The following is a 53,186-nucleotide window of genomic DNA, read 5'->3' on the forward strand; positions in this document are numbered from 1 at the left end:
ACCGCGCGATGGGCTTCCGGCGGCGCGGTGACGACCTCGCTCGCCGGTTCGTGCGTCATTCCGCCGCCACCGCCGCGGCTTCGTTCGCCGCTTCGATCTCGGCCGCCTTGGCCTCGACCAGCCGGACGATATGGTCGAGCATGTCCTCGCTCGACACCGTGTGGTCGGTGACGCCCGAGAGATAGACCATGTGCTTGCCGTTGCCGCCGCCGGTCAGGCCGATATCGGTCTCCCGGGCTTCGCCCGGTCCATTGACCACGCAGCCGAGCACCGACAGGCTCATCGGCGTGCGGATATGCTGCAGCCGCTCCTCCAGCGTCTGGACGGTGCGGATCACGTCGAAGCCCTGGCGCGCGCAGCTCGGGCAGGAGACCACGCGCACGCCGCGGTTGCGGATGCCGAGCGCCTTGAGGATCTCGAAGCCGACGCGCACTTCCTCCTCGGGCTCGGCCGAGAGGCTCACGCGGATCGTGTCGCCGATGCCGAACCACAGCAGCGAGCCGATGCCGATCGCGCTCTTGACTGTCCCGCCGACGAACCCCCCGGCCTCGGTGATCCCGAGGTGCAGCGGGCAGTCCACCGCTTCGGCGAGCTGCTGATAGGCGGCGGTGGCGAGGAACACGTCGCTGGCCTTCACCGCCACCTTGAATTCGTGGAAGTCGCGGTCCTGCAGCAGCTTGATATGGTCGAGCGCGCTCTCGACCAGCGCCTCGGGGCAGGGCTCGCCGTACTTCTCGAGGAGATCCTTCTCGAGCGAGCCGGCATTGACGCCGATGCGGATCGCGCAGCCATTGGCCTTGGCCGCGTTGACCACCTCGTTGACTCGCTCGGCCGAGCCGATGTTGCCGGGGTTGATGCGCAGGCACGCCGCGCCTGCGTCGGCGGCTTCGAGCGCGCGCTTGTAGTGGAAATGGATGTCCGCGACGACCGGCACGCGCGCGGCGCGGACGATCTGCCGGAGCGCCGCGGTACTCGCCACGTCGGGGCAGGAGACGCGGATGATGTCGACGCCCGCTTCCTCGCAGCGGCGGATCTGATCGATCGTCGCCCTGGCGTCTTCGGTGGGCGTGTTGGTCATCGTCTGGACGGTGACCGGGGCATCGCCGCCGACGGGCACGTTGCCGACCATGATCTGGCGGCTTTGGCGGCGCGCGATATCGCGCCAGGGACGCACGGACATTGGGATTCCTCTGGGTTCGCCGGCCCTATACCCTATCGGCCGAACGCGAGAAAGGCGGCGGAACGATAACCAATTGGTGAGCCGCCGCCGCTATAGGCGTCACGGTGACCGATGTAGGCGATCAATCCGTGCGTACCAACCGCCACTATGGCCTCGACTGGCTGCGCATCGCGGCGTTCGCGCTGTTGATCCTCTATCATATCGGCATGGTGTTCGCGCCCTGGACCTGGGTGATCAAGACCAACCATCATTATCCCGCGCTGATCGCGCCGATGTCGCTGCTCACGCCGTGGCGGCTGGCACTGCTGTTCGCGGTGTCGGGCTATGCCTCGTGGCACCTGCTGCGCAAGGCGGGGAGCGCGGGCAGGTTCCTGCGCCTGCGCAACGTCCGGCTGCTCGTGCCGCTCGCCTTCGGCATGGTGTTCCTGGTGCCGCTCGAGATGTGGGTGCGCGTGATGGAGAAAGGCTATCCGCACGGCTATCTCCATTTCTGGATGTTCGATTACTGGCGTTCGGGCGAGTTCTGGGGGCGCCAGTTCCCGAGCTGGGAACATCTGTGGTTCGTTGCCTATCTCTGGACCTATACCGCGATCCTGGCAGGCGCGCTGGCGCTGGGCCAGGCGCGATTCGATGCGGGCGCCGCGCGGTTGGTCACGTGGCTGTCCAGGGGCTGGCGAATCCTGTGGTTTCCGATCGCCGGGCTTGCGGTCGCGAAGCTCGGGCTGCTGTTCGTGGTACCGGAGGAGCACGGCCTGTTCAGCGACTGGGCGGGACATGCGCAGTATCTGCCGATGTTCCTGTTCGGCTTCGTGCTCGCCGGATCACCGGCACTGTGGGCGCCGCTCGAGCGGGCGTGGAAGCCGGCGCTGGCGCTCGCCGCGCTGTCCGGCGCGGTGGTCGTGGTGGTCGAGCTGGTCTTTCCGGGCGAGGCGATCCCGCCGCGCTGGGTGATGGCGGGCGAGCGCGCGGCGCAGGTCGCGATGGCGTGGACGATGACGGCGGCGCTGTTCGTGCTCGCCGACCGGTTCTGGAACCGCGACCATCGCTGGCGCAAGTCGATCGCCGAAGCGGTGTTCCCCTTCTACCTCGTCCACCAGCCGGCGATCGTGCTGATCACCTGGTACTCGCTCCCGCTCAAGCTCAACCCCTGGGTCGAATTCGCGATGCTGCTCGCCGGGACAGGCGCGACCTGCACCCTCCTCTACTTGATCGGCCGCGAGGCCAGCTGGCTGCGGCCGCTGATCGGGCTCGGCCCGCGTTCGCGGGGCGCATCGCCGGAGATTTCGCCGCAACCCGCCTGACACGAACGTAAAGCCGCGCTAATGGGCGGCGATGGAACGGCATTACGGCATGGACTGGCTGCGGATCGGGGCGTTCGGCCTGCTGATCCTCTACCATGTCGGCATGGTCTTCGTGCCCTGGGGCTATCATGTGAAGACCGCGGCGCCCGCCGAATGGGTGACGGTGCCGATGCTGTTCACGAGTCCCTGGCGGCTGACCTTGCTGTTCCTCGTCTCGGGCTATGCCAGCCGCGCGCTCTGGGCCAAGTCGCGCCAGCCGGGCAAGTTCGTCGCCAACCGCAGCTGGCGGCTGATCGTCCCGCTGCTGTTCGGCGTCGCGGTGGTCGTGCCGCCGCAGACCTGGGTCGAGCTGGTGACCCAGCACGGTTATTGGTTCAACTATTGGACCTTCTGGGCGCACCATTACTGGTATTTCGGCACGCTCGACGGGATCATCGTGCCGACCTGGAATCATCTGTGGTTCGTCGGGTATCTCTGGCTCTACACGCTCGCCCTGGCGCTGATCGTGCTGCTGCCCGGGGGGAGCTGGGTGCAGCGCGTGTTCGACCGCATCTTCGCCGGCACCCGGGTGCTGTGGCTGCCCGCCGCCTATCTGCTGATCACGCAGGTGGTGGTGTTCCAGCGCTGGAGCGACAGCCACGACGTGGTCAATGACGGGGTCGCGCATCTCGCCTATTTCCCGGCCTTTCTGTTCGGCTTCGCCTTGGCCGGATCGGAGCCGGTGATGGGCTGGATCGCACGGCTGTGGAAGCCGGCGGCGGTGCTCGGCCTCGCCGGCTATGTCGTGTCGGTAGCGATCGACATCGCCTATCCGGCCGATCCGCCCTGGGTGGTCGGGCGGGTCATGCTCGCGGCGCGTTACGTCCAGTGCTGGATGACGATCGCCGCGCTGATCGGCATCGCCGAGGTGTTCCTCAACCGCGATCACAAGCTGCGGCCGATGCTGACCGAGGCGGTGTTCCCCTTCTACCTCATCCACCAGACGATCGTCGTCGTGGCGATGTACTGGCTGCTCAAGCTGCATCTGCCAGCGCCGGTCGAGTTCCTGGTGCTGGTGCCGGCGACCGCGCTCGGCTGCTGGATCTTCTATCGCTATGGCCGCGAGATCCCGTTGCTGCGGCCGCTGATCGGGCTCAGGATGGAGCGGCGCGATCGCCCGCGTCCCACGCCCGAACCCACCCCGGAGGCCGCATGATACGCCCGTTCCTCATCGCCGGAGCCCTGTTGATGTCGCTTCCCGCCATGGCCCAGGGCAAGCCCGGATGGACGCTGGTGATCCATGGCGGCGCCGGGGTGATGGAGCGCGACAAGATGACGCCCGAGCGCGAGACGGCGGTGCGCAAGGCGCTGGACGCGTCGCTCGCGGCGGGATCGGCGGTCCTGGCCAAAGGCGGCAGCGCGCTCGACGCGGTCGAGGCCGCGGTCAAGGTGCTGGAAGACGACCCCAACTTCAACGCCGGGCGTGGCGCGGTGTTCACTTATGAAGGCACCAACGAGCTCGACGCCGCGATCATGGACGGGACGACGCGCAAGGCAGGCGCCGTGGCCGGCGTGACGCGGACGAAGAACCCGGTCAGCCTCGCGCGGCGGGTGATGGAGGACAGCCCGCACGTGATGCTGGCGGGCGAGGGCGCCGACCAGTTCAGCGCCGAGAAGGGGCTCGAGCAGGCCGATCCCGCTTATTTCGCGACCGAGGAGCGGCGCCGCCAACTCGAAACGCTCAAGGCGAAGAAGATCGGCTGGTACGACGTCGACCGCAAGTTCGGCACCGTCGGCGCGGTGGCGATGGACGCCGAGGGCCATCTTGCCGCCGCCACATCGACCGGCGGGATCACGGGCAAGCGCTGGGGCCGGATCGGCGACGCGCCGGTGATCGGCGCCGGCACCTATGCCGACGACCGCGCCTGCGCGGTCTCCGCGACCGGCGCGGGAGAGTATTTCATCCGCGAGGGCGTCGCACACGAGATCTGTGCGCGGGTACGGTTCAAGGGCGAGAGCCTCAAGGCCGCCGCGGACGTGGTGATGGCCGAGACCAAGGCGCTCGGCGGCACCGGCGGCGTGATCCTCACCGGGCCCTCCGGCGAGATGGCGTGGAGCTTCAACACGCCGGGCATGTATCGCGGCAAGGTTTCGGCCAGCGGCGAAAAGGTCGTCGCGATCTACGGGGACGAGGACTGAACGGCGGTCCGCGCCGGAAGTTTACACAAAGTTTACGCTATCCCCCCGGTCCGCCTGCCAGTCCGGATGCGCGCGCCGCCAGATTGACAGGGAAACATGCGGCCCTCAGAACATATATAGAACATTCGCGAATATTGCAAGCGATTTCGGCGCATCGACCGGCTATGGCGGCGGCATGATTCGCCGCATCCTTGCCGCCGCCGCGCTCGCCGCGACGCTCGTCGCCTCGCCCGCCTTCGCCTATTGGGAATATGGGCACGAGACGATCGCGGCGATCGCCTACAAGAACGTCAAGCCCGAGACGCGGCGCGCGATCGACCGGCTGCTGGCGCGGCAGGCGCTGCTCGAGACGCCGACCTGCCCGGCGCGGACGATCGAGCAGGCGAGCGTGTGGGCCGACTGCATCAAGCCGCTGGGGCCGCGGTTCAGCTATGCCTATAACTGGCACTATCAGAATGTGAGCATCTGCAAGCCGTTCACGCTCAAGGGCAATTGCCCCGACGGCAATTGCGTCTCGGCGCAGATCGAGCGCGACGTGAAGCTGCTGCAGGACCCCAAGGTGCCGGTGCGCGAGAAGGTGATGGCGCTGGCCTTCCTCACGCATTTCGTCGGCGACCTGCACCAGCCGCTGCATGCCGGCGACAAGGGCGACCTTGGCGGCAACCGCGCGCGCTCGGACTATGGCATCTACGGGCCGGAGCGCCTCAACCTGCACACCATCCTCGACGGATGGTTGGCCGAGCGCGCGATCTCGACCCCGCCGCCGCTGGTGGTCGCCTATCCGCCGGAAGAGCGCGCCGCGACGGGCGCAGGCACGGTCGAGGACTGGAGCCGCGAGAATTGGGAGGCGGCGAAGCAAGCCTATGCCGCCGCCTATGGCGGCGATCCGTGCCGGACCGACATGCCCGAGCGCGGCAAGCTGGACGATGCGGCGGTCGCGCAGCTGGTGCCGATGCTACGCCTGCAGGTGCAGCGCGGCGGGTTGCGCCTCGCGCGGCTGCTCGACGAGGCGTTCGGCCCGCCGCCGCCCGAGGCGCCGAAGCGCTGAGCTCTCAGTCGCGCGCATAATTCTCGAGAAACCCGCAGCGCTGGCAGCGCCAGGTGCTGATCTCGATCGGCTTGCCGCTGCCTTGCCTGACACCGAACCAGCCCTTGCGCGGCGTGCCCCGCGACCAGCTGAGCAGCGCCAGCATGCCGTGGCGTTCGGTGAGCACGAAGCCTTCGGTCATCGTGCTCTGGCATTTGGGGCATGGGTTGGATCGCATCGCAGCCTTCTCCCTTCAGATCGCCAGCCCGATGCCGAGCAGCAGCAACGGCAGCGCTGCCAACGCGAGCCAGAGCAGATGCGAACGGCTGGCGAACACGATGATCAGCATCATTCGTCTCCTTCGTTCTTCGGCGGCCGGCCGCGCCTGGCGCGCACCGGCTCCGCGAGCTTGACGCCGCGCCGCGACAGGGCCTCGCGCAGCAGGCACTCGAGCTGGGCGTTGACGCTGCGCAGGTCGGTCGCCGCGCTCCGCTCGATCGCGGCGTAGAGCGCGGGATCGAGGCGGAGCGGAAACGCCTTTTTGGGTGGAGCGGTCACGGCACGCTTACTGGTAGAGCGAGCCCGCGTTCACCACCGGCTGGGTATCGCGTTCCGAACAGAGCACGACCATCAGGTTCGAGACCATCGCAGCGCGGCGTTCGTCGTCGAGCTCGACGACATTCTTGGCGCTGAGCTGCTCCAATGCGGTCTCGACCATCGACACGGCGCCCTCGACCAGCTTTTGCCGCGCCGCGATCACCGCCTCGGCCTGCTGGCGGCGGAGCATCGCCTGAGCGATCTCCTGCGCATAGGCGAGGTGGGTGAGGCGGCATTCGTCGATGTGCACGCCGGCCATCTCGACGCGTTCCTGCAGTTCGGCGCGCAGCTCGTCGCTGACATGCTCGGCATTGCCGCGCAGCGTCATCTCCTCGTGCGTGAAGTCGTCATAGGGATAGCGCGAGCCGATCGCGCGGACGGCGCTCTCGATCTGGATGTGGACGAACTCGCGATAGTCGTCGACGTCGAACAGCGCCTGCGCGGTATCGGCGACGCGCCACACCACGTTCGACGCGATCTCGATCGGGTTGCCGCGCAGGTCGTTCACCTTGAGCCGCTCCGAGGTAATGTTGTGGATGCGGACCGAGATCTTCTTCTTGATCAGCCACGGCCATGCCCAGCGCAGGCCGGTGTTGCGATCGGTGCCCTGATAGGCGCCGAACAGCAGGATCGCCGCGGCCTGGTTGGGCTGGAGCAGGTAGAAGCCGATCGAGACGAACACGAGGACGACCGCGCCGGCAACAAGGACGAGCGCGTTCCAGCCGAACGCGTCCCGCCCCGAGAGTGCGACGACGGAGTGGACGATGGCCGCGAGCGCGAGCAGCGCGACGATCAGCATGACATAGCCGCTGGCGGTGGCCGCAGGACGCTCGGCGCTGCTGCGGAGCGCGCGGGGGTTCGAATCGGTCATCAATGCCTCCCGTAATTATGATATCAGTTTTATATCGAAATACGGGATGCGCAAGCGGAAACGCGCGAGGGCGGGAGCGCTGGGATCGCGACGCGTTTCGGTAGCGGAAGGGGAGGGTCGAGGCGCGGCACGAACACATGCGCCGCCCCGCACTTCGTAAATATGGGGGGCGACCGTCTTGCTTCAAGACCCCGGCTACCCCGTATGAAGCGTGCCCCTTCACGATTCGCAGAGGTGGCAAAATGCAAATGACCGAACATGAGATCGTCATCGCCGGCGGCGGCCCGACCGGGCTGATGCTGGCGGCCGAGCTGACGCTCGCGGGCGTGGACGTCGCGATCGTCGAGCGGCGGGCGACCAGGGAACGATTCGGCGCCCGCGCGGGCGGCCTGCATGCACGCTCGCTCGAGATGCTCGACCAGCGCGGGATCGTCGGGCGGTTCCTCGCCGAGGGGCAGACCTATCCCAATGTCGGCTTCCATGTACCGCTCGACATCAGCGACTTTCCGACGCGGCATCATTATCTCCTCGGACTGCCGCTGGAGCGCATCGAGTGGCTGCTCGGCGAATGGGCCGAGGCGCTCAACGTGCCGGTGTATCGCGGGAATGAGGTGATCGACTTCGTCGCGGGCGCGGATGGACTCGATGTCGCGACATCGCAGGGCATGCAGCTGCGGGCGCAATGGCTGGTCGGTTGCGACGGCGGGCGCAGCCGGGTGCGCAAGGCGGCCGGGATCGACTTTCCGGGCGAAGCGGCCTCGACCAGCTGGCTGATCGCCGAGGTGCGGATGACCGAGCCGCCCGAGCCGGGCTTTCGCGAGGACGCGTCGGGCCGCCATGCCATGTCGGTGCTGGAGGATGGCGAGACGGTCGGCGTGGTGCTGGCCGGACAGGACGCCCTGGCGAAGGACGCGCCGTCGCTGGAGGAGCTCGCCGGTGCGCTGAAGGCGGTCTACGGCACCGATTTCGGCGTGCATTCGCCGCGCTGGCTGTCGCGCTTCAGCGACGCGGCGCGCCAGGCGGCGAGCTATCGCGCGGGGCGCGTGCTGCTGGCGGGGGACGCCGCGCACATCCATTCGCCGATGGGCGGGCAGGGGCTCAACCTCGGCATCCAGGATGCGGCCAATCTCGGCTGGAAGCTGGCGCAGGTGGCGAAGGGCGTATCGCCCGAGGCGCTGCTCGACAGCTATCAGGCCGAGCGCCATCCGGTCGCCGCGCGCGTGCTGCGCAACACGATCGCGCAGGGCGTGCTGCGGCTGCCGGGCGCGCGCATGGCGGTGCTGGGCGACTTCGTCGGCGAGATGCTGGCGCTGGACGAACCGCGCAAGCGCTTCGCGGGGATGATGTCGGGCCTCGACATCCATTACGAGACGTGCGGCGAGGGACATCCATTGCTCGGGCGGCGCATGCCCGACCTCGACATCGTCGCTGCCGGCGGGGCGACGCGGGTCTTCGCGTTGCTGCACGAGGCGCGGCCCGTGCTGCTCAATCTGGGAGAGCCGGGTTCGCTCGCGGCCGGTCGATGGGCGGATCGCGTCGAGCTGATCGACGCCAGGTTCGAAGGCGTGTGCGAGCTGCCTGTGATCGGCGAGATCCCGAAGCCGGCTGCGGTGCTGATCCGGCCCGACGGCTATGTCGCGTGGGTGGGCGACGGCAGCCCGGAAGGACTGGTCGGCGCGCTCCGCACCTGGTTCGGCGACTGAACCGGCACGAGAAAGGGGCGCGTGCCGCGTGGCGCGCGCCCCTTCGCTGTCCGTCGCGGACGATCAGTTGATGACGATCGTCACCGCGCGGCGGTTCTGCGCCCAGCTCTGCTCGTCCGAGCCGAGCGCGAGCGGGCGTTCCTTGCCGTAGCTGATCGTGGTGATGCGCGTCGCCGAGACGCCGCGCGCCGCGAGATAGTTCTTGGCGGCATTGGCGCGGCGATCGCCCAGCGCCAGGTTGTATTCGCGCGTGCCGCGCTCGTCGGCATGGCCCTCGAGCGTGATGCGCGTGTTGGGATATTGCGTCAGCCACTGTGCCTGGCTGTCGAGGATCGTGCGCGCCTGCGCGTCGATGTCGTACTGGTCCAGCGCGAAGTGGATCGTGTCGCTCGACACGTTCTGCTTGAAATGCTCGGGGCTGCCGGGCTGGACCGCGCCGCCGGTGTCGGTGCCGGTGCCGGGGCCGGGATCGACCGCGCCGGGGCCGGGCGGCAGCGTCTCGGGACGCTTTTTCGAGCAGCCGGCGACGGCGATGGCCATGGAGCCGATGATGAGGGCGGTTCTAAGCTTTGCCATTGGTGGTGTCTCCCTAGGCATTTACGGATTTCGTGAGCTGGCGATCGGCGATCCGACTCAGGGGCGTAACGGTCCCCAGGCGGGATCGGATCCATCCAGCGGAGTCGGGATGCGCCGGGCATTGGTGCCGGTCAGGTCCACCGACCACACATCGGCCTTGCCCGAGCGGCCTTGCGCGCCGCGATAGAACATCAGCACGCGGCCATTGGGCGAGAAGGACGGGCCCTCGTCGCCCCAGGCGTTGGTGAGCAATTTCTCGCCGCCGCCCGAGGGAGTCATCACCCCGATGCGGAAGCCGCCGTCGCCCATCTTGGTGAAGGCGATGAGGTCGCCGCGCGGGCTCCACACCGGGGTCGCGTAACGGCCGCCGCCGAAGCTGATGCGCTGCTGGTTCGAACCGTCGGCATTCATGACGTAGAGCTGCTGCGTGCCCGAGCGGTCGCTCTCGAACACGATGCGACGACCGTCGGGGGAATAGCTGCCGCCGGTGTCGATGCCCGGCCCGTTGGTCAGCCGCTGCGGCGAGCCGCCGGTGGCCGAGACGCGATAGACATCGGCATTGCCCGCGGTCGACATGGTGAATAGGATCGAGCGGCCGTCGGGCGAGAAGCGCGGCGCGAAGGCGAGCGACACGTTGGTGACGAGCAGTCGCTGGCGGCCCGAGGCGAGGTCGTAGACGTAGAGCGAGGGTTTGTCGCCCTGGTAGCTCATATAGGCGATGCGCTGCTCGTCGGGCGACAGGCGCGGGGTGAGCACGATCGACTGGCCGTTGGTCAGGAAACGGTGGTTGGCGCCGTCCTGGTCCATGATCGCGAGACGCTTGATGCGGCGGTTCTTGGGGCCGGTCTCGCTGACATAGACGACGCGGCTGTCGAAATAGGGGCCTTCGCCCGACAGGCGGGTGTAGATCGCGTCGGCGCATTTGTGCGCGGCGCGGCGCCAGTCGGACGGGCCGACCTCGAACCCCTGGCGGGTGAGCTCGGTGCCGAGCGCGACGTCGTAGAGATAGCAGCCGACGGTGAGCCGCCCGCCGCCCGCCGCCTGGACATAGCCCTGGACCAGCGCCTGCGCGCTGGCGCCGCGCCAATAAGCGAAGTCGGGGGCGCGCACCTCGCTCGTGGTCGGGGTGCGCACGCCATTGGGGCCGATCGGCTTGAACAGGCCCGAGTTGCGCAGGTCGGCGGCGATCACCTCGGCGATCTGGCGGCCGAGCGCCTCGGTATTGCCGGCGGGGGTCTGCACCGCCTGCGTGGTCGGCATGGCGGGGATCAGGATGGTGAGGTCGGCCGAGGCGGTGTCGGTGACGTCGACGCTGAGGCCCTCTTCCTGCTGGGCGGGCGCCGGGACGGTGGGCGGGGTCACTTCCTCCTGCGCGACCACCGGCGTGGCGATCAGGAGGGCGACGAGCGAGAATGCGGGCTTCATCGGCTGAGGTTCCTGTCGAAGTTGGGACGGAGGATCTTCCAGGCGTCGTAATATTCTTCCGGAAGGTTGAAGGGGGCGGCGAGGCGCGCGGCGTTGAGCGCGCGTTCCTTGTGCAGGTCGGCCTGCGCGCGGTTGCTGGCATTGACGCCGGTCTGCGCGACCACGCGCGGCGGCGAGGCGAGCGAGCCGTCGCGGTTGAGGCGGATCTCGACCGTGGTGCGCAGCAGCTCGACATCGGCGCCGGTGGGCGAGCGCCAGTGCGGGCGGAGCTGGCGGATCACCTCGGCGGCGAGGCTCGACTTGACCGCGGCGCCGATCTGGCTGGCCTGGGGGGCCTTGGCCTTGCCCTTGCTCGGCTGGTCGGTGAGGCCGTCGACGATGCCCGAGAGGCGGCCGGTCGGTCGCACCTCGCGCCGCGTCGGCTGGGGCTGCGCCTTGGGCGGCGCGGCGCTGGCTTTCTTGGGTTCAGCTTTCTTGGGTTCCGGCTTTGGGACGGGCCGCGGCTCGGCCTTGGGCGGGGCGGGGTCGGGGCGCACCACCGGCTCGGGTTCGGGGCGCTCGACCGGAGGGGGGGTGACGGGCTCGGGTAGAGCGGGAGTCTCGGCGAAGCGCTCGGCGGGGGCTTCGCGGTTGATCTCGGGCGCCTCGCTGACGAGACCGGCCTCGTCGGTCAGCGAGATCTCGATCGGGGTGGGCTGGAGCTTCTCGGGGTTGGGCGTGGCGAGGAAGCCGACCGTCAGCAAGCCGAACAGGATGACATGGCCCAGCACCGCCAGACCGATCCCCGTTCCCTCGCGACGATCGAGCGCGATTGCCATATCAGCCGCCGTCCACCGGGGTCGTCACCAGCGACACCTTGTTGAGGCCGACGCGGTTCAATTCGCCCATCACGCGCATGACCTTGCCGTATTCGAGGCGCAGGTCGGCGCGCAGAAAGACTTGCGGCTTGTCCGCGCCGCGCTGGCTGGCGATCTCCTCGAGCAACGGGGGCAACCCTTCCTCGGTCACCTCGCTATTGTCGAGATAGAGCTTGCCCGCCTGATCGATCGAGATCTGGACCGGCTTCTGGTCCTGGTCGAGCGGCTTGGCGCGGCTCTCGGGCAGGTTCACCTGCACGCCGGCGGTGAGCAGCGGCGCGGTGACCATGAAGATGATCAGCAGCACCAGCATCACGTCGACCAATGGCGTGACGTTGATGTCCGCCATCGGCGCGCGGCGGCCCTTGCCGCGGGCGGAGGGAAGCTGCGCGCCCATCAGAGACCCGGCTTGCCCGGGACCGGACCGCTGTCGAGCTGACGGCTGAGCGTCGTGTGGAAGCCGTCGGCGAAGCGGCCCAGATGCGCCTCGACCTTGTTGATGCCGTGGCTGAAGCGGTTGTAGGCGATCACTGCGGGGATCGCCGCGAACAGGCCGATCGCGGTGGCGAACAGCGCCTCGGCGATGCCTGGCGCGACCACGGCGAGCGAGGTGTTCTGCTCGCTGGCGATCGCGGTGAAGCTTCGCATGATGCCCCACACGGTGCCGAACAGCCCGACGAACGGCGCGACCGCGCCGATCGTGGCGAGGATGTTGAGCCGGTCCGAGAGCTTGTCGATCTCATGCGCGACCGCGGCGCCCATGGTGGTGGCCAGCCGCTCGCGCGTGCCCTCCTTGTCGAGCGCCCGCCCGCCGGTCGAGCGGCGCCATTCGGTGACCCCGGCTGCGAAGACTCGCGCGACCGGATGGTCGCTGTCGCCGTGCATGCGGTAGAAGACGTCGATGTCGTCGGACTTGCGATAGTCGCGCTCGAACGCATCGGTCGACTTGCGCGCCTTGGCGATGCGGCCGCGCAGCGAGAAGATGATGCCCCAAGTCCAGATGCTGGCGAGCAGCAGCCCGATCATCACCGCCTTGACCACCCAGTCGGCCTGGAGGAACAGCCCCAGCGGCGACATCGCCGCGGCGTCGGTATTCACGAACAATTCCATGTGTCGCTCAATTCCCCTTCGATACAAGCGGCACGAACGCGTCCACCCATGAGGTCGGCTGCCGCCTGGGACGCCCGTTGGGCGCCACGAACGCGGCCTCGACCTCTGCCTGAACGAGCAATTCGTCGTGCCGCATGACTCGTTGCTGAATATCGACTGACGCCGCACGCACGCGGACCAGCCGGCTGACGACGGTCAACGCGTCATCGAGCCGGGCGGGTGCAGCAAAGCGAAGTTGCATGCGCGTGACGGCATAGGCGCCTTCGCCCGCCTCGTGCGCGGCGCGCTGGTCGATCCCGGCGAGGCGCAGCATGTCCGAGCGCGCCCGCTCCATGAATCGCAGATAATTGGCGTGATAGACCACCCCCGACAGGTCCGTGTCCTCGAAATAGACACGGACCGGGAAACGATGCTCGAGGCCGTCGAAGCGGCCGGCGATCACGGGGTCGTCGGCGGGCATTAAGCATCTTCCCTAGCGGCGCTGAGTCGCGAGGGGAACCCGTTGGCGGGTCGTTACGCCTTCGACATGTCGATGACTTGCTTCCACTCGTCGGACGTGACCTTGCCGACCGAGAGGCGCGAATATTTGACGAGATCCATCTCGGCGAGCCTGGGCTCGGCCTTGACCTGCTTGAGGGTGACGGGCTTTTCGAGCGGTTCGACCGGCTTCACCTCGACCGAGACCCAATGCTTGCCGTCGCCATCGGGCTTCGCCTCGCGGCTCACCTCCATGATGCCGACGATCTCGAGGCCCTGGACGCTGTGGTAGAAGAAGGCGCGGTCGCCGACCTTCATCGCCTTGAGGTTGAGCGCGGCGGTATAGTTGCGCACGCCGTCCCACTCGGTCTTGCCGTCGCGGACCAGATCGTCCCAGCTGAAGGTTTCGGGCTCGGACTTCATCAGCCACAGGTTCATGGGCGGGTTCCTTGTCTTGTGTCGGCTTCGCCGACGCGGCACCGGCCCGCTCCCCCATCGGGCCACCCATCAAGATATACTGGCGTGGGTGGCCGGGTGGGGAGCGGGCCGGTGCCGCCTTCAAACAAATGACTCTAAACCGCAAGTGAACGCACGATTCCGCGCGAGTTCAGGACGACTCGCGCAGATTGCACCCAGGCGCCCGCTCATACGTTATCGGCGTCAACAGTGCTGCATGCACGAGGAGGAAGTCATGAAGACCATCACCAAGGCGGTGCTCGGACTGACGCTCGGCGCCACCGCTCTGACAGCGGCCGCTCCGGCGGACGCCCAGCGCTACCGCCATCGTCACCGGGACAATACCGGCACCGCGGTCGTTGCCGGGATCGCCGGCATCGCGATCGGCGCCGCGCTCGCCTCGTCGAGCCGCGACCGCTATTACGACCGCTACGACCGTCGCTATTACAACTATGATCGCTACTATTACGACTATGACCGGCCGTATTACCGCGATCGCGGCTATTATCCGCGCGACGGCTATTACTACCGTCACTATGAGCGCCGCGGCTGGCGCGGCTGCTCGATCCGCCGCGTCTATGACCCCTATCTGGGGCGCCGGGTCCGCGTTCGTTACTGCTGAACCCAAGCACAGCGGTGACAAGGGCGGCGCGGGTTCATTCCCGCGCCGCTTTTGTTTTGATTTGCGACGGCTTCGCCGTAGAGCGCCTTCAGCTTCGCTGAAGCGGCACCGGCCGGCTCCCCCACCCGGCCACCCAGCGCCAGTTTCCTATGGGTGGCCGGGTGGAGGAGCGGGCCGGTGCCGTCCCGTCCCAGCTTGCTGGAACGGATCAAAAAGGAACGTTCATGAGCGACACCCCTCCCGACCGCCTCTCGGTCAACCCGAAGAGCCCGCACTTCAACGCCGAGCTGCTCCAGCGCGGCATCGGCATCCGCTTCAAGGGCAACCAGCGCCGCGACGTCGAGGAATATTGCATTTCCGAAGGCTGGATCCGCGTGCAGCTCGGCAAGAAGACCGACCGCAAGGGCGATTCGCTGACGATCAAGTTGAGCGGCCCGGTCGAAGCGTGGTTCGAGACCGAGGCGGCGGGTGAGGGCGGCGCGGACGAAGCTTCGGAAGATCCTGCGGCTTAATTGCTCGTCATCCCGGGCTTGACCCGGGACCCGGCTTCTTTCCCTGCTCAAGGCAGCCCGGCCCCGGGTCAAGCCCGGGGTGACGAATGAGGGCCGGGGACGAATGAGGGTTGGGCTAGCCGCCCAGCACCTCTCGCGCCGCGCCCTCAAGCCCCTGCATCGCGGCGCGATAGGGGAAGGGGCCGTGGCTGATCCGTGCGACGCCGGTCTGGGCCACCGCGGCGGCATCGGGCGCGCCGGGGAAAGCCATGAAGTTCACCGGCAGCGGCGACTCCCAGCATACCCGTGCGAGCAGCTCGAGATTGGCGAGGCCGGGGACGAACAGGCCGCTCGCACCCGCAGCGGCATAGGCGTGCGCGCGCTCGATCGCGGCGTCGACCTTGGCTTCATCATGCGTGTCGGGCTTGGCCTGCAGGAAGATGTCGGTGCGCGCATTGATGAAGAAGGCGGGGCCGGTCGCGGCGCGGATCGCGGCGATGCGCTCGGCCTGGAAGGCGCAGGGGTGCAGTCCCTCGCCGCCGACCACCTGGTCCTCGAAGTTGCAGCCGACCGCGCCGGTCGCCGCGAGCCGCGCGACATTGGCCGCCACCGCTTCGGGCTCGACCGCATAGCCGCCCTCGAAGTCGATCGTCACCGGCACCTCGACCGCCGCGACGATGCGCGCGGCGATGTCGAGCACCAGATCGAGCGGCACCGCCTCGCCGTCGGCGAAGCCGTTGGCCATCGCCACCGAGGCGCTGCCGGTGGCGACCGCCTGTGCGCCGGCGGCGGCGACCGCTTTCGCCGAGCCCGCGTCCCAGATGTTGAACAGCACCAGCGGCGCGCGCGGGGCATGCAGCGCGGCGAAACGATCGAACTTGTCGGTCATCGGGGGTCCTCCTGTTTGCGGCCGTTCTACTGCCGGAACGAAGAGGGAACAACCCGAAAGTTGCGGTGAAGGCGACGCGCTTGGCCGCTGCCGCCAAACCGTCACCCCGGCCTTGTCCCTGGGTGACGGATCGGGTCGCGACTCAGTGGACGAAGCGCGCCACCACGTCGCGATAGGAGCGGCTGACCTTCACCTGCGATCCCGAATCGAGGATCAGGAAGCATTCGCCGTTGGTGTGCGGCTTGACCTGCTTGACCTGGTCGAGATTGACGATGGTCGAGCGGTGCACGCGCTGGAAGCGGCGCGGATCGAGGCGCTTCTCGAGGTCCTTCATCGTCTCGCGCAGCACCAGCGTGTTGTCCGCGGTCTTGATGCACATGTAATCGCCGGCGGCCTCGACCACCTCGATCGTGTCGACGTCGACGCGGAAGATCTGGCCGCGATCCTTGATGTTGATGAGCTTCTCGTAGCGGCTCGACGCCACCTCGCCCGAATCGGCCGCGAATTCCTCGGCGGTCTCCGGGGCGACCTCGGCGAGCACTTCCTTGAGCTTCTCGACCTCCTCGACGCCGCGCTTCTCGGTGAGGCGCTGGCGGACGCGCTCGAGCGTGTCGGCGAGGCGCGCCTCGTCGACCGGCTTCATCAGATAGTCCATCGCATTCGCCTCGAACGCGCGGATCGCATGGTCCGAATAGGCGGTGACGAACACGAACAAAGGCGGCTCGACCTCCATCAGCCCCTGCACGACCGAGAAGCCGTCGAAGCCGGGCATCTGGATGTCGAGGAAGACGAGGTCGGGCTTGTGAGTCTTGATCGCGCGGATCGCCTCGCGGCCGTTCTGGCACTTGTCGATGATCTCGACGTCTTCATGCGCTTGGAGGCGCAGCTCGAGGCCCTGGATGGCCAAAGGTTCGTCATCGACCAGGATGGTGCGGATCGTCATGATTCCTCTTACTCTCATCCGGCGCCGCGCCATGCCCCGGCGCGCTGCCAACACTATCCCCCTGCCTTTGATCTGCCAAACGAGCTCGTTACGGCGTTGTTCCGATCAGGCCGCTTCCCTGTTCTGCTCCTCGATCTGGAACGGAATCTCGATCTCGACGCGAAAGCCCCGCCCGGGGTCCGAGCGCGCCTCGAAACGATGATCCGGCCCGAAAGCCTGCGCCAGACGTTCCCTTATATTGGTAAGCCCGACCCCGGTTGAAAGGCTTGGCCGGTTCTTGCCCTCGATCAATCCCGGGCCCGTGTCCGATACGGTGATCTGCACCCGATCGCCGGTGAGTCGAGCGACGACGCAGATTTCGGCGCCCTCCTCCTGCGGGGTGACGGCGTATTTGATGGCGTTCTCGACCAAAGGCTGGAGGAGCAGGGAGGGCAGGCGGGCCTTCACCGTGCGCGGATCGATGTCGAACACCGGCTTCAGCCGTTCGTCGAAGCGCATCTTCTCGATCTCGAGATAGAGCTTCAGCGTCTCGACCTCCTGCGCCAGCGTGACATGCGCGGTCGGCTCGTTGGCGAGGGTGTAGCGCAGGAAGTTGGAGAGCCGCGCGAGCATCGCGTTGGCGCGGTCGGTCTGCTTCAGGAGCACCAGCGTCGAGATCGAGTTGAGCGTATTGAACAGGAAATGCGGGTTGAGCTGGTAGCGCAGCATCGCGAGCTGCGCCGAGCTGGCCTGGCTCTCCAGCGCCTGCATCTGGTCGATCTGGTCCTCGACGATCAGGTAGAAGTTGATCCCGAAATAGAGCGCCGACCAGCCGGCGATGACGATGAAGTTCAAGAACAGGCTGCCCAGCACCAGCGGGATCTCGATCCCCGGCTCGCCGCGCATCACCGAGACGGTGAAGGCGTTGAGCACGGCGTAGATCAGCGTCGCCGCGGCGAGGGTGGCGATCGTGGCGAGGATGCCGGTGATGCGCGGCAGGCGGCGGAAATAGCCGTAGAGCGCCGAGAGCAGCAGCGTCAGGCAATAACCCACGATCGATTCGATCGTGACGCGGATGATGTCCTCGAAGCTGAAGGTGCGGTTGGAGAAGTTCGAGACCGTGCGCAGCATGAGGTAGCCGCCCCAGCCCGCGCCCTGCAGCAGCCAGAAGGCACGGCTCTTCTGTTCGAAGAAAGGCCGGGAGAGGACGTCGGGATTCTTCATGCGTTGTCGATTTCTCTAATCGGTAATCCTCGCGGCGCAAACGGACAGGATGCGGTATGACGGCGTTACGCAGTCGAACCGAACGTGCTTGAAAGAGGAGATGTTCCCATGACCACCCGCACCGCCACCGCCCGCTATTCCGGCTTCGGCAAGGAAGGGAAGGGCGCGATCACCACCCAGTCGGGCGTGCTGACCGACCAGTTCTATGGCTTCAACACGCGGTTCGAGGACGAGCCGGGCACCAACCCCGAAGAACTGATCGCCGCGGCGCATGCCGGATGCTTCACGATGGCGCTGAGCTTCGGCCTGGCGCGGGCGGGCTATTCCGAAGGGACGCTGGAGACCAAGGCCGCGGTCAAGCTCGAGCAGAAGGACGGCGGCTTCGCGATCACCCGCTCGGACCTGACGCTGACCGCCTCGGTCCCCGGCATCGACCCGGCCGAGTTCGAGAAGCTGGCCAAGGAGGCCGAGGCCAATTGCCCGGTCTCGAAGGTGCTCAACGCCGAGATCACGCTGACGCATACGCTGAGCTGAGGCGGAACGGCGCGGGTGCCTTGCCCGTTGTCGGGGAGATCCCTGAGATGAAGTGAGGCACCCATGGCCAAGAGGAAGCAGAAGAAGTCCAAGAACGGCTCGGGCGGGCCGGGCATCGCCGCGATCTCGATCGGCGCGGCGGCGATCGCGGCTGGCGCCGCGGTGATCGGCTATGCCGCGATGCGGCTGCGCGAGCCCGGCAATGCCGAGCACGAGGCGCCTGATCTTGCGCTCGATCAGCCGCATCCGGGCCCTGAGGACCGCGCACCCGAGGCGTTCCGGCCCGACCCGACCGCGCCGGTGCCGGCGAGCGAGCGCGAAGGGCTGCGGCCCGCGACCGGCCCGGCGCCGACCCTGGTCGAGGGACGGACGGAGCCGGCCTACGAGACCTGAACGTCAGCGCTCGCTGAGATAATAGCGGTCGGCCGGGGTCAGGTCGTCGGCCAGTTCGTAGACGATCGGCTGGCCGGTCGGAATCTCGAGCCCGGTGATGTCGGCGTCGGAGATGCCCGAGAGGTGCTTGACCAGCGCGCGCAGCGAATTGCCGTGCGCCGCGATCAGCACGCGCTTGCCGGCCTTGAGCTCGGGCGCGATGCGTTCCTCCCAATAGGGCAGCACACGCGCGATCGTATCCTTGAGACTCTCGGTCTGCGGGATCGCGATGCCCTTGTAGCGCAGGTCCTGCGCGAGATCCCAGGGCGAGCCTTCCTCGGGCAGCGGCGGCGGGATGTCGAAGCTGCGGCGCCACAATTTGACCTGGTCGTCGCCATGCAGCGCCGCGGTCTCGGCCTTGTTGAGCCCGGTGAGGCCGCCATAGTGACGCTCGTTCAATTTCCAGCTCTTCTCGGTCGGCAGCCACAGCCGGCCCATCGCCTCGAGCGCGAGGTTCAGCGTCTTGATCGCACGGCTCTGGAAGCTGGTGAAGGTGAGGTCGAAGTCGAGGCCCTTCTCCTTCATCAGCTCGCCCGCCGCCCAGGCTTCGCTGACGCCCTGCTCGGTCAGGTCGACGTCCCACCAGCCGGTGAAGCGGTTCTCCAAATTCCAGGCGGACTGGCCGTGGCGGATCAGGACGAGGGTGGGCATGGGCTTCTCCTTGCGGGCAATCGCCCGCGTCCTTAGCGAATAGCGTCGGCAGGGCAACGGAGGATGGCCATGGCGATCGAAAGGCGGACCATCGTGTATGACGGGCCGGGCGGGCCGTTCGAGGGCGTGGCGGCGTTCGATCCGGCATGGGATGGCCCACGGCCCGGGGTGATGATCGTCCCCAATGTGCTGGGCCAGAAGGAGCAGGACAATCTTGTCGCCGAGCGGCTGGCGGGCCTCGGCTATGTCGGGTTCGCCGCCGACACCTATGGCCAGGGCAAGCGCACGACGCGCGAATCGACCGACCCGGCGCTGTACATGAACCAGCTCAACGCCGACCGTGCGCTGCTGCGCGACCGGCTGCAGGCGAGCGTGGCGGCGATGCGGGCGCTACCCGAGGTCGATGCGAACCGCACCGCGGCGATCGGCTATTGCTTCGGCGGCAAGTCGGTGATCGACCTCGCGCGCGCCGGCGGCGTGCTCGGCGTGGTGGCGTTTCACGGTATCTTCGACCCGCCGGACTATGACTATCCCAAGCCGATCGCGGCGAAGCTGCTGATCTGCCATGGCTGGAACGACCCGCTCGCCCCGCCCGCGGCGGTGACCGCACTGGCGGCGGAACTGACCGAAGCCGGCGCCGACTGGCAGCTCCACGGCTACGGCCATGCCGGGCACGGCTTCACCGATCCAAGCATGAAGGGGTCTGCGCGGCCGGGATTCGGCTATGACGAGAATGCCGACCGGCGCAGCTGGAAGGCGATGCGGGCGTTTCTGGGCGAGCTGTTTGCCTAGTCCGCGCCCCAGCTTTCGCTGGGGTGACGATTATGTGGGTCGCTGCTTCGGCGGCAATATCTTCCGCAGCAGGCGCCGCAGCAGCACCAATGCGGCGATCGTCGCGGCGAGGATCAGCACCGCGATCACCACCGCAGCGACCGGGTTGGCGAGCGCGAGGAACAGCAGCCCGCCGGTAAGCACGTCCTCGCCGGTCGAGACCACCGCGTTGCTGACCGGTTCGGGGCTGGTGTTGACCACCGCGCGCGTACTCGCCTTGGCACCATGCGTGAGCAGCGAGGCGCCGCCGCCGAGCAGCAGCGCCGCGATCTGCCAGGCGGGGTCGGAGGGATCGACGATGGCGAGCGCGAGCAGCGCGCCGCCGATCGGGCGGACCAAGGTGTGGATCGTATCCCACACCGAATCGAGCCACATCACCTTGTCGGCGAAGAACTCGGCCACGGCGCCGAATCCCGCGATGCCGATCACCCAGGGATTGGCGAGGACATCGAGCATGTGCAGCTTGTCGGGCAGATCGACCCAGCCGGTGTACATGGCGAGGCCGACCGCGAAGATGCAGAGATAGAGCCGCCAGCCCGCGAGCAAACTCACGCTGGCGGCGAGGCCGATGATCTCGACCGCGGTCACCGGTCCCGCGCCACGTCCGCGATCAGGAGGCCGGCTTGCGCGCCGCCGGCTTGCGGGCGGCGGGCGCCTTGGGCTTGGCCGCCGCCGGCTTGGCGGTCCTGGTGGCCGCAGCCTTGGCGGAGGCCGGCTTGGTCGGCGAAGCCTTGGCCGGAGACGCCTTGGGCTTGGCGGCCGTGCGCGGTTTCGCGGCGGTTGCGGCTTTGACCGCAGGCCTCTTCGCCGCCGGCTTCCTGGCTGCAGGCTCGGGGGCGGCGGGCGCTTCGGCCGGGGCGGGCGCGGACTCGAACAGCCGGCTCGACACGCGCTGGGCCGCCTTGGCCGCCAGCGCGGTGGCGAGCATCTTCGCGCTCTCGCCGATGTCGCCCGCCTTGCCCGCGGGCTTGGCGTCGTCGGCCTTGGCACTGCCCTTGCTCACATTGGCGGCAAGCGCCGCGAGGCCGGCGGAGACGATGTCGGCGATGAACGGGTGCCGCGCGAGCTCGACGAACTTGTCGGTCTGCTTGCCGAGTTCCCTGGCCAGCTTCGCCGCCGGATCCTTCTTCGCGTTCTTCGGCTTCGCCGCCTTGTTCTTCTTGTCCTTGGCCATGTGCCAACTCCTGCCGTGTTGCGAAACTGTCACAGCAACTGGGGCTCGCGTCAATCTCCGGCGATCAGGCTCCGAACACGCGGTCGTAGATCGCGTCGACCTGGCGGAAATGATAGTCGAGGTCGAACTTCTCCTCGATCTCGGAAGGAGAAAGCGCCGCGGTGACCTCGGGATCGGCCTTGAGCAGCTCGAGCAGCGAGAGCTCGCCGTCGCTCTCCCACACCTTCATCGCGTTGCGCTGGACCAGGCGGTAGCTGTCCTCGCGCGACACGCCGGCCTGGGTCAGCGCGAGCAGCACGCGCTGCGAGTGGACCAGCCCGCCCATGCGATCGAGATTCTTCTGCATGCGCGCCGGGTAGACGAGCAGCTTGTCGATCACGCCGGTGAGCCGCGCGAGCGCGAAGTCGAGCGTGATCGTCGCATCGGGACCGATATAGCGCTCGACCGAGGAGTGGCTGATGTCGCGCTCGTGCCAGAGGGCGACATTCTCCATCGCGGGGATGGTCGCGCTGCGCACCATGCGGGCGAGGCCGGTGAGGTTCTCGGTCAGCACCGGATTGCGCTTGTGCGGCATCGCCGACGAGCCCTTCTGGCCCGGCGAGAAATACTCTTCCGCTTCCAGAACCTCGGTGCGCTGGAGGTGACGGATCTCGACCGCCAGCCGCTCGATCGAGCTGGCGATCACGCCGAGCGTCGCGAAGAACATCGCATGGCGGTCGCGCGGGATGACTTGAGTCGAGACCGGCTCGACCGCGAGGCCGAGCTTCTCGGCGACATGCGCTTCGACGCGCGGATCGATATTGGCGAAGGTGCCGACCGCGCCGGAAATGGCGCAAGTCGCGATGTCCGCGCGGGCGGCTTGCAGGCGCACCTTGTTGCGGGCGAATTCGGCATAGGCTTCGGCCATCTTGAGGCCGAAGGTCACCGGCTCGGCATGGATGCCGTGGCTGCGGCCGATCGTCGGAGTCAGCTTGTGCTCATAGGCACGGCGCTTGAGCACTTCGAGCAGCTGGTCGAGGTCGTCGAGCAATATGTCGGCGGCGCGCGCGAGCTGCACCGCGAGGCAGGTGTCGAGCACGTCGGAGCTGGTCATGCCCTGGTGCATGAAGCGCGCCTCGTCGCCGACATTCTCGGCGACCCAGGTGAGGAAGGCGATCACGTCGTGCTTGGTCACCGCCTCGATCGCGTCGATCGCGGCGACGTCGATCTGAGGCTTGGTCGTCCACCAGTCCCACAGCGCCCTGGCGGCGCTCTTCGGCACCACGCCCAGCTCCGCCAGCGCCTCGGTCGCATGCGCCTCGATCTCGAACCAGATGCCGAAGCGAGTCTCGGGCGACCAGATCGCGGTCATGGCGGGGCGGGAATAGCGGGGGACCATGGGAATGCCTTTCGTGCTGCGCGGCGCCCCTAGCAAAGCGGTCCCGGTCCGGCAAACCGCAGCCCTCGAAAAGAATTTGCATTCGGTTCGTCGCAAAATCGGAACGGATTCAGGACGAACGGAGGGTAGGGCGATGACAAGTCGAATGGATGGGAAATTTTGTTATGGAACGTGATAATTATGCAACGGGTTGAATGGTTGCAGTTCAGTCAAGCTATCCTATCTGGTCCAATAAGGATTTGGATAGAATAACTTAGGAGATACATGATGCTTAAGTCCATTCTTCTTGCTGGTGCCGTGATTATTTCGGCGCCTGTTCTTGCACAGGAGGCTCCGGCGCAGGAAACGACCCCGTCCGCGCAGGAACAGGCCACGCCGCCTGCGGCCGAGGAACCGGCGGCGCCGGCTGAAACCGCCACGCCGGCCGAGCAGCCCGCGGAAACCGCGCAGCAGCCCCAGGAGGCGACTCCGGCGACCCCGGCGGAGCAGCCCGCGCAGACTGCGCAGCAGCCGGCGGCTTCCGCCGACCAGCCTGCCCAGACGGCGCAGCAGCCGGCTCAGTCGGGCCAGCAGCCGGCCAATGCCGCGCAGATCGCGCAGGTCGTCGACCAGGGTTTCCCGACCTATGACAAGGATGCCGACGGCAGCCTGAAGGCCGAAGAGTTCAACAGCTGGATGGTCGCGCTGCGCTCGGCGAGCGAACCCGCCTTCCAGGGCCAGTCGGCTGCCGACAAGGAGTGGCTGACCCGCGCGCTGACCGCGGCCGATGCCGACAAATCGGGTGGCGTGAACAAGGAGGAGCTCAAGACCTTCCTCGCGCCCGCCGCGGCTTCCTAAGAGCCTCTCCGGGACGGGATTCCTCGCATCTCCCGTCCCGCGGCCGCCGGACCCAAGTGGTTCGGCGGCCGTTTCATGCGCGAAAGGTATTCAGCATGATCCACCATGTCTCGGTCGGCAGCAGCGACCTCGAGCGTTCGCGAGTCTTCTACCAGGCGGTGATCCCGCTGCTCGGCTACCGGCTGGTCAGCGAGGACGAACAGTCGCTCGACTTCGGCGCGGGGGTCTTCGCATTCAGCGTCGAACGGCCGCTCGACGGCAAGCCGGCGACGGGCGGCAACGGCACGCACATCGCGTTCGAGGCGCGCACCCGGGCCGATGTCGACGCGTTCCACCGCGAGGGGCTGGCCAATGGCGGCCGCGATGCCGGCGCGCCAGGGCTGCGACCCGAATATGACGCCAATTACTATGGCGCCTTCCTGTTCGACCCGGACGGCAACAAGATCGAGGCGGTGACCTTCTCGGCTACATGAGGCCCATCGACCTGAGGCTCGAATGGCCTTCGGTGCCGATGATGAGATGGTCGTGCACCGCGATGCCGAGGCGCTTCCCGGCCTCGACGATGTTGCGGGTCAGCTCGATGTCCGCCCGGCTCGGAGCGGGGTCGCCACTCGGGTGATTGTGGACCAGGATGATCGCGGCCGACCCCAGGTCGATCGCGCGGCGGATCACCTCGCGGACATAGACCGGCGCCTCGTCGACCGAGCCCTCCTGCATCAGCTCGTCGCGGATCAGCATGTTGCGGCTGTTCATGTGAAGCACGCGCACGCGCTCGATCGCATGGTGCGCCATGTCGGCGCGGAGATAGTCCAGCAGCGCCTGCCAGTTCGCCAGCACCGGCCGCGCCGCGACCTCGCCGCGCAGCAGGCGAAGCGCCGCGGCATGGGCGATCTTGATCGCGGCGACCGAGGTCTCGCCCATCCCCGGCACGCGCGCGATCGCTTCCGCGTCCGCGGTGAGCAGACCGGCGATCCCGTCGAATTCGTGCAGCAGCGCCTTGGCCAGCGGCTTGGTGTCGCGCCGGGGAATGGCGAGCGCGAGGAGATATTCGACCAGCTCGTGGTCGAGCAGCCCTTCGCCATCGGTCAGCAGCCGCTGGCGCAACCGCGCGCGGTGGCCGGTGCCGTCGGTGATTCCCTCGCTGTCAGCCGCCCCCATGGGTCAAGCCTATCCGCGTGGCGGCCGGCAGGGAAGGGCGCGTCTCAGCCGCGCTCCTCCCAGCCGAAATCGTAGAAGACGCGCAGGTGATTGCCGTCGCCGTCGCGCGCGAAGAACTCGTAGAGCTGGTAGGGCTGCGCGGTCGGGGGGCTCGCGATCTCCGCGCCCGAATCGCGCCACTGCGCATGCAGCGCGTCGACCTCGTCGCGACTGGCGAGATTGATCCAGAGCAGGATCGGCCCGTTGTTGCCGCGATGCGCGCGATAGCCCGGGTCGGCGAGGAACAGCCGCGCGTCGCCGCGCGAGACGCCGGCCAGGCCGAGCTCGGGGTCGGACCAGTCCTCGCCGAAGCCGAGCCGATCGCGATAATAGGCGATCGCGGCGGCGAGATCGCCGACCGGGACTTCGGCGCAAGCCGACGGGAAGTGCATGTCGCGGCTCTCCTAGACGATCGAGAAGCTCGGCTCGTAGGTGACCGGGAAATTCACCGAGCGTGCGATGAAGCAATATTGGTGGATCTCGTGGTGGATCGCCTCGGCGCGCGCGAGATCGGCGCCTTTCTCGACCTCGATCGCCGGCCGCAGCGTCGCGCGCAGGAAGCGCCCGGCGCCGCCCCGCTCGGTCTCGCCGACGCCGACCGGCTGGTCGACATAGCTTCGCACGACGATCCCCGCGCTCGACGCGAGGTGCAGGTACCAGAGCATGTGGCAGGCGGCGAGCGAGGAGAGCAGCAGGTCCTCGGGGTTGGGCTTGGCGGGATCGCCGCCGAGCAAAGGGTCGTTCGAGCAGGCGATCACCGGCTTGCCCTCGGTGCGGATCTCCCAGGTGCGGTCGTAGCCGCGATAGCTGCGCGTGCCCTCGCCGCGGTCGCCGGTCCATTCCACGCGCGATTCGTAGCGATGTTCGGTCATGTCGCTCTCCCTTGTCGGCGTGGACTTAGGCCCGGCGGGCGGCCTGCGCCAGTGGCGGCGTCGCGCCGCGGTTGACTCGGGGCACCCCCCTTTCTAAAGCGCGCGTGCCTTGGCGGGCTCGCCGCTCGGCACATGCGTTTCGCCCGGTGTAAGGCCTTGGGAGAGACGAAATGGCAGAGAACGAGCCCGGACTGGACCCCCTCAAGGAGGATGCGCGCATCACCTCGCTCAACGAGCGGCTGGCGCAAGCACGATCCGAGGAGGCGATCCGCAAGGGCGAGGGGCGAGACAAGGGCGAAGCAAGCTATCGCCTGGGAAACCGAGTCCTGAGCCTGCTGATCGGCGGTCTGGTGGGAGGAGCGTTGATCGGGTGGCTGCTCGATCGGCTGCTCGGTACCTCTCCCTGGCTCCTGCTGGTGATGCTGTTCCTCGGAATCGCGTCCGCCTTCAGGAACATCATCAAGATTTCGAACCAGCGCTCGAAGTGACTTTCGGGCGCTTCGGTTAATTTGGGACGCAGGCGTGGCTGACGAATCTGGCAAGATCGACCCGATGCACCAGTTCGAGGTGCAGACGATCTGGGACGGCTTCAATATCGCGGGACATCAGATCGCCTTCACCAACTCGGCGATGTGGATGCTCGTCACCGTCGTCGTGCTGTGGATCTTCATGGCCGGCGGGATGCGCCAGGCGGTGGTTCCCGGCCGCTGGCAGATGCTGGTCGAGAACTTCACCGGCTTCATCACCAAGCTGGTCGACGAGAATATCGGCAAGGGCGGGCGCAAATACCTGCCCTACATCTTCTCGCTGTTCATGTTCATCCTGTTCGCCAACCTGCTCGGCCTGCTGCCGCTGGGTATCTTCGGCGTCCACCCCTTCACCTTCACCAGCCACTTCACGATCACCGGCGTGCTGGCGATCATGTCGTTCTCGATCGTGCTGATCGTGGGCTTCTGGAAGCATGGCCTGAAGTTCTTCAGCCTGTTCGTGCCGCACGGCACGCCGCCGCTGATGATCCCGCTGATCTTCTGCATCGAGCTGATCTCGTTCCTGTTCCGCCCGTTCTCGCTGGGTCTGCGACTGTTCGTCGCGATGACCGCGGGGCACATCCTGCTCAAGGTGCTGGCCGGGTTCGTGATCAATTCCGGCGCCGCCAGCCCGCTGTGGGGCGGCGTGGTCGGCATCCCCAGCTTCGCGCTGATGGTCGGCATCTCGGCGCTCGAAGTGCTGGTCGCCGGCATCCAGGCCTATGTCTTTGCGCTGCTCACGTCGCTGTACATTCACGACGCCGAGCATCTGCACTGAGTTCACTGTACCAACCAACGATATCTGAAGCAGGAGTTTTGAAATGGAACCGACCAGCATGATCAGCCCGGAAGCGGCGAAGCTCATCGGCGCGGGCCTCGCGGCGATCGGCGCGGGCATGGCCGCGATCGGTGTGGGCAACGTCTTCGGCTCGTTCCTGGAGGGCGCGCTGCGCAACCCGGGTGCGGCCGACGGCCAGCAGGGCCGCCTGTTCATCGGCTTCGCGGCCGCCGAGCTTCTCGGCCTGCTCGCGTTCGTCGTGGCGATGATCCTGATCTTCGTCGCGTAACTTGTTTCCGGTTCGGGCCGGGAACGCCCCCGGCCCGCAACAGGACAGGATTGAAATGCCTCAAATCTCGCAACTCGCGGCGACCTGGGCGTCACAGCTGTTCTGGCTGCTGCTGACCTTCGGCATCGTCTATTTCTTCATCGGCCGGGGCATGGCGCCCAAGGTCCAGGCGACCGTGGATCAGCGCGACAAGACCGTCGCCGACGATCTCAAGGCTGCCGAGGCCGCGCGCGCCGCTGCCGACGCCGCCGAGGAAACCTGGCGCGGGCATGAGAATGCGGCGCGCGAGGCGGCGCAGAAGAAGCTTGCCGAGGCGCGCGGCAAGGCCGCCGCGGCGACCGAGAAGCAGCTCGCCAAGGCGGGCGGCGAGATCGACGCCAAGGTCGCCGAGGCCGAGGCGCGCATCGCCGCCGCGTCGCAGGCCGCGCAGGGCGAGATCGAGGCGGTCGCCGCCGAGGCCGCGCAGGACATCGTCGCCAAGGTTTCCGGCGCGAAGGTGTCGGCGGCCGAGGCGCAGATGGCAGTGAAGGCGGCGATCAATGGCTGAGGCGAACGATCCCGTGGCGCACAATCTGAGCCAGGCCGAGCACGGCAAGGGCATGCCCCTTCCGCCCGAGGCCGGCGCCAAGGCGCTGACCACCGAGGAAGGCGCGCACCATCCCGAGCCGGCGAGCTTCGGCATCGTCGACGCCACCGTGTGGGTGTCGATCGCGATGGCGGCGTTCATCGCGATCCTGCTGTGGAAGAAGGTCCCGGGCCTGATCACCCGCGGCCTCGACAACCAGATCGCGGCGATCAAGGCGCGGCTCGACGAAGCCAAGGCGCTGCGCGCCGAGGCCGAGGCGCTGCGCGACGAATATGCGCGCAAGATCGCCAGCGTCGAAGCGCAGGCGGCCGAGATGGTCGCGCATGCCGACGAGGAAGCGAAGGCGCTGGTCGCGAAGGCCAAGAAGGACGCCGACGAGCTGGTCAAGCGCCGCGGCAAGATGGCCGAGGACAAGATCGCCGCGGCCGAGCGCGCCGCGCTCGACCAGGTCCGTGCCCGCGCCGCGGATGCGGCGGCCAAGGCGGCAGCGTCGATCATCGCGCAGAAGCATGACGCCGGCGCCGACAAGGCGCTGGTCGACAACACCATCGCGGGACTTTCGCGCCTCAATTGAGCGTTGATGCCGCGGTAACGAAACAAAGGGGGCGTGGCATCTTGCCGCGCCCTTTTTTTCGCGTATTCCCAAGCGCATGGGGGACGCTCGTCGCGACCGCGGTCTGATCGCGCTGATCATCGGTTTCGCCGTCGTGGCGGCGGCGGTGGTCGGTACTTTGCTGCTGTTCGGCGCGCAGCGAGTGGCGCAGCAGCGCGTGACCCATACGCTCAAGGTGCAGGAGCAGCTGAGCACCGTTCTGTCGCGGCTGCAGGATGCCGAAACTGGCCAGCGCGGCTATTTGGTCACGCGCGACGCCATCTATCTTCAGCCCTATTTCGATGGCCGCCGACGGATCGGTGCAGACTTATCCACACTGCGCGCGCTGGTTGCCGATCGTCCCGAGCAGGCCGCCGCTGCCGATCAGCTCAGCAAATGCATCACTGCCCGAATCGACCGGCTGACGGTCGGACTCGACCTCGCGCGCCAGAACCGGTTCGATCGCGCGTCGGAGGCCGTCCGCGCTGGCGTGGGCAAGACGCTGATGGATCGTTGCCGCGCGACCATCGCCGCGATGAAGGCGGAGGAGAACCGGCTGCTCGCGTCGCGCGACGCGGAGCTGCGCGACCGCTCGGCCTGGCTCACCGTCTGGCTCGTCCTCAGCGCGCTCGTCGTGTTCGCGCTCGCCATCTACGCCACGCGCGATGCCCGCCGCCGGGCGCGCGCGGCGCTCAATGCCGGCGATGCGCTGCTCGCGGCGAACCGGCAGCTCACCGAGGAGATCGAGAGCCGCACCGCCGCGGAGGCGCAGGTGCGACAGATGCAGAAGATGGAGTCGATCGGCCAGCTCACCGGCGGCGTCGCGCACGACTTCAACAACATGCTCGCGATCGTCATCGGCAGCCTCGACATGGCCAAGCGCCGCTTCGACAGCGACCGCGCCAAGACGCTCGACTGCATCGACAACGCCATGGAGGGTGCCGAGCGCGCCGCCCAGCTCACCGCGCGCCTGCTCGCCTTCTCGCGCCAGCAACCGCTCGCGCCCAGGGCGGTCGACGCCAACAAGCTGGTCGGCGGCATGTCCGAGCTGCTGCGGCGTACGATCGGCGAGAACATCCGGATCGAGACCGTGCTCGCGGGCGGGCTGTGGCCGGCCTTCATCGACGGCGCGCAGCTCGAGAATGCCGTGCTCAACCTGTGCGTCAACGGCCGCGATGCGATGCCCGACGGCGGCCGGCTGACGATCGAGACCGCCAACACCCATCTCGACGACGCCTATGCCGCCGCGCATGACGAGGTGACGCCGGGGCAATATGTCATGGTCTCGGTCACCGATACCGGCACCGGCATGCCGCCGCACGTGATCGAGCGGGCGTTCGATCCCTTCTACACGACCAAGGGCGTGGGCAAGGGCACTGGCCTCGGACTCAGCCAGGTGTTCGGCTTCGTCAAGCAGTCGGGCGGGCATGTGAAGATCTATTCGGAGCCCGACGTCGGCACGACGGTCAAGCTCTACGTCCCGCGCCACTTCGGCGAGGCTGAGGCGCTGGGCGGCGCCGAGGCGGGCACCGGCGACCTGCCGCGCGCCAAGGACGACGAGATCATCCTGGTGGTCGAGGACGAGGAGAATGTGCGGCACATGTCGGTCGATGCACTGCGCGAGCTCGGCTATGTCGTGGTCCAGGCGAGCGATGCCAACCAGGCGCTGGCCGTGCTCGAGATCCAGCCGCGCATCGACCTGCTGTTCACCGACATCGTCATGCCCGACATGAACGGCCGCATCCTCGCCGACCGCGCGCGCGAGAAGCGGCCGGACCTCAAGGTGCTCTACACCACCGGCTACACGCGCAACGCGATCGTCCACAATGGCATGCTCGACCACGACGTCGCCTTCCTGGCGAAACCGTTCACGCTGCAGCAGCTGGCGGTGAAGGTGCGTGAGGTTCTCGACGCCTGACACCTGCCGTTGAACTGAGGTTCAGCGTTGCGGCGGACGAAGTTCCAGATGCCGTAATTCGAGCAAAATTCGGCCCGCTCCCGAAACGATCCAGGTGGCGGCCGATATGCAGCGGCCGTGTTTGCTCGAGGAGCAGTTGCCTACCCACACCGGCGCCCCTCGCCGGTATCCCCAAACCATGAGGAACAAAGTCATGCGATTCTTCGCCAAAGTCCTGATTCTGCCTGCGGTTCTTGCTGCCGCCCCTGCCATGGCGCAGGAAGCAGAGCCCTTCACCGGTCCCAGCGTCGTCGCGGTGGCCGGCGTCGATCACACCAGCGGCGCGGGTGTCGACGACACCGGCTTCCTGTATGGCGGCGCGGTCACCTATGACCTGGGTGCGGGCAAGGTGCGCTACGGCGTCGAAGCCGAAGTCACCGGCTCGACCAAGGGCGGCTGCGAAAGCGGCCTCGTCGTCGCGGGCGACCGCGGCTGCTACAACACCGGTCGCGATCTCTATATCGGCGGTCGCCTCGGCGCGGTGGTCGGGCAGAATGTGCTGCTCTACGGCAAGGCCGGCTACACCAACGCCCGCCTCAGCGGCACTTACAATGACCCGGCCACGCCGGCCTCGCCCGATTATGACTATGCCGACAACCATGGCGGCTATCGGGTCGGCGCGGGCGTGGAGTTCAACGCCGGCAACTTCCTGGTCCGCAGCGAGTATCGCTACTCGAACTATGACGGGATCGCCGGCGGCCGCCATCAGGGCACCGTGGGCCTCGGCGTCCGCTTCTGATCGCTTCGCCCGCGCGGTTTCGTACCGCGCGGGCGATTTTTTTGGATCCCGTGTCGAAACGGGCGATCCTCGCTCGTCGTCCTGTCGAGAGCGCAATTGGCTGCGCTCGATCAGGAGAAGACCCATGTCCAATCGCCTTCGTTCGCACCTGCTGGTCGCCGCCGCCGCGCTGATCACGCCTCTCGCCGCCCACGCCCAGGCCGCCCCGGCGGCCGCGGCGCAGCCCGCGCCGGTTCGCTCCGGCACTGTCGAGATCGCGGGGATCGCCTATTATTACGAGGTACGCGGGCAGGGCGAGCCGCTGCTCCTGCTGCATGGCGGGCTCGGCTCGGGCGCGATGTTCGATCCGGTGCTGGCTGGCCTCGGCGCCGGGCGGCAGGTGATCCTGGTCGATCTCCAGGGTCACGGCCGCACCACGCTGGGCGATCGCCCGATCGACCTCGCGGCGATGGGCCGCGACATGGACGTACTGCTCGGCAAGCTCGGCTACGAGCAGGTCGATGTGATGGGCTATTCGATGGGCGGCGGCGTCGCGCTGCAGCTCGCGGCACAGTCGCCCGCCCGGGTGCGCCGCCTGGCGCTGCTGTCGATGACTCACGCCACCTCGGGCATCCAGCCGGAGATGATCCCGATGCAGCGCCAGGTCAGCGCCGCGATGGCGCCGATGATGAAGGAGACGCCGATGTACAAGGGCTATATGGCGCTCGCGCCCAAGCCCGAGGATTTCCCGCGGCTGCTCGACCGGATGGGCGAGCTGATGCGCCGCGACTTCGACTGGTCGGCGCAGGTCAAGGCGCTCAAGATGCCGGTCATGCTGATTGTCGGCGACGCCGACATGTGGCGCCCGGAGGCAACGGTCGAGTTCTTCAAGCTGCTCGGCGGCGGCCAGCGCGACGGCGGGTGGCAGCGCGAGCACATGACCAAGAACCGGCTGGCGATCCTGCCCGGCCGCACCCACTACGACATCTTCCTCGCGCCTGCGCTGCCCGCGACCGTGCGGCCGTTCCTCGACGGCAAGGAAGACCGCGCCGACTGGCAGTGAGCGCCGATGCGCCCGGGGGCGCCGTTCCGGCCGTGGAGCGGCGCCTAAGGCGTCTGCCGCATCAGCTTGCCGATCAGCGGCATCAGCGGCTTGGTGCCCTGTTTCGTCGTCACCGCGCCCAGCGCGATCCGGCTTGCCGGCGCATAGGCGGCATAGGTGCCCCAGAAGCCGCTGTGCCAGTAGCGTTCGCCCTGCGGCGTGTGCTGCACGAAGATGCCGAGGCGGTAGGTGTCCGCATTCCGGTGCGGCCCCTTCCAGAGCATCTCCTTGAGCGTTCCGGGCTTGTCGAACACGCGGCCCTCGAACAGCGCCTTGAAGAAGGTGGCGAGATCGCGCGCCGACATGAGCTGCCCGCCGCCGCCGAACAGGTCCATCGAGGGATCGACCGCGGTCACGTCCGTGTCGCCGATGAATTGCCTGGCGCGGCCCTCGGCGCCCTTGGGCGGCGCCTCGTAGATCTCCCACCAGGTCGCACCGAGCCCGAGCGCGTCGAGCTTGAGCAGCGTGCGCACCGAGGTGGCGAGCGTCTTGCCGGTGATGCGCTCGACGATGTCGCCGAGCAGGATGTAGCCGGTGTCCGAGTAGCGGAACTCGGTGCCCGGCTTGCTCTGCGGATCGGCATAGTCGGTGGCGAGCCTGACCAGCGCCTCGCGCGTCCAGACCTTGCCGGGGTTGGTCATCAGCGACTCGACGAAACGCTTGTCGCCGCCATGGTCGTACAGCCCGCCGCTGTGGCTGAGCAGGTGGCGGACGGTGATCGTCTTCGTATCATAGCCGTCGGCGCGCAGGATGCGGTCGAGCCGGGGATTGATCAGCCCGCCGATCGGCGCGTCGAGCTCGATCCGGCCCTGCTCCCACAGCCGCAGCACCGCGGCGGCGGTGAAGGTCTTGGTGTTGCTCGCGATCCGCACCGGCGTGTCGACCGTCAGCTCGCGGCCGGTCGCGGGATCGGCGAGGCCCTCGGCATAGCCCTGGTCGGGCCCGTCGCCGATCACGAACACCGCCGCCGGCTTGCCGATCGCCGCCAGCTCGGCCTCGACCGCCGCGTTCGCCCAGGCATTCGGCGCGGCGGCGAGCGCGACGGCGACGATTGCGGCACGGATCATTTGGCGCGGGGCTTCACGAACTTGAACACGAACTGGTCGGTCTTGCCGCGCACCGACGCGTCGAACACGCTGGCGGTGTGCGGGTCGCTGGTGTTGCGCAGCAGGTCGAGCTTGCCGGCATAGCGGAAGCCGGCCGCCTCGAGCTCGCGCCGTGCGACCGCCGGGTCGATGCGATGAAGCGTGGTCGGCGCCTTGTTCTCGGGGTCGGCATTGGCGACATGGTCGACCACCAGCAGCACGCCGCCGGGCTTCAGCGAGTTGTAGAGCTTGCGCGTCACCGCCTCGCCGGTCCCCTTGGGGAACGGCTGCAGGAACAGGTCGTGATAGTTCTGGACGGTGACGATCGCGTCGAGCGGCTCGGGGAAGATCAACGCGCCCAGGCTGTCGTTCAGCGCGACGGTGTTGGCGAGGCCGGCGACCGCGGTCTTCTGCTCCTCGCCATAGGCGGCGCGGAACTTGATGAACTCGGCGGGCTGATAGGCGTAGACCTTGCCCTTCGGCCCGACCAGCGGCGACAGGATGCGCGTCCAGTAGCCGCCGCCCATGATGAAGTCCGCGACCTTCTGCCCCGGCTTGATCCCGGCGAAGGCGAGCAGTTCGGCGGGCTTGCGCGCGGCATCGCGCTCGCGCTGCTCGGCCGGGCGCGAGCTGTCCGCGAGCGCGGCGGTGATCGCGGGCGTAACCTTCTGCGCGGCGAGCGGCGTGGCGGCGGCGAGCAGCAGCGCGGCGGCAATGGCGTATCTCATGCGAACCTCCCCTATCAGGTCAGGGCGAGAAGCTATGCCCGGTCGGATGTGCCCGCAATCGGTCGTTCGACGAACGACATGGCCGCTACTTCTTGAGCAGGTCGAGCACCGCCACCGTCATCGCCTGGGTCCCCAGCGTCACCGACGGCTTTGGCTCGATCTTGAAGAAGGGCGAATGGTGGGCGGGCACCGGCTTGCCGCCCTTCTTGCCCGCCTCGATCTCCGCCTGCGGCGTGCCGCCGACGACGAAATAGGCGCCCGGCACGCCCAGGTCCTGCTGAATGAAATAGGCGAAGTCCTCGGCGCCCATGCTCTGGCGCTCCTCGACATGCATGACGCCGTCGCCGAACGCGCTGGTGAAGGCGCCGCGCACGCGCTGGGTCAGCGCGGGGTCGTTGCGCGTCACCGGGGTCGATTCGAAGCCGACCTTGACCTGGGGCAGCCTGTCCTCGGGCAGGCCGTTCATCCGGCCGACATTGGCGGCGATGCGCTTGATCCCGTCGAGCAGCTTCTTGCGCGTATCCTCGTCGTCCGAGCGCACGGTGAGCTGGAGCTCGGCCTTGTCGGAGATGATGTTGTGCTTGAACCCCGAATGGAATGACCCGACCGTCACCACGCCGGGCTTCAACGGCGCGATCTCGCGGCTGACCAGGGTCTGCAGCGCCATGACGATCTCGGCGCCCATCACGATCGGGTCCTTGCCCATGTGCGGCGCGGCGCCGTGGGTGCCGACGCCGTGGATGGTGATGTCGACGCTGTCCGACGAGGAGGAGGAGATCCCCGGCTCGAGCCCGAGCTTGCCCGTCGGGATGCCCGCGGTGACGTGGAAGGCGACGGCATAGTTCGGCTTGGGGAAGCGCGTGTAGAGCCCGTCGGCGAGCATCCGCCGCGCGCCGTCGATCCGCTCCTCGCCGGGCTGGACGACGAACACCACGGTGCCCTTCCACCGGTCCTTCAACTTCGCGAGCTGACGCGCGGTGCCGATCAGGGAGGTGATGTGCACGTCGTGGCCGCAGGCGTGCATGACCGGCTTCGTGACCCCGTCGATGTCCTGCTGCGTCACGGTGGACATATAGGAAAGCCCGCTGTCCTCCTTGAGCGGGAGGCCGTCCATGTCGGCGCGCACCAGCACCACCGGGCCGTCGCCATTCTTCATCACCCCGACCACGCCGGTGCCGCCGACCTTCTCGGTCACCTCGATCCCGCCGACCGCGCGCAGCTCCTTCGCCATGATCGCTGCGGTGCGCGTCTCCTTGAACGAGAGCTCGGGGTTCCTGTGGAAGTCGAGGAACAGCTTCTCGAGATGCGCGGCATAGTCGGCCTCGACCGCGGGTGCGAAGTCGGGCCCGGCGAGCGCGGGCGCGGCGAGCAGCGAGGTGGCGAGAAGGGCGGTGAGCAGACGCATATTGTAAGTCCCCCTAGGTCCTATTTATTCCAGACCGTCATTCCCGCGCAGGCGGGAATCCATTCTGGCTAACTTCGCGGCAGGAACCGAAATCTCTCCATCAATGAATCCCCGCCTGCACGGTAATGACGTTCCGGTTGATCGAGTCCTTCGCTTGATCCGTAGCAGGCTATCAGATGGAAAGTGCGGCGCAATCCGCTTACATCGCCACGACGATGTCCGATCCGAATTCCCCCAATCGCTTCAACGAGGAGACCGCGACCTACGCCGTGCGCGGGTCGGAGACGCCCGATCTCGATGCCGGCGTGGCGGCGATCCGCAATGTGCTCAAGACGCTGCCGGTGCGCCCGGGCGTCTATCGCATGCAGGATGCGCGCGGCGACGTCCTGTATGTCGGCAAGGCGCGTGCGCTCAAGAATCGCGTCGCCAACTATACCCAGCCGGCCAAGCTCTCGAACCGCCTGCGCCGGATGATCGCGCAGACCCGGTCGATGACCGTGGTGACGACCAACAACGAGGCCGAGGCGCTGCTGCTCGAGGCGCAGCTGATCAAGCGCTTCCGACCCGCCTACAACGTGCTGCTGCGCGACGATAAGTCGTTCCCCTATATCCTGCTGCGCGGCGACCATGATTTCCCGCGCGTTCAGCTGCATCGCGGCGCGCGGCGCGTGAAGGGCGACTATTTCGGGCCGTTCGCCGGGGCGGGGCAGGTGCGCAAGACGCTCAACGCGCTGCAGAAACTGTTCCTGCTGCGCAGCTGCACCGACGGCTTCTTCAACACCCGCGACCGGCCGTGCCTGCTCTACCAGATCCGCCGCTGCTCGGCGCCGTGCGTCGATCGCATCGACAAGGAGGGGTATGAGGAACTGGTGTCCGACGCGCGCGACTTCCTGATGGGCAAGTCGACCAAGGTCCAGGCCAAGCTCGGCGAGCAGATGCAGGCGGCGGCGGAGAATCTCGATTTCGAGCTTGCCGCGGTGCTGCGCGACCGGTTGAAGGCGCTGACCTTCATCCAGGGCAGCCAGGCGATCAACGCCGAGGGGGTCGGCGACGCCGACATCTTCGCGCTCGCCTGCAAGCAGGGGGTGATGGGCATCCAGGCGTTCTTCATCCGCGGCGGGCAGAATTGGGGCCACCGCGCCTTCTTCCCGGCGCACACCGCCGAGGTGCCGGAGGAGGAGGTGCTCGCCCAGTTCCTCATGCAATTCTACGAGGAGGTGCCGCCGCCCAGGACGGTGCTGCTCGACCGCGATCTGCCCGACGCTCCGGTCCTCGCCGAGGCATTGTGCGAGCGCGCGGGCTTCAAGGTCGAGATCAGCCGTCCCCAGCGCGGCGCGCGGCGCAGGCTGATGGAGCAGGCGCAGCGCAACGCGGTCGAGGCGCTCGACCGGCGCATGGCGGAATCCACCACTCAGGCGAAGATATTGCGCGACATCGCCGACCTGTTCGGGCTCGCCGAACCGCCCGACCGGATCGAGGTCTATGACAATTCGCACATCCAGGGGACCAATGCGGTCGGCGCGATGATCGTCGCCGGGCCCGAGGGCTTCCGCACGGGCCAGTATCGCAAGTTCAACATCAAGAGCGCCGCGACCGACGACGATTTCGCGATGATGCGCGAGGTGTTCACGCGCCGCTTCAGCCGCGCGCAGGAGGAGGATCCGGACCGCGACAAGGGCGTGTGGCCCGATCTCGTGCTGATCGATGGCGGGCGCGGGCAATTGAATGCCGCGCGCGCGGTGCTCGAGGAACTGGGGATCGAGGATGTGTGCCTGGTCGGCGTCGCCAAGGGGCCGCATCACGGCCGCGAGGGGCGCGAGGTGTTCCACCTGATGGACGGCAGCGAGCGGATGTTGCCGGTCAACGCGCCGGCTTTGTTTCACATCCAGAAATTGCGCGACGAGGTCCATCGCTTCGTGATCGGCGCGCACCGCCAGAAGCGCGCCAAGGCGATCACCGCCAGCCCGCTCGACGAGGTCCCGGGCATCGGCCCGGCGCGCAAGAAAGCGCTGCTGATGCACTTCGGCACCGCGCGTGCGGTGCGCGGGGCGAGCCTCGACGATCTCAAGAAGGCGCCCGGGGTGAGCGCCGCGGTCGCGCAGCAGGTCTACGACTTCTACCACGCGCGCTGATCGCGCTTGCTCCCGGCGCGGCCCGCGCTAGGTTCCGGTGGGAACACCGGGGGTTGAAATGATCCGTAAGACGATGCTGCTGGCCGTGCCGCTGGCATCCGCCGCGCCTGGCTGGGCGGGCGACAAGCCGGTCTATGCGCCGGTGCCCGACTGGGTGAAGCCGGCGCCGCCGATCGATCCCGCCAAGATCGGCGACGACGCCCCGGTCTTCCTGATCCTCGACCAGCAACAGCGTTTCGCTGACGGACAGGTGTGGCAATATTTCGAGAGCGCCACGCGCATCGCCTCGTCGCAGATCCTGACCGAAGCCGGTACGATCCAGCTGCCGTGGAGCCCGGACCATGGCGACCTGATCATCCACAGCGCGGCGATCGTGCGCGGCGGCGAGACCATCGACCTGCTCGCCGGCGGCAAGCAGCTGTCGGTCATCCGGCGCGAGCAGAAGCTCGAGCAGATGCAGCTCGACGGGCTGCTCACCGCGACGATGCCGGTCGAGGGGCTGCGCGTCGGCGACGTGCTGCGCGTGCGCTTCTCGACCACGCGCAAGGATCCCACGCTGGGCGGCGAGGTGCAGAGCAGCGCGCCGCTATTCCCTGAGCCGATGCGTCTCCAGTTCGGACGGCTGCGGATGATCTGGCCCGAGACGGCGAAGGTGAACTGGAAGTCCTATGCCGGCTATGCCAAGCCGCAGGTGACCAGCATCGCGGGCGGCTATCGTGAGCTGACCGTCAGCCTGCCGATCCCCAAGCAGGTCGAGGTGCCGAGGGACGCGCCCGCGCGGTTCCAGCCGATGACCTTCATCGACGCGACCAGCTATGCCGACTGGGCCGCGGTCGCGCGGACGATGGCGCCGCTCTACCGCACCAAGGGGCTGATCGCGCCGGACAGCGCGCTGGCCAAGGAAGTCGCCGCGATCGCCGCCGCATCGACCGATCAGCGCACGCGCGCCGCGGCGGCGCTGCAGCTGGTCCAGGACAAGGTCCGCTACCTGTTCAACGGCATGGCGCAGGGCAATTACGTGCCCCAGACGCCGGCTGAGACCTGGTCGCTGCGCTATGGCGATTGCAAGGCCAAGACCCTGTTGCTGGTCGCGATCCTGCGCGAGCTCGGGATCGAGGCGGAGGCGGTGCTGGTGAACAGCAAGGTGGGTGACGCGGTGCCCAACCGCCTGCCGATGCCGGGCGCGTTCGATCACGTCATCGTCCGCGCCGCGATCGGCGGCGAGAGCCTGTGGCTCGACGGCACCTCGAGCGGCGACCGGCTTCCCGACCTCGGCAACGTCCCGCCCTTCCGCCACGCATTGCCGTTGCGCGAGAGCGGCGCCGAGCTGCTCGCGCTGCCGGCACGCCCGAGCGCCCGGCCGGATGTCGATGTCGAGATCGACATGGACCAGAGCGCGGGCATCCATTTCCCCGCGCCGTTCACCGCCAAGCTCACGATGCGCGGGCAGATCGTGCAGATGCTGCGCAGCGCGACCGCGGCGCTCGGGCCGGCCGAGGTCGAGAAGCTGGCCGGCGGCGCGATCGAGGAATATGTTTCCAATAGCGCCTATACCGAACGCAAGCTGCGCTTCGACGATGCCGCGGGCACGGTGGTGATCACCGCCGCCGGCATCGCCTATCCCGGCTGGGCGCGCGAGAATGAGCGCTTCAAGATCACGCTCGACAACGCGGTTCAGGGGATCGGCTTCGAGCCCGACCGCAGCCGCACCGCGTGGCGCGACCTGCCCGTCTCGACCGGCGAGCCCGGCCATGCCCGCGTCCGCCTCAGCTATCGCCTGCCCAATGGCGGGGCCGGCTTCGCCTTTGAGGGCGACGAGAAGCTGCCGGAACGGATTGCCGGGCGCGTGCTGGCGCGCCAGACCAGCCTGGCGGACGGTGTGCTCGCGGTCGAGGACCGCCGGATCGCCACCGGCGCCGAGGTCGCGCCGACCGAGATCGGCGCCGCACGCCAGCAGCTCGCCCAAGCCAAGACGCGGCTCCTCCGCGCGGTCGCGCCGGCGGCCTATCCGCAGCGCTGGCAGGAGGTCGCGGCGGCGCGCAAGGGCGGCGCACTCCAGAAGATCCTTGCCGCCTATGGCCAGCGCATCGCCAAGAATCCGGACGAGGCCGAGGGCTACGTCCACCGCGCCTGGTTCCACGAGCGCGTGTTCGACTATCCGGCGGCGATCAAGGACATGGACAAGGCGATCGCGCTCGCGCCGTCGGTCGATTCGCGCCTGCGCCGCGCCGCGCTGTTCAAGGCGAGCGGGCAACTCGACAAGGATCGCCGATGCCGATGCCGCGCGCGAGCTCGATCCCGGATCGTCCGAAGCGATCAGCACCGCGATCGAGCTGCGCGGCGAGAGGGGGCAGCGCACCGAGGCGCTGGAGATGGTCGAGCAACAGATCGAGGCCGCCGGCAAGGACAAGCCGGACTTCCTCTCGCTCAAGGCCGAGCTGCTCGCCGATGACGGTCGCGCCGACGAGGCGCTGGCCGTGCTCGACGCGGCGGTCACAGCGCATCCGGGCAATCCCTCGCTCCTCAACAGCCGCTGCTGGCTCAAGGCGACGCACAAGCTTGCGCTCGACACCGCGCTCAAGGACTGCACGCGCGCGATCGAATTGAGCAACAGCCCAGCCAACGCGCTCGACAGCCGCGCGATGGTCTATTTCCGTCTCGGCCGCACCGAGGAGGCGCTGGGCGATCTCAATGCCGCGCTCGATACCGACCCCGATCTGGCCGCGGCGCTCTACATGCGCGGAGTCGTGCGCAAGGCGGCGGGGCAGGCGGGGAGCGAGGCCGATCTCGCCGGAGCGCGGATGATGTCGCCGCGTATCGACGCCGAATATGGCAAATGGGGGATCAAGCCATAGGGCGGATCGAAATCTACCCAATCCTCCCCTGGCGGGGGAGGATTGAAGGCAGATAGTCCCGCCACCCGCCTTTGGGAAATCTTCACCGCCGCGCGATAATGCCGCGTCATGCCGACTCGCGCGTTCCTGACCATCGATACCGAGCTGATGTGGCGGCACCACGCCGCCGGGCTCGACATCGAAGCCATCGCCGAACGCTCGCTCGAGCCGGCGGGCGTGGGCGTCGGCTATCAGCTGCGCATGCTCTCGCGGCACGGGCTCAAGGCGACCTTCTTCGTCGATCCGATGCCGGCGGTCGCCTATGGCATCGATCCGATCAAGCGCGTGGTCGAGGCGATCCTCGCGGCGGGGCAGGAAGTGCAGCTGCATCTCCACCCCAATTGGGCGGCGGCGAGCGGCGAGGACCGCACGCGCCATGCCTCGTTCGAGCTGATCGACTTCACCCTTGCCGAGCAGCGCGAGCTGATCCGCGCCGCCTCCGACCTGCTCGTCGCGGCGGGCGCCCAGAAGCCGGTGGCGTTCCGCTCGGGCAGCTATTCGGCGAGCGACGATACCCTCACCGCGCTCGCCGAGCTCGGCTTCCGCTACGACAGCAGCCATAACGGCTCCGAGCATCCCTGGCCGAGCGCGATCGGCCTGCCCGAACGCCAGATCGCGCCGGTCGCGCATCGCGGGATCGTCGAGCTGCCGGTGACGCTGATCGAGGATCGTGCCGGGCACCTGCGCCATTTCCAGATCTGCGCGCTCTCGACCGCCGAGATGCGCGACGCGCTCGATCACGCGGTGCGCGCGGGCCATGTCGCGGTGACGATCGTCAGCCACGGCTTCGAGCTAGCCAACCGCGCCGGCACGCGCGTCAACGCGGTGCACGTCCATCGCTTCGAGGCGCTGTGCCGGATGCTCGCCGAGCGCCGCGGCGCGATCGTCACCAGCCATTTCGCCGGGCTGCCCGAGCTGCCGCTCGACCGCGACGACGCGCCGCTTGGTCCCAGCTTGCTCCGCACGCGCATTCGGCAGGCGCAACAGCTCTGGTCGAACCTCGTCGCCGAGCGTGCCGCGTGACCAGCGTCGCGGCGGCCGCGCTCAACTTCCGTATCGGCGCGCGGACCGTGCTGCGCGTCAAGCGGACGATGGTGCCGGTGCCGGTAAGCCTCGACGCCGCGCGCGAAGGCCGGCTGCCGCAGCTCCCGCCGCTGCCGCAGGAAGCCCAGGGCTATATCGTGACCTCGCTGCCCGAGGACCGGCTGGAGGCGATGAGCTATGCCTCGGGCGGAATGATCGGCTTCGTGCGCCAGCGCTACAACCGCTATTTCGCGGATCTGACCGGCACCTTCGACGCCTATCTCGCCAGCCTGTCGTCGAACGCGCGGCAGGGGGTGAAGCGCAAGGCCAGGAAGGTCGCGCAGGCCTCGGGCGGGCAGCTCGACGTGCGGCGCTTCCGCACGCCTGCCGAGCTCCAGGCGTTCCACGGCATCGCGCGCGGCATCGCGGTCAACACCTATCAGGAAAAGCTGATGGGTGAGGGGCTGCCCGGCACGCCCGACTTCGTCCGCACGATGCTCGCCAACGCCGCCGCCGACGACGTTCGCGCCTGGCTGCTGTACATCGGCGACGCACCCGCCGCCTATCTCTACTGCCCAGCGGTCGGCGAAACGTTGATCTACGAATATGTTGGGCACGACCCCGCGTTCAACGAGCTGTCGCCCGGCGCGGTGCTGCAGATCGAGGCGTTCCGCGACCTGTTCGCGGAAGGCCGTTTCGCGCGCTTCGACTTCACCGAGGGCGAAGGGCAGCACAAGCGCCAATATTCGACCGGTGGGGTCGCCTGCCTCGACCTGCTGCTACTCCGTCCGAGCCTCGCCAACCGCGCGGCGACCACAGCGCTGGGCGGCTTCAACCGCGTGGTGGCGAGCGGCAAGTCGCTGGTCGAGGCGGTGGGCCTGGAGAAATTCTCCAAGCGGCTGCGGCGCGGATAGGCACGGATTCTCCTTCGCGATCCTCGAATCGCTATTCGACACCGGATAACCTATCTGGTTCGTGTAGGAAAGGCCGGCATGATTTGTCGGGGCTTTCCAGGAACTTGATGAGGCTGCTGCGGCGGCGGTGGCAGCCCTTGGCGGGCGATTTCGGCAGCGCCGCGCGAATGCGAAAGTGGAACATGTCGCGTCAGAAGTTGGCTTTTGGCCATTTGGACGGATGCGTCTTGGCGAGGGCGGATGTCCGCACGAACGAACGCGATGCCCGGGACGGCGATGGCGCGAGCACGATCGGCGCGGTAGATCGTCGCCATGCACCTCGCCACCACCGCCATCGTCCTCGCGATCCGCCCGCACGGCGAGTCCGGAGCGATCGTGCGGGCGCTGACCGGGGAGGCCGGGCTGATGGCCGGCTATGTGCGCGGCGGGCGCTCGCGCCAGCTGCGGCCGGTGCTCCAGCCGGGCAATGTCATCCTCGGCGACTGGCGCGCGCGGACCGAGGAGCAGCTGCCCGCGCTCACCGTCGAGCTGGTCCACAGCCGCGCGCCGATGTTCCGCGAGCCGCTGCCGGCGGCCGCGTTCGAATGGGCGACCGCGCTCACCGCCGCGGCGCTGCCCGAGGGGCAGCCCTATCCGCAGATCCACGCCGCGCTCGGCGGGATGCTCGACGCGATCGAGGCGGCGCCCGCGGCGCGCGGCTGGGCGGCGGCGCTGGTGCGCTACGAGCTGCTGATGCTCGCCGCGCTCGGCTTCGGGCTCGATCTCGATCGCTGCGCGGCGACCGGGACCAATGACGGCCTCGCCTATGTCAGCCCGAAGAGCGGCGGCGCGGTCAGCCGCTCGGGCGCGATCGGCTATGAGGCGCGCCTGCTGCCGCTGCCGCGCTTCGTGGTCACGGGTGGGGCGGCGGAGTGGGACGATATTTTCGCGGGCCTGCGGCTCACCGGCCATTTTCTCGAGCGCGACCTGTTGCATGGCAAGGCGGCCGAGGTGCTCGCCGCCCGGGCGCGGCTGGTCGAGCGGCTGAAGAGGGCGGTTGCGTGACGCCGCCAAGCCGGTAATGCGCCCCTGACCTTGTTTCAGGTGGAGCACCAATGCCGCTGATCGCAGTTCTTCCCGGCGACGGGATCGGTCCCGAAGTCACCACCCAGGCGTGCCGTGTGCTCGAAGCGCTCGACCTTGGCCTGGCGTTCGAGGAAGCGCCGGTCGGCGGCGCGGCTTATTTCAGCGACGGCCATCCGCTCCCCGAGCGCACGCTCGACCTCGCCCGGCGCGCCGATGCGCTGCTGTTCGGCGCCGTGGGCGATCCGCGCGGCGACAATCTCGAGCGCCATCTGCGGCCCGAACAGGCGATCCTGGGGCTGCGCAAGGAGCTCGAGCTGTTCGCCAACCTGCGCCCGGCGCGACTGTTCCCGGGGCTCGAAGACGCCTCGACGCTCAAGACCGAGGTGGCGAGCGCGATCGACATGGTGATCGTGCGCGAGGTCAATGGCGACGTCTATTTCGGCGAGAAGGGCATGCGCACCACCGCGGGCGGGCGCCGCGAAGGCTATGACATCATGTCCTATGACGAGGACGAGGTCGCGCGGATCGCCAGGGTCGGGTTCGAGACCGCGCGCGTGCGCAACCGCAAGGTCTGCTCGGTCGACAAGGCCAATGTCCTCGAGACCTCGCAGCTGTGGCGCGACGTGGTGATCGAAGTGGCGCGCGACTATGCCGATGTCGAGCTCACCCACATGTATGTCGACAACGCCGCGATGCAGCTGGTGCGCAATCCGGGCCAGTTCGACGTGATCCTCACCGGCAACCTGTTCGGCGACATCCTGTCCGACCAGGCGAGCATGTGCGCCGGCTCGATCGGCATGCTGCCCTCGGCGACGCTGGGGCGTTCGGGCAAGGGACTGTACGAGCCGATCCACGGCTCGGCGCCCGACATCGCCGGGCAGGGCAAGGCCAATCCCTGCGCGACGATCCTCTCGGCGGCGATGCTGCTGCGCTATTCGCTGGGCATGGAGGATGCGGCCGACCGGGTCGAGGCGGCGGTGACCGCGGCGCTGGTCAGCGGCGCGCGCACGGCGGACCTCGGCGGATCGCTTTCGACCGCCGAGATGGGCGACGCGGTGCTGCGGGCGCTTTGATGAGCCAGGCGTTGCTCGAGCTGGCGGTCGTCATCCCGACCTTCAACGAGCAGCGCAACGTCCCGGTGCTGGTCGCCGCGCTCGACAAGGCGCTGGCGGGGCGGCGCTGGGAAGCGATCTTCGTCGACGACGACAGCCCCGACGGCACCGCCGACGCGGCGCGCGAGCTGGGGCGGATCGACGGCCGCGTGCGGGTGATCCAGCGGATCGGACGACGCGGACTCTCCTCGGCGACGATCGAGGGGATGTGCGCCACCGCCGCGCCGTTCGTCGCGGTGATCGACGGCGACCTGCAGCATGACGAGACGCTGCTGCCCAGGATGCTCGACGCGCTGCAGGCCGACGAGAGCCTCGACGTCGCCATCGGATCGCGCTTCGTCGATGGTGGCGGGACCGGCGCATGGGACGGCGACCGCGTCGCCAAGTCGGCCTTGGCGGCGAAGCTGTCGCGCCGCGTGCTCAAGGCCGAGCTCAGCGACCCGATGAGCGGCTTCTTCATGATCCGCAGCGAGGTGGTGCGGCGCATGGTGCCGCATCTCTCGGCGATCGGGTTCAAGATCCTGCTCGACATCATGACCGCGAGCCCGCGGCCGCTCAAGTTCGTCGAGCTGCCCTATGTCTTCCGCACCCGCGCCGAGGGCGAGAGCAAGCTCGATCATGTCGTCGCGATGGAATATCTGATCGCGCTCTACGACCGCATGTTCGGGCGGGTGGTGCCGGTGCGGTTCGCGATGTTCTCGGGCGTGGGGGCGCTCGGCGCCGGAGTGCATTTCGGGACGTTGTGGCTGTTCTATCGCCTGATCGGGTACAGCTTCCTCACCGGGACGATCGTCGCGACTCTGGCGGCGATGACGTTCAACTTCTTCCTCAACAACGCGCTGACCTATCGCGACGCGCGCCTCAAGGGCTTCCGCCAGCTGCTCGACGGCTGGATCGGCTTCTGCCTGGTCTGCTCGGTCGGGGCGATCGCCAATGTCGGCGTGGCGGCGTTCCTGCACGACGTGCAGCAGGCGCAATGGGCGCCCTCGGCGCTCGCCGGCATCCTGGTCGCGGCGGTGTGGAACTTCGCGCTGTCGTCACGCTTCGTGTGGGGTCGGTACTAGAAAATTTGTTCACGCGAAGGCGCGGAGGCGCGAAGCGGTTCGGTGGCGGCGCGAAGCGCCTCTCTTCACTGCCAATGCAAGCGAAAGCCAGGAAAGAGTGAAAGCCGCTCACGCGGCAGGCTGCATCTTCGCGCCTCCGCGCCTTCGCGTGAACAAATTTTCCGAATCACGCCCAGCCCGGGAACCACATCCAGCGCTCGAATCCGCGCGGGCCGGGCAGGGCCAGCGCGGCGAGGATCGGGTAGAAATAGGCGAACAGCCCGACGCACAGCACCAGGAACCACTCATCGTTGCGCTTCACCTTCTCGCGCCAGTGGTGGAAGGCGACCGCCAGCACCACGCTCAGAAGGATGCCGGGCAGATAATAGTAATAATAGAAGCCCAGCGACTTGGGGATCACCGCCCATATGCCGAACGCGAAGGTCCACAGGATCGCGACCGCCAGCGGCGCGCCCGCCTTGCCGCGCACGCCCGCCCACCAGCACGCCGCCACCGCCGCCAGCCCGCCCCACATGATCGCGGGGTTGCCGATCAGCAGCACGCCGCGCTGCGCGCCCTGGTCGGGCTCGTAGAAATACCAGATCGGCCGGAGCATCAGCGGCCAGCTCCACCAGTCCGACTGGTAGGTGTGCGGGGTCAGCGGCTGGGTCTGGAGCTTCCACATCTCGATCTGGAACGGCACCAGCTTCGCCAGCGTCAGCGGCTCGGTCGCGTAGAAGAGGGCGGGCGCGAAAGTCAGGAAATAGGTGGCCATGCTGACCGTGCCGAGGATCGCGAGCCCCGCCGGCAACGGCATCCCGCCGAAGCGCTCGGCATGGCCGCGCCGCAGCCACAGGAACGCGCCGCCGGCGAAGGCGACATAGGGCACCGCCGCCCATTTGACCGCGACCGCCGCACCGAGCAGCGCTGCGGACGCCGCCCAGCGCCACGCCGCGCGCCGCGAATCGCTCCGCATCGTCCACAGAAAGGCAACGCCCCCCCAGATCAGGAACAGCCCCAGAAACGCGTCGAGCATGCCGATCCGCGCCTGCACGAACACCAGCTGGCCGAGCGCCGCGAACAGCGCCGCGAACAAAGCGGGGCGCGTCGCGCGCACCAGCAGAAGCGTGAAGGCATAGACCCCGACGATCGTCAGCGTCCCGGCGAGGCAGGCCGTCGCCCGCCAACCGACCGGATTGTCGCCGAAGATCAACATTCCGAGCGCGATCAACGACTTGCCGAGCAGGGGGTGCTCGATATTCACGGGATGCGACAGCTCGATCAGCACCCGCGCGGCGGGAACATAATGTACTTCGTCGAAGAACAGGATGCTCGGCCGCTGCAGTCCGATGCCGAACAGCAGCAGCGCGGCAATGCCGATCAGCAGCGCCAGCAGGGCGGGGCGTTGTTCGAGGCGATCGAGCATCCGGGCCACGCGATAGCGCAGCTTCTCGCCCGCGTCACCAGCCCACCCTTGCGCGCGTGCATGCGAGGCTTCTAGAGGGTTCCCCATGAAGCGCCGCACCGGACAGGACCGTAACGTCACCCGCAACTGGAAACCCGCCACGCTCGCCGTGCGCGGAGGCACCGCGCGCAGCGAATGGGGCGAGACGAGCGAAGCGCTCTTCCTGACCTCGGGCTACGCCTATGACTGCGCCGGGGACGCCGCCGCGCGCTTCGCCGGCGAGCAGCAGGGCATGACCTATTCGCGCCTGCAGAACCCGACGGTCGAGATGCTCGAGCAGCGCATCGCCCTGCTCGAAGGCGCCGAGGCGTGCCGCGCGACCGCGTCGGGCATGGCGGCGATGACCGCGGCGCTGCTGTGCCAGCTGTCGGCGGGCGACCACCTGGTCGGCGGGCGCGCCGCGTTCGGCTCGTGCCGCTGGCTCACCGACTCGCTGCTGCCGCGCTTCGGGATCGAGACCACGATCGTCGACGCGCGCGATCCGCAACAATTCGCCGATGCGATCCGGCCCAACACCAAGGTGTTCTTCTTCGAGACCCCGGCCAATCCGACGATGGACGTGGTCGACTTGAAGGCGGTGTGCGGGATCGCGCGCGAGCGCGGCATCGTCACGGTGGTCGACAACGCCTTCGCCACGCCCGCGCTGCAGCGGCCGATGGACTTCGGCGCCGATGTCGTCGCCTATTCGGCGACCAAGATGATGGACGGCCAGGGCCGCGTGCTCGCCGGCGCGGTGTGCGGCACCGAGGCGTTCATCAACGACACGCTGCTGCCCTTCCACCGCAACACCGGGCCGACGCTGTCGCCGTTCAACGCCTGGGTGGTGCTCAAGGGGCTCGAGACGCTCGACCTGCGCGCCGCGCGCCAGAGCGAGAATGCGCTCAAGGTCGCGCGTTTCCTCGAGGGCCGCGTCGCCAAGGTGAACTTCCCCGGCCTGCCCAGCCATCCGCAGCACAATCTCGCGATGAGCCAGATGACCGCTGCCGGCCCGATCTTCTCGTTCGAGGTCGACGGCGGACGCGCCCAGGCGCACGGCCTGCTCGACGCGCTCACCCTCATCGACATTTCGAACAATATCGGCGATTCTCGCTCGCTGATGACTCATCCGGCCTCCACCACGCACAGCGGCGTCGCCGAGGACCAGCGCTTGCTGATGGGCGTGGGCGAGGGGATGCTGCGGCTCAATGTCGGGCTCGAGGACCCGGAGGACCTGATCGCCGATCTCGACCAGGCGCTCGGCGCGGTCGGGTTGTGAAGGCGCTCTTCTCCCAGGAGGAAACCACGCGCGACATCGTCGTGCGCGTCTCGGTGAGCTATCTGCCCGAACAGTCCGAGCCCGAGCGCGGCCGCTGGTTCTGGGCCTATCACATCCGCATCGAGAATGAGGGACACCAGGCGGTGCAGCTGCTCACCCGCCACTGGATCATCACCGACGGCCGCGGCTCGCGCCATTCGGTGGAGGGCGAGGGCGTGGTCGGCGAGCAGCCGATGATCGCGCCGGGCGCGAGCTACGACTATGTCTCGGGCTGCCCGCTCGCGACGCCCACCGGGTCGATGCAGGGCAGCTATCGCATGGTCGGCGCGGATGGCATGGAGTTCGACGTGGCGATCCCCAAATTCTCCCTGTTGGCGCCGGCGGTAGCGGAATGAAGCGGACTCATCTCCCCCTCAACGGCCTGCGCGTGCTCGACGCCGCCGCGCGGCACCTGTCGTTCACCCGCGCCGCCGACGAGCTGGCGGTGACCCCGGCGGCGGTCGGGCAGCAGATTCGCGCGCTCGAGGACACGCTGGGCGTGGTGTTGTTCCGCCGCACCACCAAGGGCCTCGAGCTGACGCCCGAGGCCGAGGCCGGGCTCGCCGCGCTGCGTGCCGGATTCCTGCAGTTCGAGGAATCGGTGCGCGCGATGCAGGCGGGCCAGTCGTCCAAGTCGCTGACCATCGCCGCGCCGCGCGACCTGACCGAGAAGTGGCTGATGCCGCGCCTTGCCGGAATCGCGCGCGACGACGCCGAATTGCGCTTCGTGCTGATCGCAGCGGACGAGGCGATCGACTTCACGGAGGCCAATCTCGATCTCGCGATCCGCTGGGGCGAAGGTCCCGGCGAGCATGAGGGCGAGGCGCTGGAGAGCGACGGCATGGTCACCGTGGCGCGCCCGGGATCGAACGCCGAGACGCCGATCGCCTGGCCCGGCTGCGTCGCCGAGGACGGCGTGGCGCTGGTGCGGGTCGGCGATGCCGGGCTCGCGCTCGACGCGGCGGCGCAGGGGCTGGGACGCGCGACCGTGCCCGAATTGCTCGCGCGCGACGATATCGAGGCGGGGCGCGTCGCGATCGTCGGCGATCCCCGGCCGTCGCGGCTCGGCTACTGGATGGTGGCGCCGCTGCCGCAATGGCGGCAGAAGAAGGTCAAGACGTTGGTCGAGGCATTGGGAGAGGCGTGAGCTCGCTTCCGCCGCGCGAGACGGTGGTGCTCGAAACGCCGCGGTTGATCCTGCGGCCGCGCCGGGTCGAGGATGCCGATGCGCTGCATCCGGCCTTCGCCGATGTCGAGCTGATGACCTATTGGTCCGGCCCGCCGCACGAGACCGTGGAACAGACCCGCGCCGATTTCGCGCGCGACGCGCCGGAATGGCGCGCCTGGGCGATCACGCGGCCGGGTGACGATACCGCGATCGGCTTCGTCGCGGCGGGCGAGAAGCGCCAGGGCAACGTCACCGAGCTCGGCTATCTGCTCGCGCGCGAACATTGGGGCGGCGGCATCGCGCATGAGGCGGTGAGCGCGGTGATCGACCGAGTCTTCGCCGAGGGGCAGCGGCGCATCTTCGCCGACACCGATCCCGACAACCGGGGCTCGCGCGCGCTGCTCGAACGGCTCGGCTTCAAGTTCGAGGCCCTGCTGCGCGCCGAGTGGGAGACTCATCTCGGCGTGCGCGACACCACGATCTACGGCCTGCTCCGCGACGAGTGGCAGGCTCGTGCTCCTGCGAAAGCAGGAGCCCAGGGCGGCGATCGGCACCCATTGTGACTCTGGGCTCCTGCTTTCGCAGGAGCACGATGCGCTAGCGCGCCGCGACCTGGGTCAGCACGCGGTTCATCAGCAGCGCGAAACCGCGCTCGTTCACCGCGGCGTCCTTGCGCGTCCAGCCGCCGGTGACGGCGTACCAGTTGCCCTTCTTCGTCCTCACCAGCCAGCTCATGAAGATCACGCCCGGCTCTGACCCGCCCTTGTATCCCGCATAGTCGAACAGCGCCGCGCTCGGCGTGCCCGGGTTCACCGCCAGGATCGCAAGCGCCTGCGCGCCGCCGCTGGTGCGCAGCCAGTTCATCACCGCCGCTTCGTCGCGCGGGCTGGCGAACCACTCGATGTCGGGCGCGAGGGGCTTGTCGCCGAACATGCTGGGATCGAGCCGCGTCGCCGTCAGCCGCGCGCGGTTGTCGGCGAGCAGCTTGCGCCGACCGTCCGGACCGGCCGCTTTCCACTTCGCCGCCAGATCGGCATTGGCGGGCGCCTTGAGCTGGAATGCCTCCAGCGTCGTCAGCACCGGCAGCGTGGCGTTCGGATCGGCGACGCCGGTCCGCGCGACCATCGCGTCCACCTTGTCGCGCCCCAAGGCGCCAAGCAGCGTATCGGTCGCGGTGTTGTCGCTGATCGAGATCATCAGCGTCGCGAGCGTGTGCAGCGTGGCCGGCGACCCGGCGGGCCAAGTCTGGGTCACGCCCGAGGGCAGCGAGCGCGGCCCCAGCGTCGCCACGTCGCTCCATTTGCGCGGGCCGGCATTCACCTGCCGCGCCGCCTCGGCGAGGATCCAGAGCTTGAACGCCGATCCGATCGGCATCGGCTGCGTGCCCGCGACCTCGTTCACCGGCGTCACGCCGTCGCCGAGCGCATAGATGCCGAACGCGGCGGTGCCAGGCAGCGCGCGGATCTCCGCCTCGATCTTCGCGATCGTGTCGCCGCGCGGCTCGATGCTGGAGAGCAGCAGCCCGGTGACGCGATGCGGGGCGGCGGGATCGATCACGATCTCGACGGTACCGATGCCCTTCTCGAACCCGAGTTGCACGGTGGCGGCATACGGCGACTTCACGGTCACCTTCTCGGCCTTCGTCGCGACGCCGAACTGAGCCTTGAGCTGCTGGCCGATCTGGTCGAACTGCGCCTTGGGCACTTGCGCCTTGAAAGCGGGTGCGAAAAAGTCCTCGAAGTCGCCGGTGCCGTTGACGATCCCCGGCAACGCGTCGATCCGCGCCTGCAGGCCGGGCGAAACGGCGACGTTCTGAGCGGGGGCAGGCGCCTGCCGCGCGAGAGCCGGCATCGGGGCGAGCGTCAGCAGCAGCGCAGCCAGCAACCTCATGCGTCGATCGCCTCCTCATCGAGCCGCGCCGCATTCTCCTGGATGAAGGCGAAGCGGTGCGCCGGGTTGGTGCCCATCAGCCGGTCGACCAGGTCCTTTACGCCAGCGCGTTCCTCATATTCCTGCGGCAGGGTGATGCGGATCATGCCGCGCGTCTTCGGGTCCATCGTCGTCTCGCGCAGCTGGCCCGGGTTCATCTCGCCCAGGCCCTTGAAGCGCGCCACCTCGACCTTGCGGCCCTTGAACTCGGTCGCCTCGATCTCGGCGCGGTGCGCGTCGTCGCGGGCGTAGAGCGACTTGGTGCCGGCGGTGAGGCGGTAGAGCGGCGGTTGCGCGAGGTAGAGATGCCCGCGCCGCACGATCTCCGGCATCTCCTGGAAGAAGAAGGTCATCAGCAACGTGGCGATATGCGCGCCGTCGACATCGGCGTCGGTCATGATGACGATGCGTTCGTAACGGAGGTTGTCGGGCACGCAGTCCTTGCGCGTGCCGCAGCCCAGCGCCTGGATCAGGTCGGCGATCTCCTGGTTGGCCAGGATCTTCGCACTCGTCGCGCTGGCGACGTTGAGGATCTTGCCGCGGATCGGGAGGATCGCCTGGGTCTTGCGGTCGCGCGCCTGCTTGGCGCTGCCGCCGGCCGAGTCACCCTCGACGATGAACAGCTCGGTCCCGGCGGGATCGTCGGCCGAGCAGTCGGTGAGCTTGCCGGGCAGGCGCAGCTTGCGGCCCGAGGTCGCGGTCTTGCGCTTGACCTCGCGCTCCTGCTTGCGGCGCAGGCGCTCGTCCATCCGGTCGAGGACATAGCCGAGCAGCGCCTTGCCGCGGTCCATGCGGTCGGCGAGGAAATGGTCGAAATGGTCGCGCACCGCATTCTCTACGAGCCGCGCGGCGTCGGGCGAGGTCAGCCGGTCCTTGGTCTGGCTCTGGAACTGCGGATCGCGGATGAACACCGACAGCATCTGCTCCGAGCCGGTGACGATGTCGTCGGCGGTGACGTCCTTGGCGCGTTTGTTGCCGACCAGCTCGGCGAAGCTGCGGATGCCCTTGACCAGCGCGGCGCGCAGGCCCGTTTCGTGGGTGCCGCCGTCGGGGGTCGGGATGGTGTTGCAATAATAGCTGTACGAGCCTTCGGACCAGAGTGGCCAGGCGACCGCCCATTCGACCGATCCCTGGCCGTCGGCGAACTCCTGCCGGCCCGAGAAGAACTGGCTCGTCGCGCATTCGCGGGTGCCGATCTGCTCGCGCAGATGGTCGGACAGGCCGCCGGGGAACTGGAACACCGCTTCGGCCGGGGTGTCGTCGCCGATCAGCGAGGGATCACATTTCCAGCGGATCTCGACGCCCGCGAACAGATAGGCCTTCGACCGGGCGAGCCGCATCAGCCGGCCGGGGCGGAAATGCGCGCTCGGGCCGAATATCTCGGGATCGGGGGTGAAGGAGACGCTGGTGCCGCGCCGGTTGGGCGCCGCACCGAGCTTCTCGATCGGGCCCAGCGTGGTCCCGCGCGAGAAGCGCTGGCGGAACAACTCCTTGTTGCGGGCGACCTCGATCACCGTCTCGGTCGACAGCGCATTGACCACGGACACGCCGACGCCGTGCAGGCCGCC

59 protein-coding genes are annotated in these 53,186 nt (G+C 68.1%); 32 read left to right on the forward strand and 27 right to left on the reverse strand.

The window, feature by feature from the left end; genetic code table 11:
• Positions 1–55: 55 nt before the first annotated feature.
• Positions 56–1,180, reverse strand: a complete 1,125-nt coding sequence (gene ispG / locus ABDV68_RS03700; RefSeq protein ID WP_343518306.1) for a flavodoxin-dependent (E)-4-hydroxy-3-methylbut-2-enyl-diphosphate synthase — start codon at positions 1,178–1,180, stop codon at positions 56–58.
• Positions 1,181–1,284: 104 nt separating this feature from the next.
• Between ispG and ABDV68_RS03705 the strand changes: the two genes are divergently transcribed.
• The 4 genes from ABDV68_RS03705 to ABDV68_RS03720 all read left to right on the forward strand — a co-directional run bounded on the left by ABDV68_RS03705 (position 1,285) and on the right by ABDV68_RS03720 (position 5,707).
• Positions 1,285–2,481: an acyltransferase family protein gene (locus ABDV68_RS03705; protein ID WP_343518307.1), complete on the forward strand. Its 1,197-nt coding sequence runs from the start codon at positions 1,285–1,287 to the stop codon at positions 2,479–2,481.
• A 31-nt stretch (positions 2,482–2,512) separates the two neighbouring features.
• On the forward strand, positions 2,513–3,676 hold the full coding sequence (locus ABDV68_RS03710) for an acyltransferase family protein (protein WP_343518308.1): 1,164 nt from the start codon (positions 2,513–2,515) through the stop codon (positions 3,674–3,676).
• Positions 3,677–3,708: 32 nt separating this feature from the next.
• The gene (locus ABDV68_RS03715) at positions 3,709–4,659 is read left to right on the forward strand and encodes an isoaspartyl peptidase/L-asparaginase (RefSeq protein ID WP_343518309.1); all 951 of its coding nucleotides are present in this window, start codon (positions 3,709–3,711) and stop codon (positions 4,657–4,659) included.
• Positions 4,660–4,834: 175 nt separating this feature from the next.
• Entirely contained in the window at positions 4,835–5,707 is an 873-nt protein-coding gene (locus ABDV68_RS03720; RefSeq protein WP_343518310.1) for a S1/P1 nuclease, read from the forward strand.
• Between the two features lie 4 nt (positions 5,708–5,711).
• Here the strand turns inward: ABDV68_RS03720 and ABDV68_RS03725 are convergent, their stop codons facing one another.
• From ABDV68_RS03725 to ABDV68_RS03735, 3 genes are all read right to left on the reverse strand, one after another.
• Positions 5,712–5,924 (reverse strand): PF20097 family protein, encoded by a 213-nt coding sequence (locus ABDV68_RS03725; RefSeq protein ID WP_343518311.1) that lies wholly within the window; start codon positions 5,922–5,924, stop codon positions 5,712–5,714.
• A gap of 110 nt (positions 5,925–6,034) precedes the next feature.
• Positions 6,035–6,244, reverse strand: a complete 210-nt coding sequence (locus ABDV68_RS03730; protein WP_343518312.1) for a toxin-antitoxin system HicB family antitoxin — start codon at positions 6,242–6,244, stop codon at positions 6,035–6,037.
• 7 nt (positions 6,245–6,251) lie between these two features.
• Positions 6,252–7,154: an SPFH domain-containing protein gene (locus ABDV68_RS03735; RefSeq protein ID WP_343518313.1), complete on the reverse strand. Its 903-nt coding sequence runs from the start codon at positions 7,152–7,154 to the stop codon at positions 6,252–6,254.
• A 248-nt stretch (positions 7,155–7,402) separates the two neighbouring features.
• Here ABDV68_RS03735 and ABDV68_RS03740 point away from each other — a divergent pair, with 248 nt between their 5' ends.
• On the forward strand, positions 7,403–8,857 hold the full coding sequence (locus ABDV68_RS03740) for an FAD-dependent monooxygenase (protein WP_343518314.1): 1,455 nt from the start codon (positions 7,403–7,405) through the stop codon (positions 8,855–8,857).
• A 63-nt stretch (positions 8,858–8,920) separates the two neighbouring features.
• On the opposite strand, the gene pal is transcribed toward ABDV68_RS03740, so the two are convergent.
• The 7 genes from pal to ABDV68_RS03775 are packed head-to-tail and all read right to left on the reverse strand — an operon-like array spanning position 8,921 to position 13,740.
• Entirely contained in the window at positions 8,921–9,433 is a 513-nt protein-coding gene (gene pal, locus ABDV68_RS03745) for a peptidoglycan-associated lipoprotein Pal (protein WP_343518315.1), read from the reverse strand.
• Positions 9,434–9,490: 57 nt separating this feature from the next.
• Positions 9,491–10,858, reverse strand: coding sequence for a Tol-Pal system beta propeller repeat protein TolB (gene tolB, locus ABDV68_RS03750; RefSeq protein WP_343518316.1), 1,368 nt, complete (start codon positions 10,856–10,858; stop codon positions 9,491–9,493).
• Positions 10,855–11,676: a cell envelope biogenesis protein TolA gene (locus ABDV68_RS03755; RefSeq protein WP_343518317.1), complete on the reverse strand. Its 822-nt coding sequence runs from the start codon at positions 11,674–11,676 to the stop codon at positions 10,855–10,857. Before ABDV68_RS03755 ends, tolB begins: the two co-directional genes overlap by 4 nt.
• Before the next feature lies 1 nt (position 11,677).
• Positions 11,678–12,112 carry a protein TolR gene (gene tolR / locus ABDV68_RS03760; RefSeq protein WP_343518318.1) on the reverse strand — a complete coding sequence of 145 codons (435 nt, stop codon included), beginning with the start codon at positions 12,110–12,112 and terminating at the stop codon, positions 11,678–11,680.
• Positions 12,112–12,825: a protein TolQ gene (gene tolQ / locus ABDV68_RS03765; RefSeq protein WP_343518319.1), complete on the reverse strand. Its 714-nt coding sequence runs from the start codon at positions 12,823–12,825 to the stop codon at positions 12,112–12,114. The genes tolR and tolQ overlap by 1 nt, the downstream gene beginning before the upstream one ends.
• A gap of 7 nt (positions 12,826–12,832) precedes the next feature.
• Complete coding sequence (gene ybgC / locus ABDV68_RS03770) at positions 12,833–13,285, reverse strand: tol-pal system-associated acyl-CoA thioesterase (RefSeq protein WP_343518320.1); 453 nt, start codon at positions 13,283–13,285, stop codon at positions 12,833–12,835.
• Between the two features lie 53 nt (positions 13,286–13,338).
• Positions 13,339–13,740, reverse strand: coding sequence for an EVE domain-containing protein (locus tag ABDV68_RS03775; RefSeq protein ID WP_343518321.1), 402 nt, complete (start codon positions 13,738–13,740; stop codon positions 13,339–13,341).
• Between the two features lie 253 nt (positions 13,741–13,993).
• Here ABDV68_RS03775 and ABDV68_RS03780 point away from each other — a divergent pair, with 253 nt between their 5' ends.
• A complete protein-coding gene (locus tag ABDV68_RS03780; RefSeq protein WP_343518322.1) occupies positions 13,994–14,380 on the forward strand; it encodes a hypothetical protein in 387 nt (128 codons plus the stop codon).
• 224 nt (positions 14,381–14,604) lie between these two features.
• A complete protein-coding gene (locus ABDV68_RS03785; RefSeq protein WP_343518323.1) occupies positions 14,605–14,892 on the forward strand; it encodes a DUF3297 family protein in 288 nt (95 codons plus the stop codon).
• A gap of 115 nt (positions 14,893–15,007) precedes the next feature.
• Here ABDV68_RS03785 and ABDV68_RS03790 read toward each other — a convergent pair whose 3' ends face one another.
• The 3 genes from ABDV68_RS03790 to ABDV68_RS03800 form a co-directional block, all read right to left on the reverse strand.
• Complete coding sequence (locus tag ABDV68_RS03790) at positions 15,008–15,760, reverse strand: isocitrate lyase/phosphoenolpyruvate mutase family protein (RefSeq protein ID WP_343518324.1); 753 nt, start codon at positions 15,758–15,760, stop codon at positions 15,008–15,010.
• A 142-nt stretch (positions 15,761–15,902) separates the two neighbouring features.
• Positions 15,903–16,703, reverse strand: coding sequence for a LytTR family DNA-binding domain-containing protein (locus tag ABDV68_RS03795; protein WP_343518325.1), 801 nt, complete (start codon positions 16,701–16,703; stop codon positions 15,903–15,905).
• Positions 16,704–16,808: 105 nt separating this feature from the next.
• On the reverse strand, positions 16,809–17,906 hold the full coding sequence (locus ABDV68_RS03800; RefSeq protein WP_343518326.1) for a histidine kinase: 1,098 nt from the start codon (positions 17,904–17,906) through the stop codon (positions 16,809–16,811).
• 108 nt (positions 17,907–18,014) lie between these two features.
• Between ABDV68_RS03800 and ABDV68_RS03805 the strand changes: the two genes are divergently transcribed.
• Positions 18,015–18,440 carry an OsmC family protein gene (locus ABDV68_RS03805; protein ID WP_343518327.1) on the forward strand — a complete coding sequence of 142 codons (426 nt, stop codon included), beginning with the start codon at positions 18,015–18,017 and terminating at the stop codon, positions 18,438–18,440.
• A gap of 63 nt (positions 18,441–18,503) precedes the next feature.
• Positions 18,504–18,833: a hypothetical protein gene (locus ABDV68_RS03810; protein WP_343518328.1), complete on the forward strand. Its 330-nt coding sequence runs from the start codon at positions 18,504–18,506 to the stop codon at positions 18,831–18,833.
• A gap of 3 nt (positions 18,834–18,836) precedes the next feature.
• Here the strand turns inward: ABDV68_RS03810 and gpmA are convergent, their stop codons facing one another.
• Entirely contained in the window at positions 18,837–19,523 is a 687-nt protein-coding gene (gene gpmA / locus ABDV68_RS03815; protein WP_343518329.1) for a 2,3-diphosphoglycerate-dependent phosphoglycerate mutase, read from the reverse strand.
• Between the two features lie 69 nt (positions 19,524–19,592).
• Here gpmA and ABDV68_RS03820 point away from each other — a divergent pair, with 69 nt between their 5' ends.
• Positions 19,593–20,315 (forward strand): dienelactone hydrolase family protein, encoded by a 723-nt coding sequence (locus ABDV68_RS03820; RefSeq protein WP_343518330.1) that lies wholly within the window; start codon positions 19,593–19,595, stop codon positions 20,313–20,315.
• Between the two features lie 30 nt (positions 20,316–20,345).
• Here the strand turns inward: ABDV68_RS03820 and ABDV68_RS03825 are convergent, their stop codons facing one another.
• From ABDV68_RS03825 to purB, 3 genes are all read right to left on the reverse strand, one after another.
• Positions 20,346–20,942 carry a DUF4126 domain-containing protein gene (locus tag ABDV68_RS03825; RefSeq protein WP_343518331.1) on the reverse strand — a complete coding sequence of 199 codons (597 nt, stop codon included), beginning with the start codon at positions 20,940–20,942 and terminating at the stop codon, positions 20,346–20,348.
• Positions 20,943–20,964: 22 nt separating this feature from the next.
• Positions 20,965–21,528 carry a hypothetical protein gene (locus ABDV68_RS03830; RefSeq protein WP_343518332.1) on the reverse strand — a complete coding sequence of 188 codons (564 nt, stop codon included), beginning with the start codon at positions 21,526–21,528 and terminating at the stop codon, positions 20,965–20,967.
• Positions 21,529–21,592: 64 nt separating this feature from the next.
• Positions 21,593–22,906: an adenylosuccinate lyase gene (purB, locus tag ABDV68_RS03835; RefSeq protein WP_343518333.1), complete on the reverse strand. Its 1,314-nt coding sequence runs from the start codon at positions 22,904–22,906 to the stop codon at positions 21,593–21,595.
• 267 nt (positions 22,907–23,173) lie between these two features.
• Between purB and ABDV68_RS03840 the strand changes: the two genes are divergently transcribed.
• The gene (locus ABDV68_RS03840) at positions 23,174–23,743 is read left to right on the forward strand and encodes a calcium-binding protein (protein ID WP_343518334.1); all 570 of its coding nucleotides are present in this window, start codon (positions 23,174–23,176) and stop codon (positions 23,741–23,743) included.
• A gap of 95 nt (positions 23,744–23,838) precedes the next feature.
• The gene (locus ABDV68_RS03845; RefSeq protein ID WP_343518335.1) at positions 23,839–24,216 is read left to right on the forward strand and encodes a VOC family protein; all 378 of its coding nucleotides are present in this window, start codon (positions 23,839–23,841) and stop codon (positions 24,214–24,216) included.
• Here ABDV68_RS03845 and radC read toward each other — a convergent pair.
• The 3 genes from radC to ABDV68_RS03860 are packed head-to-tail and all read right to left on the reverse strand — an operon-like array spanning position 24,209 to position 25,812.
• Positions 24,209–24,901 (reverse strand): DNA repair protein RadC, encoded by a 693-nt coding sequence (gene radC, locus ABDV68_RS03850; RefSeq protein WP_343518336.1) that lies wholly within the window; start codon positions 24,899–24,901, stop codon positions 24,209–24,211. The genes ABDV68_RS03845 and radC overlap by 8 nt on opposite strands.
• A 44-nt stretch (positions 24,902–24,945) precedes the next feature.
• Positions 24,946–25,332 (reverse strand): VOC family protein, encoded by a 387-nt coding sequence (locus tag ABDV68_RS03855; protein WP_343518337.1) that lies wholly within the window; start codon positions 25,330–25,332, stop codon positions 24,946–24,948.
• Positions 25,333–25,344: 12 nt separating this feature from the next.
• Positions 25,345–25,812, reverse strand: coding sequence for an OsmC family protein (locus ABDV68_RS03860; RefSeq protein ID WP_343518338.1), 468 nt, complete (start codon positions 25,810–25,812; stop codon positions 25,345–25,347).
• 170 nt (positions 25,813–25,982) lie between these two features.
• Here ABDV68_RS03860 and ABDV68_RS03865 point away from each other — a divergent pair, with 170 nt between their 5' ends.
• The 8 genes from ABDV68_RS03865 to ABDV68_RS03900 all read left to right on the forward strand — a co-directional run bounded on the left by ABDV68_RS03865 (position 25,983) and on the right by ABDV68_RS03900 (position 32,322).
• A complete protein-coding gene (locus ABDV68_RS03865; protein ID WP_343518339.1) occupies positions 25,983–26,300 on the forward strand; it encodes an AtpZ/AtpI family protein in 318 nt (105 codons plus the stop codon).
• A 34-nt stretch (positions 26,301–26,334) separates the two neighbouring features.
• A complete protein-coding gene (locus ABDV68_RS03870) occupies positions 26,335–27,117 on the forward strand; it encodes a F0F1 ATP synthase subunit A (RefSeq protein ID WP_343518340.1) in 783 nt (260 codons plus the stop codon).
• 61 nt (positions 27,118–27,178) lie between these two features.
• Entirely contained in the window at positions 27,179–27,406 is a 228-nt protein-coding gene (locus tag ABDV68_RS03875; protein ID WP_254292488.1) for a F0F1 ATP synthase subunit C, read from the forward strand.
• 55 nt (positions 27,407–27,461) lie between these two features.
• Entirely contained in the window at positions 27,462–27,953 is a 492-nt protein-coding gene (locus tag ABDV68_RS03880; protein ID WP_343518341.1) for an ATPase, read from the forward strand.
• Positions 27,946–28,566, forward strand: coding sequence for a F0F1 ATP synthase subunit B (locus ABDV68_RS03885; RefSeq protein WP_343518342.1), 621 nt, complete (start codon positions 27,946–27,948; stop codon positions 28,564–28,566). The genes ABDV68_RS03880 and ABDV68_RS03885 overlap by 8 nt, the downstream gene beginning before the upstream one ends.
• Positions 28,567–28,642: 76 nt before the next feature.
• The gene (locus tag ABDV68_RS03890; protein ID WP_343518343.1) at positions 28,643–30,502 is read left to right on the forward strand and encodes a CHASE3 domain-containing protein; all 1,860 of its coding nucleotides are present in this window, start codon (positions 28,643–28,645) and stop codon (positions 30,500–30,502) included.
• Between the two features lie 193 nt (positions 30,503–30,695).
• Positions 30,696–31,280: an outer membrane beta-barrel protein gene (locus tag ABDV68_RS03895; RefSeq protein WP_343518344.1), complete on the forward strand. Its 585-nt coding sequence runs from the start codon at positions 30,696–30,698 to the stop codon at positions 31,278–31,280.
• A gap of 124 nt (positions 31,281–31,404) precedes the next feature.
• Entirely contained in the window at positions 31,405–32,322 is a 918-nt protein-coding gene (locus tag ABDV68_RS03900) for an alpha/beta fold hydrolase (protein ID WP_343518345.1), read from the forward strand.
• A gap of 44 nt (positions 32,323–32,366) precedes the next feature.
• On the opposite strand, the gene ABDV68_RS03905 is transcribed toward ABDV68_RS03900, so the two are convergent.
• From ABDV68_RS03905 to ABDV68_RS03915, 3 genes are all read right to left on the reverse strand, one after another.
• A complete protein-coding gene (locus tag ABDV68_RS03905) occupies positions 32,367–33,428 on the reverse strand; it encodes a serine hydrolase domain-containing protein (protein WP_343518346.1) in 1,062 nt (353 codons plus the stop codon).
• Positions 33,425–34,174, reverse strand: a complete 750-nt coding sequence (locus ABDV68_RS03910) for a methyltransferase (RefSeq protein WP_343518347.1) — start codon at positions 34,172–34,174, stop codon at positions 33,425–33,427. The genes ABDV68_RS03905 and ABDV68_RS03910 overlap by 4 nt, the downstream gene beginning before the upstream one ends.
• A gap of 85 nt (positions 34,175–34,259) precedes the next feature.
• On the reverse strand, positions 34,260–35,579 hold the full coding sequence (locus tag ABDV68_RS03915) for an amidohydrolase (protein WP_343518348.1): 1,320 nt from the start codon (positions 35,577–35,579) through the stop codon (positions 34,260–34,262).
• 215 nt (positions 35,580–35,794) lie between these two features.
• On the opposite strand from ABDV68_RS03915, the gene uvrC reads away from it, so the two are divergent.
• From uvrC to ABDV68_RS03955, 8 genes are all read left to right on the forward strand, one after another.
• Positions 35,795–37,711, forward strand: coding sequence for an excinuclease ABC subunit UvrC (gene uvrC / locus ABDV68_RS03920; RefSeq protein ID WP_343518349.1), 1,917 nt, complete (start codon positions 35,795–35,797; stop codon positions 37,709–37,711).
• Positions 37,712–37,769: 58 nt separating this feature from the next.
• Positions 37,770–40,163, forward strand: a complete 2,394-nt coding sequence (locus ABDV68_RS03925; protein ID WP_343518350.1) for a DUF3857 domain-containing protein — start codon at positions 37,770–37,772, stop codon at positions 40,161–40,163.
• On the forward strand, positions 40,084–40,566 hold the full coding sequence (locus ABDV68_RS03930) for a tetratricopeptide repeat protein (protein ID WP_343518351.1): 483 nt from the start codon (positions 40,084–40,086) through the stop codon (positions 40,564–40,566). Before ABDV68_RS03925 ends, ABDV68_RS03930 begins: the two co-directional genes overlap by 80 nt.
• Before the next feature lie 108 nt (positions 40,567–40,674).
• Entirely contained in the window at positions 40,675–41,628 is a 954-nt protein-coding gene (locus tag ABDV68_RS03935; RefSeq protein ID WP_343518352.1) for a polysaccharide deacetylase family protein, read from the forward strand.
• On the forward strand, positions 41,625–42,542 hold the full coding sequence (locus ABDV68_RS03940; RefSeq protein WP_343518353.1) for a GNAT family N-acetyltransferase: 918 nt from the start codon (positions 41,625–41,627) through the stop codon (positions 42,540–42,542). Before ABDV68_RS03935 ends, ABDV68_RS03940 begins: the two co-directional genes overlap by 4 nt.
• 312 nt (positions 42,543–42,854) lie before the next feature.
• Positions 42,855–43,586: a DNA repair protein RecO gene (gene recO, locus ABDV68_RS03945; protein WP_343518354.1), complete on the forward strand. Its 732-nt coding sequence runs from the start codon at positions 42,855–42,857 to the stop codon at positions 43,584–43,586.
• 50 nt (positions 43,587–43,636) lie between these two features.
• Positions 43,637–44,680 carry a 3-isopropylmalate dehydrogenase gene (gene leuB, locus ABDV68_RS03950; protein WP_343518355.1) on the forward strand — a complete coding sequence of 348 codons (1,044 nt, stop codon included), beginning with the start codon at positions 43,637–43,639 and terminating at the stop codon, positions 44,678–44,680.
• Entirely contained in the window at positions 44,680–45,783 is a 1,104-nt protein-coding gene (locus tag ABDV68_RS03955; RefSeq protein WP_343518356.1) for a glycosyltransferase family 2 protein, read from the forward strand. Before leuB ends, ABDV68_RS03955 begins: the two co-directional genes overlap by 1 nt.
• Before the next feature lie 166 nt (positions 45,784–45,949).
• On the opposite strand, the gene ABDV68_RS03960 is transcribed toward ABDV68_RS03955, so the two are convergent.
• The gene (locus tag ABDV68_RS03960) at positions 45,950–47,188 is read right to left on the reverse strand and encodes a glycosyltransferase family 39 protein (protein WP_343518357.1); all 1,239 of its coding nucleotides are present in this window, start codon (positions 47,186–47,188) and stop codon (positions 45,950–45,952) included.
• A gap of 85 nt (positions 47,189–47,273) precedes the next feature.
• Between ABDV68_RS03960 and ABDV68_RS03965 the strand changes: the two genes are divergently transcribed.
• From ABDV68_RS03965 to ABDV68_RS03980, 4 genes are read left to right on the forward strand one after another with little or no spacing between them, the layout of a single operon-like run.
• Entirely contained in the window at positions 47,274–48,482 is a 1,209-nt protein-coding gene (locus tag ABDV68_RS03965; protein WP_343518358.1) for an aminotransferase class I/II-fold pyridoxal phosphate-dependent enzyme, read from the forward strand.
• Positions 48,479–48,877 (forward strand): Co2+/Mg2+ efflux protein ApaG, encoded by a 399-nt coding sequence (apaG, locus tag ABDV68_RS03970; protein ID WP_343518359.1) that lies wholly within the window; start codon positions 48,479–48,481, stop codon positions 48,875–48,877. Before ABDV68_RS03965 ends, apaG begins: the two co-directional genes overlap by 4 nt.
• The gene (locus ABDV68_RS03975) at positions 48,874–49,668 is read left to right on the forward strand and encodes a LysR family transcriptional regulator (protein WP_343518360.1); all 795 of its coding nucleotides are present in this window, start codon (positions 48,874–48,876) and stop codon (positions 49,666–49,668) included. Before apaG ends, ABDV68_RS03975 begins: the two co-directional genes overlap by 4 nt.
• Positions 49,665–50,252, forward strand: a complete 588-nt coding sequence (locus tag ABDV68_RS03980; protein WP_343518361.1) for a GNAT family protein — start codon at positions 49,665–49,667, stop codon at positions 50,250–50,252. The genes ABDV68_RS03975 and ABDV68_RS03980 overlap by 4 nt, the downstream gene beginning before the upstream one ends.
• 34 nt (positions 50,253–50,286) lie before the next feature.
• Here the strand turns inward: ABDV68_RS03980 and ABDV68_RS03985 are convergent, their stop codons facing one another.
• Together ABDV68_RS03985 and ABDV68_RS03990 are read right to left on the reverse strand one after the other, a co-directional pair.
• Positions 50,287–51,579: a serine hydrolase gene (locus ABDV68_RS03985; protein WP_343518362.1), complete on the reverse strand. Its 1,293-nt coding sequence runs from the start codon at positions 51,577–51,579 to the stop codon at positions 50,287–50,289.
• Positions 51,576–53,186 (reverse strand): DNA topoisomerase IV subunit B (locus ABDV68_RS03990; RefSeq protein WP_343518363.1); only part of this gene is annotated, 1,611 nt, incomplete at its 5' end. The genes ABDV68_RS03990 and ABDV68_RS03985, both read right to left, overlap by 4 nt.

This window comes from Sphingomonas sp., from assembly GCF_039595165.1.
Taxonomy (GTDB): domain Bacteria; phylum Pseudomonadota; class Alphaproteobacteria; order Sphingomonadales; family Sphingomonadaceae; genus Sphingomonas.

What these genes read in the sequence shown, in the direction of transcription:
- ispG (WP_343518306.1), bottom strand. Translation starts at nt 1,180, where the DNA reads ATGTCCGTGCGTCCCTGGCGCGATATCGCGCGCCGCCAAAGCCGCCAG.
- ABDV68_RS03710 (WP_343518308.1), top strand. Translation starts at nt 2,513, where the DNA reads ATGGAACGGCATTACGGCATGGACTGGCTGCGGATCGGGGCGTTCGGC.
- ABDV68_RS03715 (WP_343518309.1), top strand. Translation starts at nt 3,709, where the DNA reads ATGTCGCTTCCCGCCATGGCCCAGGGCAAGCCCGGATGGACGCTGGTG.
- ABDV68_RS03720 (WP_343518310.1), top strand. Translation starts at nt 4,835, where the DNA reads ATGATTCGCCGCATCCTTGCCGCCGCCGCGCTCGCCGCGACGCTCGTC.
- ABDV68_RS03725 (WP_343518311.1), bottom strand. Translation starts at nt 5,924, where the DNA reads ATGCGATCCAACCCATGCCCCAAATGCCAGAGCACGATGACCGAAGGC.
- ABDV68_RS03735 (WP_343518313.1), bottom strand. Translation starts at nt 7,154, where the DNA reads ATGACCGATTCGAACCCCCGCGCGCTCCGCAGCAGCGCCGAGCGTCCT.
- ABDV68_RS03740 (WP_343518314.1), top strand. Translation starts at nt 7,403, where the DNA reads ATGACCGAACATGAGATCGTCATCGCCGGCGGCGGCCCGACCGGGCTG.
- pal (WP_343518315.1), bottom strand. Translation starts at nt 9,433, where the DNA reads ATGGCAAAGCTTAGAACCGCCCTCATCATCGGCTCCATGGCCATCGCC.
- tolB (WP_343518316.1), bottom strand. Translation starts at nt 10,858, where the DNA reads ATGAAGCCCGCATTCTCGCTCGTCGCCCTCCTGATCGCCACGCCGGTG.
- ABDV68_RS03755 (WP_343518317.1), bottom strand. Translation starts at nt 11,676, where the DNA reads ATGGCAATCGCGCTCGATCGTCGCGAGGGAACGGGGATCGGTCTGGCG.
- tolR (WP_343518318.1), bottom strand. Translation starts at nt 12,112, where the DNA reads ATGGGCGCGCAGCTTCCCTCCGCCCGCGGCAAGGGCCGCCGCGCGCCG.
- tolQ (WP_343518319.1), bottom strand. Translation starts at nt 12,825, where the DNA reads ATGGAATTGTTCGTGAATACCGACGCCGCGGCGATGTCGCCGCTGGGG.
- ybgC (WP_343518320.1), bottom strand. Translation starts at nt 13,285, where the DNA reads ATGCCCGCCGACGACCCCGTGATCGCCGGCCGCTTCGACGGCCTCGAG.
- ABDV68_RS03775 (WP_343518321.1), bottom strand. Translation starts at nt 13,740, where the DNA reads ATGAACCTGTGGCTGATGAAGTCCGAGCCCGAAACCTTCAGCTGGGAC.
- ABDV68_RS03780 (WP_343518322.1), top strand. Translation starts at nt 13,994, where the DNA reads ATGAAGACCATCACCAAGGCGGTGCTCGGACTGACGCTCGGCGCCACC.
- ABDV68_RS03785 (WP_343518323.1), top strand. Translation starts at nt 14,605, where the DNA reads ATGAGCGACACCCCTCCCGACCGCCTCTCGGTCAACCCGAAGAGCCCG.
- ABDV68_RS03790 (WP_343518324.1), bottom strand. Translation starts at nt 15,760, where the DNA reads ATGACCGACAAGTTCGATCGTTTCGCCGCGCTGCATGCCCCGCGCGCG.
- ABDV68_RS03795 (WP_343518325.1), bottom strand. Translation starts at nt 16,703, where the DNA reads ATGACGATCCGCACCATCCTGGTCGATGACGAACCTTTGGCCATCCAG.
- ABDV68_RS03800 (WP_343518326.1), bottom strand. Translation starts at nt 17,906, where the DNA reads ATGAAGAATCCCGACGTCCTCTCCCGGCCTTTCTTCGAACAGAAGAGC.
- ABDV68_RS03805 (WP_343518327.1), top strand. Translation starts at nt 18,015, where the DNA reads ATGACCACCCGCACCGCCACCGCCCGCTATTCCGGCTTCGGCAAGGAA.
- ABDV68_RS03810 (WP_343518328.1), top strand. Translation starts at nt 18,504, where the DNA reads ATGGCCAAGAGGAAGCAGAAGAAGTCCAAGAACGGCTCGGGCGGGCCG.
- gpmA (WP_343518329.1), bottom strand. Translation starts at nt 19,523, where the DNA reads ATGCCCACCCTCGTCCTGATCCGCCACGGCCAGTCCGCCTGGAATTTG.
- ABDV68_RS03820 (WP_343518330.1), top strand. Translation starts at nt 19,593, where the DNA reads ATGGCGATCGAAAGGCGGACCATCGTGTATGACGGGCCGGGCGGGCCG.
- ABDV68_RS03830 (WP_343518332.1), bottom strand. Translation starts at nt 21,528, where the DNA reads ATGGCCAAGGACAAGAAGAACAAGGCGGCGAAGCCGAAGAACGCGAAG.
- purB (WP_343518333.1), bottom strand. Translation starts at nt 22,906, where the DNA reads ATGGTCCCCCGCTATTCCCGCCCCGCCATGACCGCGATCTGGTCGCCC.
- ABDV68_RS03840 (WP_343518334.1), top strand. Translation starts at nt 23,174, where the DNA reads ATGCTTAAGTCCATTCTTCTTGCTGGTGCCGTGATTATTTCGGCGCCT.
- ABDV68_RS03845 (WP_343518335.1), top strand. Translation starts at nt 23,839, where the DNA reads ATGATCCACCATGTCTCGGTCGGCAGCAGCGACCTCGAGCGTTCGCGA.
- radC (WP_343518336.1), bottom strand. Translation starts at nt 24,901, where the DNA reads ATGGGGGCGGCTGACAGCGAGGGAATCACCGACGGCACCGGCCACCGC.
- ABDV68_RS03855 (WP_343518337.1), bottom strand. Translation starts at nt 25,332, where the DNA reads ATGCACTTCCCGTCGGCTTGCGCCGAAGTCCCGGTCGGCGATCTCGCC.
- ABDV68_RS03860 (WP_343518338.1), bottom strand. Translation starts at nt 25,812, where the DNA reads ATGACCGAACATCGCTACGAATCGCGCGTGGAATGGACCGGCGACCGC.
- ABDV68_RS03865 (WP_343518339.1), top strand. Translation starts at nt 25,983, where the DNA reads ATGGCAGAGAACGAGCCCGGACTGGACCCCCTCAAGGAGGATGCGCGC.
- ABDV68_RS03880 (WP_343518341.1), top strand. Translation starts at nt 27,462, where the DNA reads ATGCCTCAAATCTCGCAACTCGCGGCGACCTGGGCGTCACAGCTGTTC.
- ABDV68_RS03885 (WP_343518342.1), top strand. Translation starts at nt 27,946, where the DNA reads ATGGCTGAGGCGAACGATCCCGTGGCGCACAATCTGAGCCAGGCCGAG.
- ABDV68_RS03890 (WP_343518343.1), top strand. Translation starts at nt 28,643, where the DNA reads ATGGGGGACGCTCGTCGCGACCGCGGTCTGATCGCGCTGATCATCGGT.
- ABDV68_RS03895 (WP_343518344.1), top strand. Translation starts at nt 30,696, where the DNA reads ATGCGATTCTTCGCCAAAGTCCTGATTCTGCCTGCGGTTCTTGCTGCC.
- ABDV68_RS03900 (WP_343518345.1), top strand. Translation starts at nt 31,405, where the DNA reads ATGTCCAATCGCCTTCGTTCGCACCTGCTGGTCGCCGCCGCCGCGCTG.
- ABDV68_RS03905 (WP_343518346.1), bottom strand. Translation starts at nt 33,428, where the DNA reads ATGATCCGTGCCGCAATCGTCGCCGTCGCGCTCGCCGCCGCGCCGAAT.
- ABDV68_RS03910 (WP_343518347.1), bottom strand. Translation starts at nt 34,174, where the DNA reads ATGAGATACGCCATTGCCGCCGCGCTGCTGCTCGCCGCCGCCACGCCG.
- ABDV68_RS03915 (WP_343518348.1), bottom strand. Translation starts at nt 35,579, where the DNA reads ATGCGTCTGCTCACCGCCCTTCTCGCCACCTCGCTGCTCGCCGCGCCC.
- uvrC (WP_343518349.1), top strand. Translation starts at nt 35,795, where the DNA reads ATGTCCGATCCGAATTCCCCCAATCGCTTCAACGAGGAGACCGCGACC.
- ABDV68_RS03925 (WP_343518350.1), top strand. Translation starts at nt 37,770, where the DNA reads ATGATCCGTAAGACGATGCTGCTGGCCGTGCCGCTGGCATCCGCCGCG.
- ABDV68_RS03930 (WP_343518351.1), top strand. Translation starts at nt 40,084, where the DNA reads ATGGTCGAGCAACAGATCGAGGCCGCCGGCAAGGACAAGCCGGACTTC.
- ABDV68_RS03935 (WP_343518352.1), top strand. Translation starts at nt 40,675, where the DNA reads ATGCCGACTCGCGCGTTCCTGACCATCGATACCGAGCTGATGTGGCGG.
- recO (WP_343518354.1), top strand. Translation starts at nt 42,855, where the DNA reads ATGCACCTCGCCACCACCGCCATCGTCCTCGCGATCCGCCCGCACGGC.
- leuB (WP_343518355.1), top strand. Translation starts at nt 43,637, where the DNA reads ATGCCGCTGATCGCAGTTCTTCCCGGCGACGGGATCGGTCCCGAAGTC.
- ABDV68_RS03955 (WP_343518356.1), top strand. Translation starts at nt 44,680, where the DNA reads ATGAGCCAGGCGTTGCTCGAGCTGGCGGTCGTCATCCCGACCTTCAAC.
- ABDV68_RS03960 (WP_343518357.1), bottom strand. Translation starts at nt 47,188, where the DNA reads ATGCTCGATCGCCTCGAACAACGCCCCGCCCTGCTGGCGCTGCTGATC.
- ABDV68_RS03965 (WP_343518358.1), top strand. Translation starts at nt 47,274, where the DNA reads ATGAAGCGCCGCACCGGACAGGACCGTAACGTCACCCGCAACTGGAAA.
- ABDV68_RS03975 (WP_343518360.1), top strand. Translation starts at nt 48,874, where the DNA reads ATGAAGCGGACTCATCTCCCCCTCAACGGCCTGCGCGTGCTCGACGCC.
- ABDV68_RS03985 (WP_343518362.1), bottom strand. Translation starts at nt 51,579, where the DNA reads ATGAGGTTGCTGGCTGCGCTGCTGCTGACGCTCGCCCCGATGCCGGCT.